This is a genomic window from Binatus sp. (SeqCode), assembly GCF_050013435.1.
GTDB lineage: Bacteria > Desulfobacterota > Binatia > Binatales > Binataceae > Binatus.
The window spans coordinates 1-57,453 of sequence record NZ_JBEKFG010000003.1; the positions used below are offsets into that span (position 1 = coordinate 1).

Genomic DNA, 57,453 nt, shown 5'->3' on the forward strand with positions numbered 1-57,453 from the left:
AATGCGACGATCCGACCGGCTGAACCTCGTGCGTCTCGACCGAGCGCAGCAGCTTGGGCTGGAGCTTGAGCGGCAATTCGCCGATCTCGTCAAGGAACAGCGTGCCTCCGTTGGCGGATCGGAAGTAGCCCTGCGACTCCTCGCGTGCGTCGGTAAAGGCGCCGCGAACGTGGCCGAACAACTGCGACTCGGCCAACGATTCGACCAGGTTGGAGCAGTTCAGCGTCACGAAGGGACCGTTTGGAACCGGACCCAGCGTATGGAGCGCGCGCGCGACCAATTCCTTTCCGGTTCCGGATTCGCCTGAAATCAGCACGGTCGCTTTGTACGGACTGAGCAACGATACCGACTTCAGGACCTTGCGCACCTGCGCCGATCGTACGACCATGCCGCCGAGCCGATCCGCACTGTGCACGAGATGCTCGAGCGACACCATCTCGCTTGCCCCGTCTCCGATAGGAGCCGTTCCCGATGCGAGATTTACCGGTGCCGATTGAGTGTCCGAGTGCTGCACAGTGCTTCCTCTTTGGCCGGTAATAACAGGTCAACAACAACCATTAGAGCAAATGACGGGCCATCGTCTCGGAATCGGGACACTCACTGAACGGTTGTCTCTAATAGGCACAACTGCGCGCCGCGCCGCATGGGGCGCTCGATCAGGCATTTTGGTGGCATCAAGCAGTCAGAATGCGACATTGGTTTGCCGCTGGAGATTGGCGCGGATGGCAATGGCGCAGGTTGATTAGCTGTATGCGCAGCAGCGATTAGCGACTCGTCAGCGAGTGTGGACAGTTGGGTTGGTTAGAGTTTCCGAGCGCCAACTTCGAGCGTACAATTGAGCGACATATGGCTAACTAGAAACTGCGACGGCACACGGGAGGAGTAAGAGCGATGTCACCGGACACTAAAGCTGCGACCATCAATACACTAGTCGAACAGTTCAGGGATGCGGGAAAGGCCGTGGACCGCGGGCTAGAGTTGGCCGACGTAATTGAACTGATTGGGAAGCTCGATGCTTTAGGCGACGTAACGGCGCAGATCCAAACGGCAGAAAAAACAGTGTCGCTACTTCGCTCACTTCGGACGACGCGCGCGCAGTCTACTTTGGATGCTCTCATGAAGCGACGCGATTCGCTGCGCAAGGCAAAAGAGCTGCTGCATACAATTGGCAACCCGGCCAGGTTGGAGGATCAAATTGCGGTCTTAGAAAAGGTGAGAGTGGAACTTCTCAAACCTCACGATATAGATACGTTGATCAGACAAGTTGCTGATTTGGGACCAAAGCTTGATGCTCTAGGCGAACTTATCGAGTGTCTTAATACATGGGAACCGTGGTGAGTTGACCATGTTCTGGAGGCCGTTTGTCGCTCGCGCTCCTGTCTGCTAAATCGTTCTTGCAATGAACCCCCGCCACGCCGCCGAGCTCGCGCTTGTGGGCTGGTATTTGATGTGGAAAAAAGCAGGTTGTGCGCCCGAAGTTCCCGGCTCTGTTACTAAACGCCCTTTGTCGTCTTGGATGATCGTCCCCGCCAGTGCGGCTGCCAACGTCAGGGGTCACTGCTCTGGAAGCCACCAGCCTCGATCTCGCGCTGAAGTTCCTGATTCCAGACCTCCCGAATCTGGGGGTTAGACCCGACGACATAACGGTTCGCGACATACACGCTGTACAGGGCGAGATCGAGGCTGGCGAATTTGCGCAAATCTGAGCAGTCGATCCTGAGCCACAGGACCAATGCGTCGCTCTTGGGCAGTTCATGCCCGTACTGGTCGCGGTGGACTGCTGCGGGTGTCGCAATGTCAGCCTTTATCGTCTGAATGGATGGGAAGCAGACGGCCACGCGCCGGAGCGGAGGCATTACTGTCCTCATCATGGAATCAACGGTCCCTTCTCCCAAAAACCCCGACGTAGAAAGCAAATCACCCACGTTTATAGTGAGCGCCACTGAGTTTGCCGTCACATTAAAGTCCTTGACCTGCGTCTTGTCGAGATACTGCGGTGCTTCTAGGACCGCGCGGACGGACTCGACCGTTGGTGCGCCACCTGGGCATGCGACCGGCTGTGCATTGCAGGCGGTCGCGGCCACAACTGCGAAAGATGAGATCACTAGCCCGAGAACCACGAAAGAGCGCAGCTTCACACGAGCACAGTTACATACATAGAGAGCTGAAAGGAACCCCCGGCTGCCAGCGCTGGATCAATCGAGGCGGGACCACGCGCTCACGCACTGCGTCAACGTTCGCAAGATCGAACTGTGCCTGCCGCACTGCGGCATCGTCATCGAGCGCGAGCGGGCGTTAAATCGGGCGCCGACTCCGCTTAATCGTTCAATTCAATAAGGCGCGGAGCTGCGCCAGCGCGGACTGGCAAGTCGGATCGCCGGGCGCGAGTGCGAGTGCGCCTTCGAATTCGTCGATCGCACGTTTCACCATTCCCTTGGCAGCGTAAATTCGGCCCAGGTTCATGAACGGATAATGACGCGGATCGTAACGCGGCGCGGTCTTGGCTTTTTCGAGCCACGGGACGGCCTCGTCGAGCTCGCCCTTGGCGATTAGATATGCGCCGATATCGTTGTATGGATTGCCAAACGCGGGATCGATTTCGATGGCGCGGCGGCACTGCGCGATCGCGTCGTCGATTCGTCCCATGCCCTCGAAGGCCCATCCCCGAAATGTGTAGGCCTCGGCGGTCGGAAAGACTTCAATCGATTTTGTGTAGAGTTCGACCGCGCGCTCGAGGTCGTGGTTCAGGTGAAAGCGCATCGCCTCGTTCCATAACTCAAGCGCGCGCATCCGCGGTTCCGAGTCAGCCATGATCGATCGGATATTGCGCCGATCCGCCCGCGTCAAGAGCGTCGCTTGCGCACGGGTCGCCACCGGCGCGGTCGCTAGGCGTGGGTAAGCGCCCGCATGATCTGAATCATGGCGGGGCCGACGATCACGCTCATCATGGCGGGCAAGATGAAGATCACGAGCGGGAAGAGAATCTTGACCGTGGTTTTTGCCGCGGCTTCTTCGGCGTGCATCCGCCGGGTGCTGCGCATCGAGTCCGAGATGGATCGGAGCGCGGGACCGATTGACGCGCCCAGCTTTTCGCTCTGCACCAGCGTCGCGGCCAGCGGTTTGATGTCCTCGACGGCGGTGCGATCGGCGAAACTTTTCAGCGCCTGGCCAAGCGTACTGCCGGCGGCGAGCTCGGCTGACACGATCGACAGCTCGGCGCCTATTTCCTGATTTTGGCGCTGCGTTTCGGATCCGACGATCTTGATGGCTTCGCTGAGGCCGAGGCCGGCTTCGACGCAGACCACCAGCAAATCCAAAACGTCGGAGAGTTGGCTGGCGATCAACTGCTGACGCTTTTTGGCCTTGCGGCCGATATAGAAGCCGGGTGCAAATGCGCCGATGCCCAGGCCCATCAGCATGAACATCAGCGGCTTGACGCCGTGGAAGCCAAACGCGATCGCGGCGACGAGCGCAAGGAGCGCAGTTCCCGCCGTCAATGAGAGGCGGGCGAAGTGAAAGATGCGGACGGCGCGGGGCCCGGGAAAGCCGGCGCGAACCAGGGTCTGTGCGATCTTCTCGCGCTCCGGAGTATTTGGCGCGGGTTCGGGAAGATGCCTGGCGACCCATCGAAACAGCGAACGCGCAAAGGTACTGGACTCCATGTCGACATTGGCGGGATTTCCATAGGCGACGCGCATCTTGACGCCGATCTCGGTGATGCGCTCGTCGAACGGGCGATTAATCCCGTAGATGGCCGCGTAGATCGCGACGGAGATCGCGCCGAACAGGAAAAACACGGTCAAGCTTGCATAGATAGCCGGCATCGCAGTTACTTCAGTACTTCACCTTGAGGAGTTTGCGAATCGAGAGGAACGCCAGGGCGTCGAGCACGCAGGCAACTTCGAGAATCTTCTGGCCGGACGGATCGTAAAAGAGCGTGTTGGTGTAGCTTGGCTGGATGATGCTGAACGCACCCAGCATCACGATCGGCAGGAAACCGACCAGTATCCCACTCATCTTGGATTGGGCCGTAAGCGCCTTGATTTGCTGTTGCAGACGCTGGCGGGTGCGAACGATTTCCGAGAGCCGTCCGATTATTATCGCCAGCGAGCTGCCGACTTCCGCCTGGACCCGGACCGCGACGACCAGCAGGCGGAGGTCCTCCTGCGGCACGCGCTTGAGCATCTCTTCGAGCGAGCGCGGCAGCGGCAGCCCGAGCCGGCTCTGTTCGATAGCGGAGCGGAATTCGGTGGAGATCGGATCGGCGAACTCGGCCACCACGACTTGCAATCCGCGCAGCAGCGTATGGCCGGCTTCGAGTGACGATTTGATCAAATCGAGCGCATACGGCAGTTGCTTGGCGAAGGCCTTGAGGCGCCGCTGCCTGCGCAGCCGGATATAGATTATCGGCAGGCTTGCCATCGCCGCGCCCATCGCGATCGACAGGAGTTCCATCCCCCAAATGGCCTCGCCGGCGATCAGGCCCGCGGTAAACATCACCAGGATCACGAGCAGTACGTCGACGATGCGGGCGTAGATTCCGGCCTGCCAGAGGTTTTCCTCGAGTTTTTGCAGCAGATTGAGCCGATAGAACCAGCTTAGAAATTCGCGTCCGGTAAGGCGTTGACGATCGGTCTTGGTAATATCGTCGGCCAGGGCAACATTGGGCCGCGACATCCGGCGCATCACGGTGCGCGTGACGCGGGGCCGATTGGGCCGCATGAACAGCATCGCGCAGGCAATCAGCACGAAGCCCGCGGCCGCAGCCGGGAAAAGCAGGTCGCCGAGGTTCATCGCGCAGCCATTTTGATCACGTTCGATTCGGTCTTGTATCCGGCCGTTTCGAGGCGCTGTGCGTATGCTGAGCGAATGCCGGTCGATTGAAAGGCGCCGTTGATTTTTCCCGTCGGGGTCGTGTCGGCGCGGACAAACTCGAACAAGTCCTGCATCATGATCATCTCGCCTTCCATGCCGCTGATCTCGGAAATCCGCATGACTTTGCGCGAGCCGTCGGAGAGCCGGCTGACGTGAACGATAATGTTGACGGCAGAGGCAATCTGCTGGCGCATCGCGCGCTGCGGAATCGAGACGCCCGACAGCAGCATCATCATCTCGAGCCGGCCCAGGCATTCGCGAGGACTGTTGGCGTGGATGGTGGCGATAGAACCGTCGTGGCCGGTGGACATCGCCTGCAACATGTCGAAGACTTCTGCGCCGCGGACCTCGCCGACGACGATTCTGTCCGGGCGCATGCGCAGACAGTTCTTGACCAGGTCGCGCTGGGTGACCTCGCCGCGGCCTTCAAGATTCGACGGCCGCGTCTCGAGCCGCACAACGTGGGGCTGCTGCAGGGAAAGCTCGGCGGAATCCTCGATCGTAACGATTCGCTCGTCCTCGGGAACGAACGCGGACAGACAATTGAGCATCGTGGTTTTGCCCGAGCCGGTACCGCCGCAAACGATTACGTTGAGGCGCGCTCGAACAACGGCGAGCAGAAACTCGACCAGGTCCCAGGTGAGAGCGTCCTTTTCGACCAGCGCGCCGATGTCGAAGCGATGCTTGCCGAAACGCCGGATCGATAGCGCCGGCCCGTCGAGCGCCAGCGGCGGGATGATCGCGTTGATACGCGAGCCGTCGGGCAACCGCGCATCAACCATCGGCGACGATTCGTCGACGCGCCGTCCGACGCGAGACACGATCCGATCGATGATCAGCATCAGATGCTGGTCGTCCTGGAAGACGACGTCGGTGGCGTGCAGCTTGCCGCGTTTTTCGACGTAAACCTGGTCGTGGCCGTTGACAAGAATGTCGGTGATTTCGTCGTCACGGAGCAAGGGCTCCAGCGGACCCAGGCCGAGCAGCTCGTTCTTAAGTTCCTCGATGAGCCGGCCGCGGTCGATGTCGGTCAGGAGGCGGCCATCCTCATTAAGAATGTCATTGATAGCGTCGGTGACCTTGACGGAGACCATCGCGGGCTCGAGGGTCTCGAGCTTGGACACGTCGATAGTCTCGAACAATTTGTTGTGGACCTTGACCTTCAAGCGGCGCGAGCTATCCGCGATCGCATCCTTGCGCCGGCGCACGGTCGCGCCGATAAGCGAGCCGCCGCCGGGAGTGGCCTCTGGCGGGCGTCCGCCCCTGGTGGCATTCGACAGCCTGTCTGTCAGTCCCATCTTGGATACCTCATCGACTTTGATGCGTGACGAAGGCGGATTTGAGCCGCGACATAAATGTTTCCTGAAGTGGGGCCAGTTCCGGACGCGGCATTACCAGGGCCGCGAGTTCGAGCATCGCGCGCGCGACCGGAGACGACGGCGCGAGCTGGAACAAGTCCTGCGCCTTCATTTCGATAGATTCGAAGGTACGATCGTCGGTTGGAATCTTGGCGTAGATGGGCCTGGCGAGAGTTGCTTCGATCGCCTTCTCGGTCAACGGATGCGACGGATTATAGCGATTGAGAATAAAGCGCGGCTCCAGCGTAGTCAGGTCCAGGCGCTCGAACAGATCGATGAATCGCCATGCGGATCGCGCCGCCGCGATCGTCTGATTGAGCACATAAAACAGATGCTCCGAGCGCTCCCATGCCGCGACCCCGTTTTCGTCCACATGGTCGCCGCAATCGACGATCACGTAGTCGAACAACTGCCGAATCAGATCGAGCACCGTGCCGACCGTGATGTCCGAAACCAGCTCGCCTTCTTCGATTCGCTTGGGCGCGGCCAGCAAATAGACCCCCGATTGATGCTTGGTCAAGGCGGATTCGAGCTGGATCGAATCGAGCTTACGGTCCAGCCGCACCAGCGGCATGATGGTCACTTCCGGATCGAGGTTGAGAAAGACCGCCAGGCCTCCGGTCTGAAGATCGAGATCGACCAGCGCTACGCGTTGATGCAACGACGCGAGCGCCAACGCGAGGTTGCCGGCCAGCGAAGTCACACCGACGCCGCCTATCAGGCTGGTGACGGAAATGACCACCCCGCCCTCACGGCGTTCGGTGCGCCAGCGCGCTTCGCTTATTTTCAGCAAGGCACAGGTAGCCTCTCCCGGGTCGAGCGGCCAGAAGAGAATCTCGTCGGCGCCCGCGCGCAGCGCTCGCTTCATCAGCCCGGCCGAGCGCGCGGTGAGGACGGCGAGCAGGCTTGGGCGCGGCGAATGGAGCGCCTGGCTCTGCAGAAAGCCCAGGGCAGCCTCCTCGTTGCCATTGACGATCACCAAGGTTGCGGCGGGCGGCGCGGCGACATTTTCGGAAAGATTCGCGGCGGTGGCAGTCTCGCCCTCGATGATCTCGAGTTCAGGCTCAATCAGCGCCGCCAGCACCGTCTTGAGCTGGGTGCGCTGCTCGCCGGGCTCGCCGACCAGCATGACCTTCATCGTGCTGCGACGACCCTCGCTCTTTGATCCGTTGAATGGCACTCGATGTTTCTCCTAAGTATGCGGGGCCTGGCAGCGGGGAATGTTCGTGCCTATGTTCCTGCGTATCTTCATGGCTTTCCCCTTATTGCCAGCTGCGATCACCGGCAAAGCCCGCCGACGAGGCAGGCTTTGCGGCCGAGACCGGAGATTCCGGTGCGCCGGTCAATCCCGGAGCCGCGGGTAACTGCGGTGGCGAAATGGCGGGCGTGTCCTGCTGCGCTTGAACGGAAGGACGCGCTCCCGCCGGGGAATTAGCAAAGGTGATCTCCTCCGACGATTTGCCATTGCGCATCACTTCCACTTCGATAGGAAGCTGCGCAGGTCCATGCGCTGGGCGCGCGGCGAGCGCCGGCGCCATCTGCGGTTGCATCACGGGCAACGTCGATGGGCCCCGATGCAAAAGATCATCGACTGCGATTCCCTTGGTCGCGACAATCTTGCTGTCGCTGTAGTTGCGCATCGCCAAACGCAGCATTCCCTCGTGACTGGCCAGGGTAAGTTTTTCGGCGTCGTCCGGAGTCACCAGCAACGTCACGACCTTTACTACTAGCGGCTCGTCCTTGACGTGTTCGATTTCCTGGGCGACCGCCAGAACCTCGATGTTCTGCAGAACGATCCGCGAGAAAGACGGCTCGCCCGGGCCAGTGCCCGAGACCGCGACCAGGATGTCCACGCGCATATGTGGCTGCACAAAGCCTGCGATGTCCGCGACTTCGTCCACCGGCACCGACATCGCACGCATTCCGGCTGGAATCAGCAGCGGCATCACGCCGGAGCTTTCCGCGCCCATGAACAGCTTGCTCGCGACCACCGGCTCATTGGCCAGGAACTGGCCCTTGGCGAACGAGCCCGCGACCGCCTGCGGATCCGTGAACGCGCCCTCCGGAACGCCGTCGCGCGCCCAGCGAACCAGTTTGACCTCGTCGGGCTCGAGTTTCGCGCCAAGCGGGATATCCTTTGCCGCGACTACGACTTCGACCGTGTGCGCCATCGCGCGCTGCACTTCGGACTCACGGGTTCTGATCGCGGAAAAGACCACAATCGCGGCCAGCACCGCGCCCATTCCCGCAAGGATTATGAAAACTATCGGTCGTTTCATCTATGCCCCCGTTCTAGCGCGACCCGCCGATGCGGTCCGCCCCCACCAGCACAATTCGATCGCTCACGCTCCCATCGCGCGTTGCGTCGCGAGCTGCGCCGCACCCGGCGAAGCCGGAGTTGCCTGAAGTCATTGTTTCTCTCACATCAAATCGTCACTTCGTCTGCAAAAAAACCCTGAGTTTCGGCGGCGGGGCATTCGGTCCCCGCCGCCTATCCCGCGCGCCTGGTTTCGACCGTGCGGGCCTTGGGGGCTGTTCTTACGCAGCCTTCAGTGTCGCGGTCACGTTAGTGATGATCGTGTTGATTCCCCCTTCGAGGCCTTCATACGCGATGTAGCCGGCTACCGCGATCGCCGCGATAATCAGCACGTACTCAGTCATCGTCTGTCCCTTTTTGCTCTCGCGAACCCTGATCATCAGTCTGTTGATGTAGTTCACTATCGATGTCCTCCTTTGCGCGTTGCGTCAGCGCAATCGATTTGTTTCATGCTCAGCACCTTGTACGAGGTTCAGGTGCACCACTCATGCCAGCGCTACCTCCGAGCGATAGTTGACGTAGCCACCCAAAGAAGACCGCGGGGGCGAATCTGGGACCGCCGGTGTCGCATCGCGATACATCAGATGACTCGGTCGCCGACACGGCAGTCCTTCCTTCTTGGCGGGTAGGCAATCGGCTGCCGCCTTTGCCATAATCAACTCATGCCGCGCTACTCCCGCACTCCTATTCTGCGCTCCGCCTTCCCGCGGATTGCCGGCCAAGCGGCCGTCGCGATCGCGCTGGCAGCCGTGCTCTCAGGATGCGCCCCGTCGGCGCTCACCGCGGCGCGTAGCCAAATAGCGGTCGGCAATTATCCGGCAGCCCGCCAAGAATTGGCCACTCTCTCAGCTCACGGCGGCGATTTGAGTGCGAGCCAGCGGCGCGAGGTGAAGGACGACCTCTGTCTGTGTGACTTCATGATCGGCCGCCCCGCGTTCACGCTGGCCGAGCAGCGCGCCGTCTGCGCCGACGCGGCCAAAGAACCGGGCAGCCAGAGCAGTTCGATCATCGCGCGAATCGACGAGGCGGCGCGGCGCAAAGACGCCGACGAGGTCGAAGCCGCTCTGTCCGACCACGACCTGGCAGACGCCGAGCGCGCTGCAACCGACTATCAGACTTTGCCGGCCGCCGATCCCGCAACAGTTGCGCGATGGTCCAGGCAGATCTGGACGTTGGCGGACGCGCAGGTGTTCGCCGATTCCACCGCGAAGAAAGGCTCGCTCGACGCCGCTATCTCCGAGGCGCGCAGGAATCATCGCGATGTCGAGAACATGGATGACGGCCAATTCACCCGATGGGTCGTCAAGACTGCGACCGTCTCGGGCACCCCGGTCGCCGCCGGCGTCGAGATGAAGGACTCGACCCTGAAGCTTTCCGTTGACGACGCCAACTTGCAACTCGCCGCGCTCAGTCTGGACAAACTCGCTGCGATAAACGACGCGATGGCGGCGCGATGCGGTTGCGACGCGCGCACCAACGTCGCCGTCGCTGAGACCGGCTTCCCTGCCTACTTCATCAGGCTGGATCCCGAGACCCGAATGTCCGAAGTAATGATCCTGCCGCGCGGCGATCGCGCAATCGTATCCGCCACCTCGAACTAGGCCTCCGCTGCGTCAGGTAAGGAGGCATCATGCCGGCATCAGCGAAAACCAATCCTCTGAGCGAGCGCCCCGCGTGGAAGGCATTGCAGGCGCATTACAACCAGATTCACGACCGCCAGCTGAAGACTCTGTTCGCCGAAGACCCCAATCGCGGCGAACGGCTGGCCGTCGAGGCCGCCGGCCTGTACTTCGACTATTCCAAGCATCGCGTGACCGACGAGACTGTTCGCTTGCTGCTCGCGTTGGCCGGCGAGGTGGGACTGCGCGGGCGCATCGACGCCATGTTCCGCGGCGACAAAATTAACCTGACCGAAAAGCGCGCCGTCCTGCACGTCGCGCTGCGGGCGCCGCGCGGCGCTTCAATCGGCGTCGATGGCGACGACGTGGTGCCCAAGGTCCACGCGGTACTCGATCGCATGGCGGATTTTTCGGCGCGCATCCGCGGCGGCTCGTGGAAAGGCCACACCGGCAAGCCCGTCCGCAACATCATTAATATAGGCATCGGCGGTTCCGACCTCGGCCCGGTCATGGCGTACGAGGCGCTGCGCCATTACAGCGACCGCAAGCTGACCGTGCGCTTCGTCTCCAACGTCGATGGGACCGATTTTGCCGAAGCGACGCGCGACCTCGACCCGGCCGAGACCCTGTTCATCATTTCGTCGAAGACTTTCACCACGCTCGAGACGATGACCAACGCGCACAGCGCGCGGAGCTGGAGTCTGGCCGCGCTTGGCAACGAAGCGGCGGTGGCGAAGCATTTCGTCGCGGTCTCGACCAACGCCGCCGAAGTGGCGAAATTCGGCATCGACACGAAAAATATGTTCGGCTTCTGGGATTGGGTCGGCGGCCGCTACTCGATGGACTCCGCGATCGGCCTGTCCACGATGATCGCCGTCGGCGCCGACAATTTCCGCGCGATGCTGTCCGGCTTTCACTCGATCGACGAGCATTTTCGCACCGCGCCGTTTGGCCGCAACCTGCCGGTCCTGATGGGCCTGCTCGGAGTCTGGTACAACGATTTCTTCGGCGCGCAAACCGTCGCGGTGCTGCCGTACGAGCAATACCTCAAGCGCTTTCCCGCCTATCTCCAGCAGTTGACGATGGAATCCAACGGCAAGCACGTCACGCTCGAAGGCGCGCCCGTCGATTATCAGACCGGACCGATTTACTGGGGCGAGCCCGGCACCAACGGCCAGCATTCGTTCTACCAGCTCATCCACCAGGGGACGAAACTGATCCCGTGCGACTTCATCGGTTTCTGCCGGCCGCTCAATCCGCTCGGACGCCATCACGATCTGCTGCTCTCGAACGTATTCGCGCAGGCCGAGGCGCTCGCCTTCGGGAAAACGCCCGAGCAGGTCAAGGCCGAAGGCACGCCGGATTGGCTGGTGCCGCATCGCGTGTTCGAGGGCAATCGTCCCTCGACCGTGATTCTCGCCGACCAGCTGACTCCCGAAACGCTCGGCAAGCTGGTAGCGCTGTACGAGCATAGCGTCTTCACCCAGGGCGCAATCTGGAACATAGACTCATTCGATCAATGGGGGGTTGAACTCGGCAAAGTTCTGGCGCAAAAAATCATCCCGGAGCTGGAATCCGCCGCGGAGCCGAAGCTGGCCCACGACAGTTCGACCAACGCGTTGATTCGCCGCTACCGCGCCCGGCGTCGGAGCTAATGACGACAGCGTCCGCCGCGATTGCCGCGGCCCGGCGCCAGTTGCCCTGGGTCGTGAGGGGAACATCGGAGGACAACCAATGAATATCAATATCCCGCCCGTCGACGAGAAGCCTTCCGACAGCGATATCCATTTTCTCGAAGATCGTATCAATGAGTACAACCTCGAGCGGACTCGTCTCAAAGACGGGAAAATCCTCTCTTACCTGGTGCGCGAGGAAGACGGAACGATCATTGCCGGCCTCTACGGTTGGACCTGGGGTGGATGCTGCGAAATCCGCTATCTTTGGGTACGGTGGGATTATCGCAATCGCGGATATGGCAAAGCTCTGATGGCGGCGGCGCAGACCGAGGCGATTGCGCGCGGATGCCGCCAGATGATCCTGGACACTCACAGCTTCCAGGCGCCGCGCTTTTACCAGGGTCTCGGCTTTGAGATCGTCGCCACTCACGCCGACTATCCGCGTGGCCATCAGAAGCACTACCTGAGAAAAGCTCTTCTGGAATCTTAATGACCTCGATTCAGCTATGATTATCGCCTAGCTTGGCGGTCGCTGCGATCGATGCACCGGCCGCAGCCGCATTCTGGAGGAAGTTAGATGATACAGCTGGTCGAGGTCCTGATGACGCGAAAAGTAGTCACCGTAAGACCGGCCGCTACGCTCGCGACCGCGGCATCCAAGATGAAGGCGGGACCGTTTCGACGGCTGCCGGTCGTCGAGGCAGACCAACTCGTCGGAATCGTAAGCGAATTTGATTTGAGACGCTATGCGGACGCGCTCGACTCGACGCTCGTCGAAACCGCGATGACGCGTCATCCGATCACCGTGATGTCCTCGGACACGCTGGAACGTGCGGCCACCCTGATGCGCCAGCACAAAATCGGCGCGCTTCCCGTTATGCACCTTGGCAAACTCGTCGGCATCGTTGTGGCAAAAGACCTCATGATGCCCGAGCCGCGACCGCTGCCAGAGTGGGATCCGCGCAACCGCCGGTAGCGCCAGCCCCGATATCGATTGCCGCGATCGGCGTGCCACTTTTGTGCCGCCGCCGTCATCCAATTGCCGCCGCCCGCACGTTTAGCTCGCCTGCAACAAGCCCGTTCATTCACGCCGCACGGCATAAATCTTGAACTGCAAGAACCAGGCGCTGCCGGGCAGTGATGTGAGAAGGAGCAATCTGTGGGCGAAGGCAAGCTTGGGAAACGGAACCTCACCGACAGATTACTTTGGGCTGGCCTTGCCGCGGCTATCGTTGCGGCGGTGGCAATCGGCTGGAATGCCGATAAGGACGCGCATGAGTCCTACGCCTGGAACAACTGGGTAAGTCACACGCAAAGTGTGCTCGACGCCCTGGACGACGCGCAAGAGAATTCACTCGCAGCGCTTTCCTCAATTCAAAACTACTACCAGAGCGGCGATCTGAAGAATTTGGCCAGCGTCAGCAATTCTATCTCAAAGCTAAAGCGCCGGTCCGTAGTACTCCGCTCCCTGACCGGGGATAACGCGTCCCAGCAGAATCGACTTGATCGAATCGATCAGATTGAGCGCCGCATGACAGCGCTCTCTGAGAATATTATTCGTTCGGCTCCGGCCTTTAGCCAGCCACAGTCCCTCAGGGCGCCGGAGGCTGCGGGGCTGAGTACCGCCGTTTATCAACTGTTTGTGCAATTGTACCAAATGTCCGCGGTGGAACGGCGGCTGCTGACAGAACGCACCGCAAGGGCCCGCGCGACGTCGCGCCAGAGCACGACTGCGTTGGAGATCGGCGGCAGTATCGTCTTCCTATGGCTGCTGATAGTCGGCGGCTACGCCTTCCTGACCACGAGGCGGCTGACTGATATTGCAAAAGCTCTCGCGGTCAGCGAGGTAGCTCGCGTCACCGAGCGCAAGCGCGTGGCGGACGATTTGCGGGCACTGAGCGAATCCGAGCGGAGATATGCCACCCAGCTCGAGGTCGTCAACAAGGAACTGGAGGCGTTCTCGTATTCGGTGTCGCACGATCTTCGCGCGCCGCTGCGCAGTATAGACGGCTTCAGCTCGGCGCTGATGGAGGATTACGCCGACAAACTCGACGAGCAGGCCAACCGTCACCTACGCCGGATCCGGGCGGCCGCTCAGCGCATGGCTCAACTGATCGACGACCTGCTCAAGCTGGCGTTCGTAACGCGCAGCGAGATGCGCACCGAAGCGGTGGACCTGAGCGCGTTGGCCAACGTCATCCTGGCCGAGTGCCAGACGGCCGAGCCGCTGCGGCAGGTCGAGTGTGTGGTTCAGGACCGGATCATGGGCCGGGGAGATCCGCATCTGCTGCGTTTAGTGCTTGAAAATCTGCTCGGCAACGCATGGAAGTTCACCGGCAAGACGCAGCAGGCAAAGATTGAATTCAAAGTGGCGGATCAGGACGGACAGGCGGTTTATTTCGTCCGCGACAATGGAGCCGGCTTCGACATGACCTATGCCGAAAAACTATTCGGCGCATTCCAGCGGCTTCATGCGGCAGCCGATTTCCCCGGGGTCGGCGTCGGACTGGCGACGGTTCAGCGGATCGTTCGACGCCACGGCGGCCAGGTTTCGGCACAGGCAGCGGAAGGCCAGGGAGCTACGTTTTCGTTTACTCTCGGAGTCAACCATGGGGGGCAACAATGAGCGAACGGGTGATCCTGTTAGTGGAAGACAACGCTGACGACGAAGCGCTGACGCTGCGCGCGCTCAAGAAGAACAACATCACCAACACGATCGTGGTCGCGCGCAACGGGGTCGAGGCGCTCGATTACCTCTTCGGCACGGGACAGTACGCGGGGCGCGACACCAGCGTCCAGCCGGAACTGATTCTGCTCGATCTGAAGTTGCCCAAAGTGGACGGCTTCGAGGTGCTAAGGAAGCTGCGCGCGGATGAGCGGACGAAGCTGCTCGCCGTGGTTATTCTGACCTCCTCCACTGAGCAGCAGGACATCGTCAACGGCTACGGCCTGGGCGCTAACAGCTACGTTCGCAAGCCGGTTGACTTTCAGCACTTCATGGACGCCGTCCGGCAGCTCGGCCTGTATTGGCTGGTCCTGAACGAAAGGCCGTTTGCCGGTCTCAGGAACGGCCGATGAAGCAGTCGCGCCGCATCCTGATCGTCGAGGACTCGGCGGACGATGCTGAGCTCGAGGTGCGGGCGCTCCGGCGCGATGGCTGCGACGTGACCTACCAGCGAGTTGATACGCCGGAAGCAATGCTGGCGGCGCTCGAAGGCGGCGGCTGGGATCTGGTCATCGCCGACTACTCGATGCCGCATTTCAACGGGCTCGCCGCATTGAAGATGCTGCGCGACAGAGGACTCGACCTGCCGTTTGTCCTGGTCTCGGGGACGGTGGGCGAGGAGCTGGCCGTCGAGGCCATGAAGTGCGGCGCGGATGACTACGTTTTGAAGAGCAACCTGGCGCGGCTGCCGCTCGCCGTCGAGCGCGAGCTGCGCGACTATGAAGAGCGAATCGGGCACCAGCGTGCCGAGGTCCGCTACCGCAGTCTCGTCGATCGCGTGCCGGTCGGATTGTACAGAATTTCTACCGAAGGAAATATTCTCGAGGCCAATCCGGCGATGGTCGAGATGCTGGGATTCAAAGACGCCGACAGTCTCAAATGCGCCAACATCGCGCAGCTGTGGCTGGACGCGGGGGAGCGCGCCCGGCTCGCGGCTATCATCGCAAAAGAGGGAGTGGTCCAGAACTTCGAAATGGGGATACGCCGGCCCGACGGCAGCGTCATCTGGTGCGAGCAGAGTGCGCGCGCTGTTTACGACGCAGCCGGCAAGGTCGAACACTACGAGGGGGTGATGCTGGATACCACCAGCCGCAAGCGCGCCGGGGAAGAGGCCGATCGCGCCCGCGATGGAGTGCGTGACCTTGCGCTGGAAGCGGCCCGTCTGCGCTCGGAATTCCTGGCCAGCATGAGCCACGAGATTCGGACGCCATTGGCAGGAATCATCGGGGCCGGAGAGCTGCTGTCGCTTTCCGATTTGACTCCCGAGCAACGCCGCCAAACTGAGATCGTTCGGTCAAGCGGCGAGCTGTTGCTGACCACCGTCAACGACATACTCGACTTCTCGAAACTCGCAGCCGGCCGGGTCGTGCTGGAGAAACTTGACTTCGACCTTGTCGAACTGACGGAAAGTCTAATCGATTCTTTTGCAGTGGCTGCTCGCGGCAAAGGGATCGAGCTTGCCCTGTATGTGGACGTGAACATGCCAAGCGGCTTGCGAGGCGATCCGAGCAGGCTGCGCCAGATTCTCAACAACCTGGTGTCGAATGCGATCAAGTTCACCGAGCACGGCGAAGTGATGGTCCGGGCAAACAGGGTGGAAGACACAGCCGACGATGTGCTGGTGCGCTTCGAGGTGTCCGACACGGGGATTGGAATTCCATTCGAGGCGCAGGGGCGCCTGTTTCAGCCATTTGTTCAGGCAGAAAGCTCGACGAGCCGGCGCTTCGGCGGCACCGGACTCGGCCTCGTCATCGCGGCCAGGCTGACCGATCAAATGGGCGGCGAGATAGGATTTGAAAGCGCGCCAGGAAAAGGATCGAACTTTCATTTCACCGCGCGACTCGAGAAGGGACTGGAGATTGTGCGTCCGTGGATGACTGCGACAGCCACCTCATGCTTCAACGGGATACGCGCGTTGATCGTCAACGACAGTCCATCCAGTCGTCAAATCCTTTCCGAATACCTGACGTCGTGGGGAATTGAGAACGCGGCGGTCGGCAGCGGGGCCGAGGCCCTGGATATTTTGAAGCTGGCGCGGACCGCTGACGAGAAGCAAATCGTTGCGCTGATCGATGAACAGATATCCGGCCTGAGCGCGCTCGGCCTCGCGCGTGCAATCAAGGAGCGCTCCGATATCAAAAATAGCAAGGTGATCATGCTTAGCGCGCAGCGCGCTGTGCGCAATGCGACCGAAGTGGTGGATGCGTGGATTACAAAGCCGGTGCGTCCGTCGCACCTGTTCAGCTGCCTCCTCGAGTTATGCAGAAGTGCCGATGGCGTCAGCACCAAGACCATCGCGGCCCCGCCGGCACCGAGCCCGATTGACAATGAACCGCCGCAATGGCGCAAGGCGGTACAGGTGCTGTTGGTGGACGACAATCTGGTGAATCGAACTATCGGGGCGCAGCAGCTTTCCGTCCTCGGCTACACGGCGGAAATCGTCGATGGGGCACGGCGAGGGTTGGAGTTCGTGTCGTGCCGGCGCCCCGATATTGTCTTGATGGACTGCGAAATGCCCGAGATGGACGGCTACCAGGCGGTCGCGGAGATCAGGCGGCGCGAAGGAAATACTCGGCACACCGTGGTAGTCGCGCTTACTGCTCACGCGACGGAAGGCGATCGGGCCCGATGCCTCGACGCCGGAATGGACGATTATCTGAGCAAACCCGTAAAGCTGCAGTCGCTTGCAAAAATGCTGGACATCTGGGCAAGCGGCAAGCTCGACCACATCCTCCCTTCGGCGCAGTAGATGACCTCAGAATGCCTGCGAGGTGCTCGATAGGCGCGATGGACGGAGCGGGTGACGGCAGATAGAAGTAGCTATCATGCCGCTTGAATCATCGATTGTGGGCAGCACGGGTGCGCCAATGGTCAGCGAGATCGATTCGCGCTGGACGATGGCCTATGCCGCCGCGCTTGGCGACGCGATGCCCTGCTACATGGACACCAATCGCGCCGTGATTGCGCATCCGATGTTTCCGGTCTGCTTCGAATGGCCGGTGCAGGTCGCGATGCGCGCGCAGTTCGAAAAATCCTCCACGCTCACGCGCGACGAGGCGATGCGCGCCGTGCACGCGACGCATGACACTGTCCTATATCGCCCGATTCTGCCCCCCGAGCGGCTGACGACGCAGCTCACGGTCGCGGGAGTCCAGCGGCGCACGCCCGGCGCGTACATGGTCACGCGCCTCGATACCATCGATGGCGCAAGCAAGCCGGTTTGCACGAGCTGGTATGGCGCGCTCTATCGCGGAGTTGAGGTCAAGGGGCCCGATATTCCGCCGACGCATCCGCCAGCGCCGTTGCAACCGATCGTCGAGGAAGGCGAGCCGCGTTCGCAGTGCCGGGTCGATGTGCCGTCGGGCATGGCGCACATCTACACGGAGTGCGCGCGAATCTTCAATCCGATACACACTGACGCATCGGTAGCGCGCGCCGCCGGGCTGCCCTCGATCATCCTGCACGGCACCGCGACGCTCGCGATGGCAGTGTCACGAATCATCGAGAGCGAAGCGGGCAACGATCCTGCGCGAATTGAAAGAATTGCGGGCCGTTTCGGCGCGATGGTGATGATGCCCTCGACGCTGACGGTGCGGGTGCTGGGGCGCGATGACAGCGCGGACAGGGCGGCGGTCTTCTTCGAGACGTTGAGCGGCGAAGGCGGGCTTGCGATCCGCGAGGGACTTGTGGTGTTGCGCGCGTAGTTCACGACGAGTTCTGCTAATCGAACTGTTCGTCGGAGGGTTTGACGGCGCGGAACTGAATCAGCAATGCGATGTCGTAAATTGTCTTGAGCGCGCCCGCGCAAATCAGCGGCCATCCAAATGACGAATGATTCAGCATCGCGCCCGCCGGCAACGGCGCCATCGCCGCTGCCAGGCTGCGCGGCACATTGGTCACCGTCGCCGCGGCCGCGCGCTCCTCGGGCGGCACCACCGCCATCACATACGACTGGCGCGCGGGAACGTCCATCTGCGAGGTCGAAAAGCGCAGCAGCAGAAATGTCATCGCCAGCCCCGGGGTCGGCATCAACGCCGCGACGATCAGCATGACGTTCGACGGCAGATGGCTGAACACCATCGTGTTGATCCGGCCGAACCGCGCCGAAAGCGCCGACGAAATAAACTGTGAAAACGAGCCAAGCAGTCCGGCCGCGAAAAAAAACGTGCCCGCCACTTGAACCGAGAGGTTGAAGCGCCGAAACAACCACAGCGCCAGCAGCGACTGAATTACGAATCCGCCGCCGAGCGAGTCGAGACTGAACAGCGCCGAGAGCCGCAGCACGATTGCCCGCGACTTCGCCAGCGGCGCGGACCTGGCGGGCTGGCGCTCGACTTCGACGGCCGGGGAGAGACGCCGATAAACCGCGAACGCAATCACCGCGATGATCGAGTATGCGACGAAGCCCGACCGCAGCGCCGGCGCGAGCGCCCATCCATGGCGCGCCGCGAGGATCGCCGGCACGCCACTGGCCAGCGCGCCAAACGCACCAGCCGTCGCGCCCGCAACATTGTACAGCGCGAACATCGCGGTCAGATCGCGAGGCTCTGCGGCCTCGGCCAACGCCGCCTGTTCGACGGGCAGAAACAGGCTGACGTCGCCAGCCGATGGATTCAGCGTGCCGACGACCGCCACCACGAACAGCAGCCAGAAGCTCTCCGTGGTGGCGAATCCTATCCCCGTTGCCAGCATCAGCGCGCACGCCGCAAGCAGGACTCGACGCCGGCCCAGCCGATCGGTGGCCAGCCCCACCCATAGCGTTAACGCCGCCGAGCCCAGCAGCGTGCCAAACACGATTGCGCCGACGCGGAGCGGATTGAAGCCGATCGCGGTCAGGTAACTTGGCAACAATATGCTGACTGCCCCGTCGGCAAGGCCGCGCAGCGCGCGTGTCGCCAGCAGCAGCTTGGCGTCAGTCGTAGCGCTGCGCGGGAACCATCGACTGATCGGACTCACCCTCATCTGGCCGAAACCTAACCCCCTAGCCCTTCCCAACGTGGGAAGCGGAACAATCGCATTGAGATGGTCTATAAGGCGCGCGCCGCCAAGGGAAGCCAATAGCATAACGCTCTGTTCGCCGATCCGCTGCTTGTGGCATACTCGTGGCCTCTGCGCGTGTTTTGGGGAGCAATCGTCCACGGCCATCCGAAGGGAAAACTTGATGCGCGTCGAAATCAGCGATGGCGTCATATGGCGGGATCTCGGCGGCGACGTAGTCATCCTGAACGTCGAAACCGGCATCTACTTCGGCCTCGACGGCTCGGGTGGCCAGATATGGCGCGAACTCGTCGAACACGGTTCCATTGAGAAAACCTTCGCGTCGCTAAAGCAGCAGTTCGATGCCGAGCCCGACGAATTACGCCGCGACCTCGACGCTCTCGTGGATCAACTTGTCGAAAAGAGACTCGTGCATCTGATCGCCGAACGCAAAGGTCGTTTGCGATGACGCCGAGGCTGGAGGCATCGGGCCGTCACCTCGGCGCTTCGATCTAATGAGCGGCATCGCGGTCCTCTATCAATGGGACGGTGCTCCAGCAGACCGCTCGACCGTCGAGCGGATGATTGAGGTCATCCCGTACCGCTCGGTTGACGGCTTCGGCGTATGGGGCAACGGCCCGGTCGCAATTGGGCATGCAAAGCTCCAGACGACGCCCGAAGCTTCGGCCGAGACCAGCCCGTTCGTGGACGAAGCCAGCGGGCTCGTTCTATCGATGGACGGGCGGGTGGATAACCACGACGAACTCGCGGCGGAGTTGAACTCGCATGGTCATCGTGTTCGCACGGGCACTGACGCAGAGATCATGCTTCGCGCCTGGCAGCGCTGGGGTGCCGAGGCGCCTGCGAGAGTCATAGGCGATTTCGCGTTCGCCTTATGGGACCCATCGAAGCGGACGCTCTTCTGTGCCCGGGATCCTCTAGGAGTGAAGAGCTTCTACTACTTCAATGGCCCGGGGTTCTTTCTGTGCGCCTCGGAGCTTCATCAACTGTTCCAGGATCCAAGGGTCGTACAAAGACCGAACGAGCCTGCTGTAGCCGAGATGCTGGTGAGGCTCCCGGTTGATCGCGAGGAGACACTCTTCGAAGGTATCCGCCGCCTCGAGCCCGCGCATTATCTGAGCGTGAGCGCGCGTGGCGTGGAACGCCGGCGCTATTACGATCTGGACGCCTCACGGGAGATCACCTATCGGAGCGACGACGAATACTCCGATCATTTTCTCTCACTGTTCAAGGAGGTGATGCGATGCCACCTTCGCAGCAACAAGGGAGTCGCCTCGGACCTGAGTGGCGGGCTTGATTCCGGATCGATTGTCTGTGTGACCGAACAACTACGCCGCGACGGCGAAGTGCAACTCCCGAATTTTGAGACCTTCACGGTTCGCTTCGACACCGGACCCGCGGCCGAGGCTGAGTACGTCGAAGAGGTCTTGCATAAGTATCCTCATCGCCATACCTACGTTCCTCCAGGCATGGCCCCGCTCGGCCAACTCATTGCCCAGGTTGCGCACTACCTGGACCTTCCGGATTTTCCCAACTCTGTATGCGCCGATTACACGCCGCTGCTTGGCAATCGTAACGACCTGAGAGTTCGGCTGACCGGTCTGGGCGGCGACGAGTGGTTTGGCTCGACCTACGCTGCATACGCCGACCTGTTGAAGCAGTTTCGCATCGTCGCGCTGTTGCGCACGCTGCGGATTGATCGAAACCAACCGGCCGGATTCGCGCCTTTTCCGGGCTATGCCAATGCTCTGGTGCGGTATGGAGTCTTGCCACTCGTGCCCTACCGCCTCAAAGCGGCGCTCAGGCCATGGCTGCGTCGCCCGCCCGAGCCTCCCGCGCTGGTCGTACCCGCGTTCGCGGCCAGGATGAAACTCATGGACCGGCTGTCTGCGAGGCAGCCGTGGCCCCGATGCCGCAGCTTCGCGCAGCAGCTCCTCTACCAGGGCTACTCGTCCGGATGGCTCTCGTACGCGCTCGAGATGGACGCGCGCTGGACCGCGGGCTTTCGACTGGAGGGACGCAGTCCCTTGCTGGACCGCCGGATACTCGAGTTTGCCTTCGCCATACCTGATAACCAGCGCTTCAGGCCCGGCGTTAGCAAGTTCGTGTTGCGCAATTCGATGCGCGGAATCCTGCCGGAGCGAATCCGGCGGCGGTCTTCCAAGGCTGACCTGACGGAGTTACACCCGATGGCGCTAATCGCGCTTGGTGGAGAGCGGCTGTTCGATCGCCTCAACGTCGTCAAAAACGGATGGGTCGACGGAGTTGCTGTGCGCAGGCTCTACCGCTCGATGGCTGAGGCGTTTTCGCGCCGCGATCCCTCCTACATGGAGAATGTCCTGGAACTATGGAATATCTTTGCGGTCGAACTCTGGCTCAACGTGGTGTTTCTCGGTATCAGCGAGCCTTTCAAGCACATAACCGAAACCAGCGCAGCGGCTTTGTGACGATCGTCGCTGCGCTATTCGCGCTGTAAACGCTGTCGCAACGTAAGGCAGAGCGAACTGAAATGGAACGAGTAAAATGTCTTTGATGCTGGATGAGCATCGCCTGTATCTTTCCGACCTGACCCGAACCTCATTGTTTCGACGGGCGATCAACGCGGTGGTCAAGCCGGGCGATGTCGTGCTCGACATCGGCTGTGGAACTGGGGTGCTTGGCCTGCTCGCGATGAAGGCCGGAGCCGCAAGGGTGTACCAGATTGACCAATCGCCCATGATCCAGGTCGCCCGCGACGTGGCATCTGCCAATGGTTACGGGCAAAGCACGATCGGGATTCACGAACGCTCCGGTCGTGCCAAGCTTCCCGAAAAGGCCGACGTCGTCGTTGCCGATCAGCTGAGCCACTTCGGAATTGGCGCCGGGATGCCCGAGGTATTCAACGACGCCCGCCGGCGTCTCCTCAAGCCGGGCGCCCGCGCGATCCCTCGACGCATCGAACTCTTCGTCGTCCCGGTGAATTTCCCCGACATGTGGCGCATCGCCAGCTTCTGGGACAAACGCCATGCGGGGCTGAAGATGTCGTCGGCACGCAGTATTGCATTCAATACCGTTTACCCCAGCGAGAAGAGCCCGCGCCGGATGCTGGGCAAACCCGCGCGGATGTTCAGCTTTGACCTTACGGAGCTGACGCCGGAACGTTTCTCTGCCAAGGCCGCGATCGAGGTTTCAGCGGCCGGCGTTATGCACGGTCTCAGCGGATGGTTCGTTGCCGAACTGGCGCCGGGCGTGATCATGACCAATTCGCCCTTTCGCAAAAGCCGAATCCAACGGTCCGCCGCGTTCTTTCCGGTCGAGAAGCCTTTAGCGCTGAGCAAGGGGGATCGCCTGGATATCACGATGACTGCTATCAGCACGCAGAACCTCCTTAGCTGGAAGGTGGAGGTCTTCAATACCAAGGGTAGGGAAAAAGCACGGTATGTTCATTCCACGCTCAAGGGAATGTCACTCATGCCTGAAGAATTGGCGAAGACACGACCAGACTTTGTGCCACGGCTGTCGGATTGGGGTGCGGCGCGAAGATCAGTGATGAACCTGGCCGATGGAACACGTATACTGGCCGAAATAGAAAGGGAAATGCTCCGACTTCACTCGGATCTTTTCCCATCAATAGCCCATGCGTCGGAGTACGTCACCAAGGTTCTCATGACTGACTTGACCTAGGTCGTCGTCTTGCATACGCTGAGTGCGCGTTTCGAATTAGGTAGCGCATCCGTATCTTGACCAGCTTCGGCGAATCAGGAAGGGCTACGTCGGTTGCAACAAGCGTAAGTATCTTATATAAAGTAACCTGACGTTCTGATGCGAGGCGAGATGCAATTGGAGTTTAGGGGTTGGAGATGACCAAAAAAATTAAGATAGACGGGCAGAAGCCTCGGACGCAGAGCGTCAAGAAACCTTATGCCCGTCCTCATCTCGTAGAGTACGGCAACGTGGCAAAGCTCACAGCTTCGGGTGGGACTGCTACTCCGGTTGACTCCATGTCAGGCATGACCGGACCCCCGATGTGACCTCCGAACCTGCGAGCCAGCAGATCGTCTGATTTCCAATCGAGGTTCGTTATCCGGCTGATTGCGCGTTGTCAATATCACAGTCGGCTGCGGTGCCTGCGCAAGAGAGCCGGCACAATCGGGCGTTGAGGCAAATCGAACGGTCTCAACCGGAAATTTCCTGGGCGTCGCGAACCGTCACTGACCCAAGCAAAACACCGATCCCGGTCTTTCGACAGCACGCTTACGGGCTGCGAATCGTTACAGACATCCCGCTTCCGGAGCTTGCCGCAATTCGGGTGTCGTCGGTCAGGTCGGCGATTCGTGCGACTCTTGGCGGCCGCTTTCAGCGCATCCGCCTCAATCCCCGATGGTACCTGCGTTCGCGGCTTCCAGGCGGCGGGACTTGGCTGCGCTGCGGCAAGACCGAGGGTGGCTACGTACTCTCCTTTGCTAACATCGCCGACTTTATCATTGACAGCTCCGGAAGCCAGGTAGTCTGCTGCAACGCGAGCAGCGACGTTAGCCTCGAGACCATTCGTCATCTCCTGATTGACCAGGTGCTTGCGCTGATCGTAAACCTGCGCGGCCGGGAGGCCCTGCACGCTACTGCGGTCGCGACGCACAGCGGCGTTTGCGCATTCACGGGGCCCGCAGGGTCGGGCAAGTCAACGCTCGCCGCGAGCTTCGTCCTATCGGGATATCCGCTGGTCTGCGATGATTGCCTGGCGCTTTCCGAAGGTAAAACGATTACGGCGCTCCCCGGTTATCCGGGCCTGCGGCTGTGGGATGATTCGATACGCGCGCTCGGCGCAAGTTCACGGAATCTGAAGCCGGTTGCGCACTATACGACGAAATCGCGCTGGCAAGACCACTCGCGACGCGCCGACTTCTGCTCGACGACACGCCGACTCGCGCGCATCTATCTGCTCGAGCGCGCGCGATCGAGCAAACGCGCAGCCCGCGTCCTGATCGAGGAGCTCGCTCCCGGCGAGGCGCTGATGGGGCTGGTCAAGGCGGCCTACAGGCTCGACATCACCGACCAAGCGATGCTGACGCGTCAGTTCCAGTTCCTGTCCCGCGTCGCCGAGCGCGTCCCGGTCAAACGCCTGATCGTGCCCAACGAATTTTCCGCACTCTCCGATGTAAGACAGGCGGTGCTGCGCGACTTGAGCAATCGCCGGCCGCCCCGCTGAGCGCTATACCGGGGCGATAGATTTCTCAGCAAAAAAAAGCTCCGCGGGTCGCAGGACCCGCGGAGCCATCAAACGATCATGACTCAAGCCTGAAATTTTCCAGCGCCGATCAGAACGTGACCAGCGGAATGCAGGCGGGACTCGACACGCCGTCGGCGTTGGCCGTGCCCCAGTCATTGCCGACCCACTGATTGTCGCCGCACGTGCTGCTCGCGTCGTGGAGATCGTAGCCGCTTGTTACACCATTGCCCGATGCCTTGATGAGGTAGACCACATCATCAGTGGTCTTTTCACTTGCATCCAGGAAAATTCCGTCACCCTGGTTACCGGTGACCGCGGGTGTAGTAGTCGTCCCTATGGGCGCATCGCCCACCCGAACATCGGAATTGGAGCCGCAACCAGACGTGCAGCCTACGTGAACACCAGCGCCGCCGTTATCCGTCGCTGTGAATACGTTGATCCTCGCGCCGCTCGAGTGTGTTATAAGCACGCCGTCGGCGCCATTGCTTGAAGCGTCGAAGTCAGTAGCTATGCACTCATCGGTGCATTGATTGAAGTAAACACCCTGCTTGGTGTTGCTGTCCGCGGCAAAATTGGACCACGTCGACGTCGCTCCGCCCGACGTGCCGTTCAGCTCCAGCCCGATTTGGTTGTCCTCCAGGGTGACGTTATCGCCAATGCTATTGTTCGACTGATCCAGGATGCCATATTTAAACCCGGAGATTGTGCTATTAAAGCCTTCGATCACGTCATTATCGGCTGCGCTTGTGATATTGATTCCCGCTCCAGTCGAGGTCGCCCCAGGGCCCGTGATGCTGTAACCGAAGAGATCCAGGGTGCTGTTGCTGCCAGTCATATTGATACAGGTGCCGGTGCCAGACTCCGTGAGGTCGTTCGCCAGCTGATAGATAGTGTCGCTCCCGCTCAGCGTCCCACACGCGGTGACGGAGGTGGGATCTACAGCGTTCGCAGACGCATGATGCTTCTTCGCCCAAGCGGCCTGTGGGCCAGTCAGGACCAGCGCTACCGTCAAAGCAAGAAAAGATACGCCAGGAGCGCCTATTCTCCGAAAAAACCCTCTTTTGATCGCCTTCATATCGTTTATGCTCCTTCGCTTTTCTTTCGTCTTCCCTAACGACACATCATTCGTAGTGGCGTCTTCGCAACCCTTGCTCTTGGAGGTTTATTCAGAACCTGCCGAAGTAGACTTGGCAATGGTTTACGACCGACGGCGCATCATTCCATTTCGCCTGTCTTCAGTCAAGTGGTTCTATGACGCCCGTTGACGGCTTTGTTGTTCGATTTTAGTCGTTAGATGTCGTAGATTAGGCTCAGCGACGAAAATCTCTACAAGTTGTTATTCTATCGCCCACAAAACGAAAGCGGCTGTCACCGATAGATACACTTGTAAGCCGTACTTGGTTCCAGCTCGCGCCTGGGGCTGTTATTGATAATTCCGTGGAATTCGACTCCCTCCTCGACCTTGCCGACTTGCCCATCGAAGCGGCGCTCGTGCTGTGCTGCGCGACAACCGCGGCCACGCCCGTGCGCACGGAGCTCGCGTCCGACCTTGCGCCGCGCGTACGCAGTTGGGACCGCGTCGTCGATATCGCCAAACGTCATGCGGTGCTCCCGCTGGTACATCGCTATCTGAAGCTCGAATGTCCGACCGCGGTTCCGGGTGAAGGGCTTGCGAAGCTGCGGACGCAGTGGCAGATGATCATTCTCTACAACCGTCATCTGACCGCCGAACTTGTGCGCCTGATGGGCCTGCTGAAAGCGGCCGGAGTTCCGGCGGTCACCTTCAAGGGCCCGGTGCTTGCCGCGATGGCATACGGATCGATCGAACTTCGCCAGTTCAGCGATCTGGATATTCTCGTGCGTCAGACTGACCTGCCGCGGGTCGCCGAAATACTCACCGCCGAACGATATTTGTCGCCGCATACCAGGCGCGAAGGCCTCGCCACCGGCTACTTTCAGGAGTACGAGGACGCCTTCGCCGGACCCGACGGGCTGGGCGCCGTGGACGTTCATTGGGACCTCACGCCGCGCTCGTTCCGTTTCGCCCCCGACGAGGAAGGCCTGTGGCGGCGCGCGCACGAGGTCGATCTGGAGCTCGGCAAAGTGATGGCGATCGCGCCCGACGACCTGTTGCTGTACATCTGCGTGCACGCCGCGAAGCATGGATGGGTCACGCTCGGATCGATCTGCGATGTCGCCGAGACCGTTCGGGCCCGTCCGGAAATCGATCTGATGGGGATACTTGACGAGGCAGCCGCGCTCGGGAGCCGCCGAATGTTCCTGACCGGCATCTGGCTGGCGCACGAGCTGGCCGGCGCGCCGATTCCCGCCGATCTTGTCCGGCTGGCTCGCGGCGACCGCGCCGCCCGGGCATTGGCAGGACGCGTCGCGGGGCAACTGTTCAGCGGAGCCACGCAGGGACGGGCAGACTTCGATCCGTGGGCGGTTCCGATCCGCTCGATCGAGGGCGCACGCGCGCGAATCCGCTACATCGTCCGCCGAATGCTGGCGCCGACGATGGGCGACTACGAACTCATCCCGCTGCCGGCAGCGCTCTTTCCGCTCTACTGGGTGATTCGGCCGTTTCGGATGGCGGTGCAATACGGGCCGCGGCTGGTCCGCGGCTCTTCGAAGAGCTCGAACACGTGAGCAGTCTCAATTTTTGATTTTTCAGTGGATTTTTGGTGAGCCGGCCGGGACTTGAACCCGGGACCCTGTGATTAAAAGTCACATGCTCTACCGCCTGAGCTACCGGCTCGCCCGAGAGCTTTCAATGCTTACAGGTAATTCGAAGGATTGGGAATAGTCGCGACTTCCGAAGTCGGTTCCGCAACGCCGCCGCGCTGCGATTTCAACTATGCATGTGCGGCGAAAACTCTATCTTTAGACACTCAAATTAGCTCAAAGCGTGGTGCAGGTTACCAGCAGAGCGACCGAAATGAGGGCGCTGCAGGCGCCACGCTATGTCATTTTCTGTCAAAGTTTCTGTCCAGCGACGTCATAGTTGCACCGCGCGCATCACGGTGAAGAGCGCAATGACAAAACATAAGTTGACTAGCCTTTGCCCAAAATCAGGAGTTGCTGCGCCGACCTGCTTGACAGGCAACCCACTACTGGAATATATCCAAACCCTACAAATTAGTAGAGCAGGTTTGGGGAATAAGCGGAAGTCAGAAGTTAGAAGTTAGAAGAGTCAGCGCTCGAGGGGAACTGAAGATGCGCCTACATGAGTACTCGGCGAATGGATCGTCGGTCGCGACTGCGAGGCAGAATCTTGGCGCCCAGCCGTTGGACGCAACGTCCGAGTGGTTGAGCCTGGCGGAACTTGCGCACGGGTCGGAACGGATCGGCGGGGCGGTGGTGCGGTCGGCGCACGCGCGCAAAATACTCAAAACCATTTCACGCTTGAGTCCGTACAAGTCGACCGTGCTGATTCACGGCGAATCCGGAACCGGCAAGGAACTGGTCGCGCGCGCGCTGCATACGATGGGCTCGGCGCCAAACGGCCCGTTCGTGACCTTCAATTGCTCCAACCTGGTCGATTCGCTGGCAGAGTCGCAGCTTTTCGGTCATGTGCGCGGCGCATTCACCGATGCCCGCGAGGATTCGCTCGGCTATTTCCGCTCCGCCAGTGGCGGAACTCTATTTCTGGACGAAGTCGGCGAGCTTCCGCTGCACCTGCAGCCCAAGCTGCTGCGCGCGCTCGATACCCACGAGATTCAGCCGGTCGGTTCGTCACGCACCTACTCGGTTGATATCCGGCTGGTCGCGGCAAGCAATCGCAACCTGCACGCGATGGTCAAGGCGGGGCAATTCCGCGACGACCTCTACTACCGGCTTAACGCGGCGGCAATCCTGGTTCCGCCGCTTCGCGACCGGCGCGAGGCAATCCCGGCCTTCATCGCTCATTTTATCGAGCACTTCAACCGCCTGTTCGGCAAAGATATAAAGCTCGTATCGCGGACCGCCGTGGACGCGCTGTGCGCCAACCAGTGGCCCGGCAACGTCCGCGAGCTTGGCCATGCAATCGAGAGCGCGGTTCTGATGACCGAAACTGATCGTATCGATCTCCACGACCTGCCTTTGCGCCACGACGATGCGAATCCGCAAGTGCTGGTCGAGCCGGTCGGGAAGGTGCTGCAAAACGGCGGGCTCAATCTCGAAGGCGGGCACAATAGCGCCGGGATTGACTGCGAGAAGGCGTCGCAGCGGTGCTTCGAAATGGCGACCTGGCCTTACTCGCTCGACGCGGTAATCCGCGAGGCCTCGAAACTCGCGCTGGTTCGCGCGCTGCAAGCGACCCAGGGCAATTGCCATCGTGCGGCCGAGCTGCTGGGCGTATCGCGCTACACGGTTTACCGAATGCTGAACCGGTTTGGCCTGGGCGAAGGCCATACCTACCGGACGCTGCGCAAGTCGACGGTACGCCGCGCGTCCTGAATCCCCTCTGACGGCCTCTCCCGGTTTGCGACTGGCGACCTGACTCGCCAGCCGCGGGAGCGGCTATGACCTCAAGCGGAAAGGCCTAAGAAAAAACGACTGGATTTCCCGAAAGATGGACAGTACGCGATCGATCCTGTACACCTGACTCGGTTACAGGAGGTCGGGTCCTGGAGCCGCGAACGGGAAGCGACCTGACGGGCTCCGTGGGTTGTTGAGCACGCTGCGCCCGCGGAAGGCGCAGTAAAGGGCAAGGCGCGCATGCCGATCGAAACATCGCGCGACGAATTCTCCGAAGAAGACCTTCCTCCGCCTACTGGCACGATCTTCATATTAGGAACGTACATGCTGGTGCTCGCGGTGGCCTGGGCCGTGATGTTCTGGATGCTGCTGGGCAGATAAATGGAACGGTACGAGAAGGCCTTCCTCGCGGCGTGCGCGGTAATACTGGTGATTTTTCTGGGCGCGCTTGCCTACGGCAGCGTCGCGATGGGCGTGCATCTTCCTTCCCGTGGCGGGCTGATCTATTGCGGGGTCGGCGAGAAGCTTCGCAAGGTGCTGAGCAAAACGCCGCCTTTCGATCACCCCGGAGTGCAGGAAATCGCGCCGGGGAAATACCGGGCGGTGGTGATCGCGAAGACTTGGACCTTCGCTCCCAATGAGATCGACCTTCCGGTGGGCGCCGAGGTGAGGTTCGTCGCAACCTCGGTTGACGTAATTCACGGATTTTTCATCGTCGGCACGCGGGTCAACGTGATGCTGGTTCCCGGGGAGATTTCTCAATTCGACTATCGCTTTACCAAGCCCGGCGAATACCTGCTGATATGCCAGGAATACTGCGGCGAGCTGCATCAGACGATGGCCGGGAAGGTGGTGGTCAAATGAGTACGGCGGTCGTCTCGGAGCCGTCGGGCTTCGCCCTGCCGCAGGGCCAGTTGAACGTTATCAAATGGAACATCTATTTCGGGTTCGCGGTGCTTGCGGTCGGCGTCATCATGGGACTGGCTCAGGCGCTCAGTTACGCGCGAATAAACGTCGTCCAATACTATCCGGTAGTGAAATCCTACTACCAGGCGCTGACGATTCATGGGGTGTTCAACGCGCTGGTGCTGACCACGGCGTTCGCCAACGGCTTTATCGCGCTGACCACGGCGCGAGGTCTCGGCCGCAAGCTCAATAATGCGCTGCTGCATGCGGCGTTGTGGACGCTTTTTATCGGCTCGATCCTGGCGGCGTATGCGATGTTCGCCGACAAGGCCTCGGTCCTGTACACCTTCTACCCGCCGCTGGAAGCCCACTGGACGTTCTACCTGGGCCTCGCGTTGGTGGTGGTCAGCACGTGGATAACCTCGGCGGCCCAACTCGCGGCGCTGCGCGGATGGCGCAAGGATCATCGGGGCGAGCGAGTGCCGCTGCTCGCCTTCATGTCGATCGCAACCTACGTGATGTGGGATATCGCATCGGTCGGGCTGGCCGTAGAGGTCGTGGTGTTCCTGCTGCCATGGTCGCTGGGATTGCTTCCGGGCGTCGATCCGATGCTCGATCGCACGCTGTTCTGGTTCACGGGGCATCCGATCGTGTACTTCTGGCTGCTGCCGGTTTACGTTTCATGGTACGGACTGATTCCCAAACAGGCCGGCGGCGTGCTGTTCAGCGACACCGTGACGCGGGTGGCCTTCATACTTTTCATCCTGCTGATCCCGGTCGGCTTTCATCATCAGTTCATGGACCCGGGAGTATCGCAGGGACTGAAGTTCACCATCGCGGCCATGACCTTCGCGATTTTCTTCCCCAGCCTGATAACGGCGTTCTCGGTAATGTATGCGCTCGAGATCGGGGGACGCCGCCGGGGCGGGAACGGGCTGGTCGGATGGTTTTTCAAGATTCCATGGAGCGATCCGTCGGTGGCGGCGCAGGTGCTGGCGATGATCGCATTCCTGATCGGCGGCATCTCCGGGCTGATGAACGCGAGCTACACCATGGACATGGAGATTCACAACACGGCGTTCATATCGGGCCATTTTCATCAAACCGTCGGCTGTGCGGTGGCTCTCTCCTACATGGGAATTGCCTACTGGCTGATACCGTATTTCGAGCGGCGCGAGCTATGGTTGCCGCGCCTGGCACTGTTCCAGGCATTTTTGTATTTCATCGCAGTGATGATTTTCTCCAACGGCCTGGAAGCGGGCGGCATGGAGGGATTGCCGCGGCGCACCGACATGGTGCATGCAACCTACGGGCTGGCGGCGTGGAAGATTCCGGGAATCATGACCGCGTTGGGCGGAACGCTGATGTTCGCGAGCGCGATGCTGTTCTTTCTCATCGTGGTGATGACGATAGTCGCCGGCAAAAGGACCGCGCAGCGCGACCTTCCGTTCACCGCGACGGTCCAGGCGCCACCCACCGTCGGATGGCAGCCGCGGCTCGATCGGCTCAGCTACTGGGTCCTGATTTCGGTCGTGCTGGTAATCGCGGTCTATGGCCCATTTTTTCTCGAACACTTCCCGCCCAGCCTCTCGATCCAGGGCCTGATCTATCCTTAGCAGGCTGAGCCGGCCGGCTTCATCACCCGCCCGTTGAGCCGGTTGGCACAAGCCGTGTAACCTACCGGCAAAGGGCCGCGCGGCGGGCCCAAAAAACCATGAGAGAGCCAAGCTAAACGGTGCCTCGCGTTTCTGTAATCATTCCCGCGTACAACGCGGCCGCGACTATCGCCGGCACCCTGGACAGCGTAATCGGGCAGACCTTCCAGGATTTTGAAATCATTTGCGTTGACGACGGCTCGACCGATCGAACCCGCGCAATCGTTGAACAGTACGCCCGAGACTGCGGCGACCGAGTGAAGCTTGTCGAGCAGGCCAACAGCGGACCGGCGGCGGGGCGCAACAACGGCGCGCGGCATTCGACGGGCGAGTATCTCGCTTTCCTCGATGCCGACGACGTCTGGACGGCGCCGATGCTCGAGCGGACGGTGGCGGTTCTGGACGCCGACCCCCTGCTCTCGCTGGTGTATTGCAACGCGGCGCTCGCCGACAGCGAAGGCGTGGCGCTGGATACGTCGCTGGTCGGCAAAGGCTTCGACCATCCGCCGTCGATCCATGAACTGCTGACGCGGCTGTGGCCGATAATGCCCAGCGCGGCGCTGGTGCGGCGCTCCGGTTACGAAAAATGCGGCGGCTATCGCGACGAATTGCGCGGCGCGAGCTTCCGCTTCGAGGACGTAGATTTCTGGATCAAGATGCGCGAGCAGGGGCCGTTCGGCTATATCGCCGAGCCGCTGGTGATATGGCGGTTCGCGTGGTTTCCGAAGCAGCTCAAGCGGTTGCCTGACTATTCGAAAGCATTGCACGTCTTCGAGGCGTATCTGCAGGAGCGTTACGGAGTCTCCGCGGCGCCGCTGGTGAATGCGCGGACGCGGGCTCCGCGAAGTATCCTGGCGACGATAGGATTGAAGGCGCTTCGCGACGGCGATCGCCGGCGCGCGCGGGCGGCGTTCGCGCGCGCGATCAGGGTGGATCCCTACCGGTTCAAGAACTACCTGCGCTGGATGAGGACGTTTCTGCCCGATCGGCTGGCGCAGAATCTTTCGGGTAAAAGTTCGCGGCGTGCTCGATCTGGCGGCGCGTATCAGGAATAAATAGACGGCGGATCGCTTTTCGGCTTTTCACTGTTGGAGGCATTTTCAATGCGGGTGATTGTAACTGGCGGGGACGGCTACCTTGGATGGCCGCAGGCGATGTACTTGTCCAAGCGCGGCTACGAAGTATGCGTGGTCGATAACTTCAGCCGCCGTCTATGGGACCTCGAAGGCGGCACCGAGAGCCTGATTCCGATTGCGCCGCTGCAGGACCGGGTGGCGGTGTGGCGCGAAAAAACCGGCAAGACGATACAGACGGCGATCGGCGATTTGACCGATTTCCCTTTTATCAGCGCCGTGGTCCGCGATTTCAAGCCCGACGCAATCGTCCACTACGGCGAGCAGCGCAGCGCGCCATTTTCGATGATCGATCGGCGCCATTCGGTGCTCACCCAGGTCAACAATCTGGTCGGCACGCTCAACGCCGTTTACGCCATTCGCGAGCATGTGCCGGAGTGCCACCTGGTCAAGCTCGGCACGATGGGCGAGTACGGAACCCCGAACATCGACATCGAAGAGGGCTTTATCGAGATTACCCACAACGGGCGCACCGACACCCTGCCCTATCCCAAGCAGCCGGGCTCGTTCTATCACCTGTCCAAGGTTCACGACTCGCACAATATCCAGTTCGCGTGCAAAATCTGGGGAATCCGGGCGACCGACCTCAACCAGGGCGTCGTTTACGGAATCGACACCGACGAGACGATGCTCGACGAGCGCCTGGCGACGCGCTTCGACTACGACGGAATCTGGGGCACGGTGCTTAATCGGTTCTGTATCGAGGCTGCGATCGGGCATCCGCTCACCGTGCACGGCAAGGGCGGCCAGACCCGCGGCTACCTGAACATCCGCGACACGATGCGATGCATCGAAATCGCGATCGAGAAACCCGCCAAGGCCGGCGAATACCGCGTCTTCAACCAGTTCACCGAGCAGTTCTCGGTCGAGCAGCTCGCCGACCTGATCCAGGTTGCGGCGAAGCACAAGGGCCGCAGCGTCGAGATTCAGCATATCGCGGACCCGCGCGTCGAGGCCGAAGTCCACTACTACAACGCCAAGCACACCAAGCTCATCGACCTGGGCCTCAAGCCGCGCCTGCTGTCGGAGGTGCTGATCGATTCGATCTTCGACAAGGTCGAGCATTTCAAGCATCGCGTGAAGCTGGATCGCATCGACGCGCTGGTGAACTGGCGGCGGATCAGCAATGCGGTCGGGTATGGATCGATGTCGTCGCCGGCGGCGCCCGCCGAGACTGAACCCAAGCCCAAGGCGCGGGTCTCGGGCACGCGGTAGGGAAGCTGCGCTCGATGCGCAAGTAACTTTTCAGGTGGCGCGGATCGCGCGATAGCGGCTAGCTTCGAAGATCGAACCGCAGAAGCTATCGACGGTCACGCGAACGGTCGAGTGCGCGAATAATGCTCATCGGGAGTAGCGTTCGCGCGATCCGCAAATATGTCTTGAACGCCGTGCGATCATAAGAGAGCGAGCGAATCAGGCATTTGCGCGCGGCGGCTCGATTGCCCTTCCTGAGCTCAGCAAGGCCGGTATTTCTGAGGATACGGACTTTGTGTTGGGTGTAACTCTGAAGAACTCCAGAGGCGCGATCTCCATATCGAGATCGAATCGACCGCACGAAGAGCTCGCCGCGGCTGTCTCGCCTGAGCACCTTGGGATATAGCGGGCCCATCGTGAACCGCGTGAGCTTTTCGGGCAAATAGCTGAACTCGCCTTGTTCGCGAATACGAATCCAGAAGTCCAGGTCCTCGCTGAATCCTTCGGCAAAACGGCCGCACTTTTCATAGGCCGCCCGACGCATCACGACCGTACTCGGCATGATCGGCCACAAACGGCTGAGCATCTCGTCGAGGGTGGGAGAATGCGCTGTTTGCGCATCGACGGGCGAAGTACCCAGCTCGCGGCCGGCGGTGTCGCAATTGGAAACATCCGTATAGACGAGTGCGACTTGCCGAGACTGGTCGAGAATCGCGATCGACTTTTCGAGTTTGGTTGGCAGCCAGAAATCATCTGCGTCCAACAACGCGAGATACTCGGCTTTCGACTTTGCGATTCCGGCGTTGCGGGCGGCGCAAAATCCCTGGTTGGGCTGCCGAATGACCACGATCCTGGAGCCGAACCGTTCAAGTATGGAAGCGGTTGCGTCGGTCGAGCCGTCATCGACGACGACGACTTCGTAGTCGGTGAAGGTTTGATCGAAAATGCTCTGGAGCACGTCGCTAATCGTGGCGGCCCCGTTATAAACCGGGATTATTGCCGAGACGCGCGGCGTGCGTCCGCCGGATGTTGACGCGGCAGATGTCATCCGCGCCGGCTCAGGCCTCGCCATCGCCCGTGCGCGAGGCCGCCAGCGGCGAGCGAGCCGGAAGAAAAGTCTTCAAGTATCGACGGTAGGCCTTCGGTGACGCGGGTTGATAGTGGATGACGCGGGCGAGACAACGGCGCGCATCCTTGGGGCGTCCCTCCTCCATCAGAGTGCGGGCCATATGTCTCATGACCTTCATTCGCATGCGCCGGAATTCGCGGATGAGACCGGTGGCCGAGGCGCCATAGCGCACGCGGACCAGCCGAACGAACAGTTCGCACTCCCGCTCGCGTTCCAGCGCCTTGGGATAGAGCGGGCGCGTGGTCTTGCGCATCAGCAATTCGGGGACGGATCGGAAATGTCCGTGTTCGCGGCCATTGAGCAGGAAATAGAGATCCTCGCATGACGTTACGAAGCGCTCGTCAAATCCACCGCATCGGTCGAAGACCTCGCGGCGCACCATGAACTGACTCGGCACGACATTCCACGGGCGCTCGAGCATCTGCGCGAGCGTCGGAGAATCGACGCCTTGGGTCTGGCTGTCCTGATTGGGCATCGGCCGCCCGTTTAGATCGACCCTGAGCGCGCCCGTGTACACCAGCACGCAATTCGGATCTTGATCAAGGACGGCTGCGGATCGCGCGAGCTTTTCGGGCATCCACTCGTCGTCAGCGTCGAGGAACGCGACATACTCGCCGCCCGATGCGCGTACGCCTGCGTTGCGCGCCCCGGCAAGACCGCGATTGGGCTGGCTGACAACTCGAATTCGATCGCCGTAACCGGCCAGCACCGACGCGGTATCGTCGGTCGAGCCATCGTCGAGGACCACGACTTCGTAGTCGGAGCACGACTGGGCGAATACGCTCGCCAGTGCGCGGCGGATCGTGGCTGCGCCATTATATACCGGAATTACTACCGACACCTTTGCCATTGCGGGTCGCTATTTCCCCTGAATGGCGTCAGCGCGAGGAGCTGCGGGACTGCAATCAGCCTGAGGTCTCTTCCACATGGAAAGGTCTCGCCCGATCATCGGCTCCAGCGCATCGAATTCCGGCCGCATTAAATCGTGAAGGCGCGCTTCAGTCTCCTGATCAAGCGATGAGAACTTCGGCCCGCCGCCGAATGAGAATTTCCAAAGTCCCGCTCGTTCAAGGAAATTGAGCATGCCGTAAAGTTGTTTCTCTTCGAGCCAGTACATGAAATGGCGCGCCTTGCGGGCGACGTGCGGAAACCTTGGCAGATCGGTAATTGAATTGATCAACTTGCCCTGAGCTGCCAACGCCGGCACCGGGTACCGCGCGATACCGATAAAATCGCAAACCCGGTCGAGGTAGGCCTGCGGATCGGCGCGCAGGTCGTCGTTGAGCAGGACCAGCACCCGGTCCTGGCCAAAACGCGCGCGCCAGTCGGGCAGATGCCTGGCGTAGCGGGTCACTTCGATCACCTGCGGAACTTTTACGAGGAACTCATCGAGCGGAAAATTCGTAAGCGTGTAGTGACGCCAGAGTTTATAAGCCGAGTAGATTCGTTCGACCGGATTGCGAAACGTGCAGATGATTTTGCATCGCGGGATATGCAGCGCGATGCGCTCGGCGGCCTCGGGGAAGCCGAAGTATGGATTGACCTCGCCAATCGGGCGGCCGCCGCCGGCATCGCGAAAGTGATGCGCGTACCACTGGATCCCCTTGTGGTAGTTGGTGGTGAAGAAATCGGTCTCCTTGATTCCGGCCGGCAGATCGACGCGGCCCTTGAGGACTTCATGAAGCCACGTTGTGCCGGTCCTGCCCGGTCCGACCGCAACGAAATCGGGCAGTCTCAGTTGACGTCCGCTATTTGAAGATTGGGTCACGAAGATCGTCACGGCTGGTAGCGCGTGCACCAGCTACAGCGGCCTTTCGCTTATCGTGGCCAGCTTGTGGTGCGCGCGGTTTCTTCCACGCAGAGAGATCGATCGCAAGCAATTCCTCGAGCTCCTCGACTTCGGGGAGGTAGCGCTGACGCAGGTGCTCCTCCTGCTCGGGCGTCATCCGGCCGAACGGCTCGCCGCGGCCATGGCAGAAATCCCATACGCCCCAGCGGTCCAGAAGATTTATCGCACCGTATGCCTGGCGGACCTTGAACCAGTACATCAAGCGCGTCGCGCTGCGGGCGAGCCTGCGATTTTTTGGCGCGCGATCGAACGAATGAACATCGTCGCGGATTTCGGGCCGCGCGGAAAGTGCAATCCGCTCGATGCCTATGAAATCGGTCACCCGATCCAGATACGTCTGCGGCTGCTCGCGCAATTCATCATACATCGTGATGAGCACGTTCTGGCGGCCGAAGTTTTCGAACCATTTGCGCAGATGGAACGCGTAGCGGTTGCCGCCGCCTAAACTGGGCCGGGATTTCAGGACCTCGTCGAACGAACCGCGCGCCCAGGCGTAGTGCGCAACCAGTTTATAGACCGAAAACGAATGCTCGACGGGATCGCGCAGGGTGATGATTACCCGGCAGTTCGGAATGTGGGTCTTGATGCGATCGGGGGTGAGCGGATCGAACAGGTAGGGACAGATCTCGACGATCGGCCGCTGGCCGGTTGCGTAGCGAAAATGGCGCGCGTACCAGTCGATACCCTTGTCGTAGTAGAAGCTGAAAAACTGGGTTTCCTTGACGCCGTAGGGCAGATCGACATGGCCTTCGAGCACCCGATGCAACCAGGTAGTGCCGGTGCGACCGGGACCGGCGCCGATGATCTCAGGGAGCCGATGTTTGATGGTTGCGCTCATCCGTTGGCCAGTCGCTGCAGCCGGGGCGCCGGGGAAGTATCGATAGTGCGCGGCGAGCGCGATTTCTTCCACGCGGAGAGATCGATCATCAGCAATTCCTCGAGCGCTTCGACCTCGGGCAGAAAGCGCGCGCGCAAGCGCTCATCCTGCTCGGGAGTAAGGCCCGGAAACAGGTCGCCGCGCCCGTGGCAGAACTCCCACACGCCCGCGCGCTCGAGCAGGTTGATAACGCGATACGCCTGATGGCCCCTGAGCCAGTACATGAACCTGGTCGCTCTGCGCGCGAGTTTGCGGTTTTTGGGCGCACGAGCAAAAGCATTCACATCGCCACTGAGATCGGGGCGCGGCGAGAGCACGACTCGCTCGGCGCTCATAAAGTCGCAAACCCGATTCACATAGCTCTGCGGATCCGCGCGCAATTCATCATATATCGTGACCAGGACGTTCTCGCGGCCGAAACTCTCGAAGCACCTCTCGAGACGCGCCGCGTAGCGATTGGCGCCACCCAGCTGCGGCAACGCTATGAGGGCCTCGTCGAAGGTTCCGCGACGCACCCATCCGTAATGACGCTGAAGCTTGTACGCAGAATAGATTCTATCGACCGGATCGCGCATCGTCGCGACGATCCTGCAGTTCGGGATGTGGGTCTTGATGCGTTCGAGCGCCAGCGGATGAAAAAAATATGGGCAGATTTCGGCGATCGTGCGATCGCCGGTCGCGTAGCGAAAATGGCGCGCGTACCAGTCGATACCCTTGTCGTAAAACGTGTTGAAGAACTGGGTTTCCTTGACGCCGCAGGGCATGTCGACCACGTCGCGCAGCGCGTTGTAAAGCCAGGTCGAACCGGTGCGCGGCGGCCCGATTACGATAACGTCGGGGAGCCTCGAGGGGCGCGCGCTTCGCATTGCGGGCAATATAGAGTTCGAAGATTGTGGCTTGGCGATGGTCATTCCGGACCTGCCCCAGCACCGGCATCGCGGCGATGACCGTCAACGATAACATCGCCAATATTTCATATCAATCAGGGCGCGGGCGCCAGCGCAGGTCGGCGCGCGGGAATCGCCGCGCAGGGTGCGGCTGCGACAGCGGTGTTGCGATGCTCACATCTGACTGAGCGACAGTTTCGAGCCGCCCTCAAATCGGTAATAATTGACCTCCACGATCCAGACTGATACTTCGAATGGATCTGGAACATGCGGAGGATGCGCCGGCGGCGGCCCTGTGGGACTCCCGGCGCGACGGTTTGAAACGGATGAAGAAATATAGATGAGTACGCAGACCGAAAATTCAAAGTTTTACGAGCCGATCGTACCGTCGGACCAGATTCAGTATCGCGAATACAAGCTGCTGCTGAAGCCGGAGCGGTTTCCCGACGAGAAAGCGTTTCACAAGTTCTGGAAGTTAGCGCATCACGCGGCGAAGTCACTCGGTATCAAGCTGGGCAAGATCGACCAATCGGTCAAGCCGCATCAGCGCGAAGTGGTGTTCTACGACACGCCGCACTTCAAGCTCTACAATCACGGCTTCATCCTGAGAAAACGCACCTTCTATCATCACGGTCTGCCCGACGCGAAGCACGAGCTGGTGATCAAATTTCGGCATCCGGAAAAGAAGACGGCGCTGGCGGTGGATCCGCGTCCGCTGCTGCCGTGCGCGTACACGCTGAAGTTCAAGGAGGAAATCCTCCTGCCGAAAGATGGCGCGCTGGGGATGCGGCTGGTGTATTCGCACAACTGCGAGCTCGACACACCCAACATCATATTGACGCAGCGATTCGAAACGACCGCGGAAGCATTTCCGGCGCTTAAGAAAATCGACGCGAACCCGAAGGCGGCACTGAGCGTAGTCAACGGCGTATCGATCCAGGAATACGAGGTTGACCTCGGGATGCTGGACTTCGGGCACAAGCTCGAGGCGAAGGCGACGCTGGCGGTATGGCGGGTGCGCACGACCAACACGCCAATCGTGGCGGAGTTCGGCTACCAATTGAAGTTCGATAGTCCCGAAGCGGTGCGGCGCAAGCAGCGCGAGCTTTCCGAATTCTTCTACACGGCCCTGCAGTCGCGGGCCTCAGACTGGGTGCAGCGTGGAACAACCAAAACCGCCCTCATCTACGGATACGGAAACACCAGTCTCAAGCACCAGGAATGAACCCGATCTTCATCCGAGCCTGCTGACGCTCTTCCGAATCTTCCTGCTCGCGGGCGGGCTCAGCTTCGGCGGCGGCGCGGTTGCCTATTTGCGCGAATACCTGGTGCAACAAGAAGGATGGCTCGACGACGAGGGATTTCTCGGCGCGATGGAGATCAGCGAGACGCTGCCGGGGCTCAACGCCGTCAACATGGCGATCATCATGGGCGACAATCTGCGCGGGCTGGCCGGCGCGGCGGTGTCGGTCATCGGGATGCTGCTGCCGGGGGGAATCGTCGTGATGGTGCTGGGGATACTGTATCAATCGAATCACGGCAATCCCGACGTCAAGCGTTTTCTGCTCGGGATCGCAGCCGCGGCGGTTGGCTTGCTGTCGGCGGTGACGTTGCAGATCGGGCGGCGCCAATTCCGCCAACTCCCGGATATCGCGATCATCATCCTGACGTTTCTGGCGGTCAGCTTCGTTAAATTGCCGCTGTTCGTGGTGCTGCTGGGTCTCGGGCCGATATCGGTCTGGCTCTACCGGCCCAAGGTCTCAAAACCGCGCGCGCAGGATGAGCATTTGCCATTTCATCGCGGCCCGCGCCATCACCTGTTTCGTCATTAACTATTGAGATCGAAACCCGCATGACGCGATTGATACATCTGTTCCTGGTTTTCGCTCTGCTGTCGGTGTTGGCGGTCGGCGGCGGCACGGCGGTGCTGCCCGAGATGCAGCACATGACGGTGCATACGTTTCACTGGCTGAGTGACGCGCAGTTCCGCAACATCTACAGCCTCGGCCAGGTTGCGCCGGGACCAAACATGTTGATGGTGCTGGTGATTGGTTATCAGCTGGCGGGATGGGCCGGGATGGTGGTGGTGGGAATCGCATTTTTCCTGCCCGACTGCGTGATTACATTGTTCGTCAATCGATGGTGGGTGCATCTGGGCGGGTGGCCGTGGCGTACATCGATTCAGCGCGGGCTGGCGCCGGTCGCAATCGGCCTGATGACGTCGGGGACGTTTGCGATTGCGAGGCTTTCGATCGTGAACGTGCCGACGCTGGCGATCGCAATTGCGGTGTTCGGAATTTTGCTGTGGCGCCACATCAATCCGGGCGTACTGGTGCTGGTGGGAGGCGCGGTTTACATGTTGTTGAGATAGGCCGCGGGAATCGACGTCCGCGCGTGAGTGAAAAGAAAACGCCGGCAGGAGTGGATGCTCCTGCCGGCGTCGTACAATCAGGATCGTAAGGCGATTGGCCTCGCGGCCGCCTTGCTACATGTGTCCGGTTTCGGACATCTTCACCATCGCCTCGGTGCTGAAGAACGCTCGATCCACCGCGCCCATGTTGATGTACCAGCATTCACGCTCGGGCGTCTCGATGCCGGGCAGGTAGCACATCGTGGCCTGGCCGCTCTGCACATCGCTGGAGCAGGAGCCGACGACGAATTCTCGCTTGAAAGGATAGATGGCGACTTTCGCGTCGGGCACCGGGCGATCGCGATACGCGAGCCAGAAGATGTTGTTGCGGAACAGCGCGCCACGACGATCGTAGGTATCGATGTACGGCTCGAACCACATTTCAGAATCCATGTAGATGACGGTCTTGGAATCGAGCGCCGAGGAGTTGTTGACGCCGCGCCGCGGCTCGGCGGTCACGATGTACATGTGGCGCATCTGCCAACGCTCCGGGCATGCGCTGCCGCCGCCGTCGGTGGCGCAGCGGATTTCCGGCGAATGCTCGGCGTCAACCGTCGCGAGCATCTCCTTCTCGCCAATGAACTTATAGTCGTACTCTTCGGTCTTCGGATTGAAACCCGAATAGCGATCGGGGTCAAAGCTCTGCGCGCCGGTCGCGGTCGAATTCATCGCCTCGTTCAGACGGCGCAGGCGCCGCGTGCCGGGCTCCCAAGCCCAGGTGTCGTCGCCATGAGTCGGACTGCCGTACCGATAACGCAGCAGACTGCTGCCACGTTCAGCCTGGGGCGCGAGTTCGGGACCGAGCAGGAACAACCACAGGCGGTTGGTAATCTTGAAGTCGGGATCGACGGGAATCGGCTCGACCTCGGTTCGGCCGACCAGATCATAACCGGCGTAGTGCCCCTCCTGCAGGTATTCGACTGGAAAATAGGGCTTCTTGTAGCCGGTGTAGACCGTCTCGCAATCGAAATATCGCAGGTCGTAGTCGTCAGTGCTGATCGGACGCCACAAGGCGTTCCAGACGACCTTACTCGCGACGTAGGGATCGTTGGCGTCGATCAGCGGGAACGGCTGGCCGGCGACATAGCCGATGACGCTGCGATGATCCTTCGACAGCTGTACTTGCGACGAATATTTCTCGGTCGCGTCCTTATACGGCGGCGGCCAATCGATGCGCGAGGTGGGGACTATTTTCATCGTCATCCCGCGCTGCACTTTGTAGAACACGCCCGGCGAAACCAGATCCTTCACCTGCGCCGCGTTGTCCGGATTGATAAAATCGCCCGGCTTGACGCCTGCCTCCCCCGGCAAGCTCAAGGCCAAGAGGGCCAACAATCCAAGGCCCCCGGCGACGACTGTTTTGCAAAACCCCGTAATCCCCGATTCCATTCGAACCTCCGTAAAAGCCTTGAGCCGTTTTCCCCCGGCTGGATAAAAATACTCGCGAGCACGCATTTTTCAAGAACCTCTATTAGAATGGAAGCATGCCGATGTCAATCTGGCTATTGCGTATCAAATAAAATTTACCTGTTGCGTTCCCAGAGGCACGGATTGACGCGCGGCGATATCGCCGTTTTGCCGGCAATCCACTGGGCAGTTTATATGAAGATAGGCCGCGGGAATCGACGTCCGCGCGTGAGTGAAAAGAAAACGCCGGCAGAAGCGGATGCTCCTGCCGGCGTCGTACGATCAGAATCGTAAGGCGACTGCCTCGCGGCTGCTTGCTACATGTGTCCGGTTTCGGACATCTTCACCATCGCCTCGGTGGTGAAGAAGGCTCGATCCACCGCACCCATGTTGATGTACCAGCATTCACGCTCGGGTGTCTCGATGCCGGGCAGATAGCACATCGTTGCCTGGCTGCTCTGCACATCGGTGGAGCAGGCGCCGACGACGAATTCTCGCTTGAAAGGATAGATGGCGATTTTCGCGTCGGGCACCGGACGATCGCGATACGCGAGCCAGAAGACGTTGTTGCGGAACAGCTGGCCGCGGCGATCGTAGGTATCGATATACGGCTCGAACCACATTTCAGAATCCATGTAGATGACCGTCTTGGAATCGATCGCCTCGGCGTTGTTAACGCTGCGTCGCGGTTCGGCGCTCACGATGTACATGTGGCGCATCTGCCAACGCTCGGGGCATGCGCTGCCGCCGCCGTCGGTGGCGCATCGCAGTTCCGGTGAATGCTCGGCGTCAACCGAGCCGAGCATCTCCTTCTCGCCAATGAACTTATAGTCGTACTCTTCGGTCTTGGGATTGAAACCCGAATAGTGATCGGGGCTGAAGGTCTGCGTGCCGGTCGCGGTCGAATTCATCGCCTCGTTCAGACGGCGCAGGCGCCGCGTGCCGGGCTCCCAGGCCCAGGTGTCGTCGCCATGAGTCGGACTGCCGTACCGATAACGCAGCAGACTGGTGCCACGTTCATTCTGGGGCGCGAGTTCCGGACCGAGCAGGAACAACCACAGGCGGTTGGTAATCTTGAAGTCGGGATCGACGGGCATTGGCTCGACCTCGGTTCGCCCGACCAGGTCATAACCCGCGTAATGCCCCGTTTGATAGTACCAGAGTGCAAAGTAGGGCTTGTTGATGCCGGTGTAAACCGTGTCGCAATCGAAATATCGCAGGTCGTAGTCGTCATTGCTGATCGGACGCCACAAGGCATTCCAGACGATCTTGGTCGCGACGTAGGGATCGTTGGCGTCAATGAGCGGGAACGGCTGGCCGGCGACATAGCCGACGACACTGCGATGATCCTTCGAGAGTTGTACCTGCGACGCGTATTTTTCGGTCGCGTCCTTGTACGGCGGCGGCCAATCGATGCGCGAGGTGGGGACTATTTTCATCGTCATCCCACGCTGCACCTTGTAGAACACGCCCGGCGAAACCAGATCCTTCACCTGCGACGCGTTGTTCGGAGTGATGAAGTCGCCCGGCTTGACGCCTGCCTCCCCCGGCAAGCTCAAAGCCAAGAGGGCCAACAATCCAAGGCCCCCGGCGACGACTGTTTTGCGAAACCCCGCTATCCCCAATTGCATTCGAACCTCCGTAGAAGCCTTGAGCCGTTTTCCCCGTGGCTGGATAAACTAACCGCCCGCTTAGAGTTTTCAGTAATATCTATTAGAAAAAAAGACGCGGAATGTCAACCCGCCTAATCGTATGAAATCTAGCCGTCGTGTTCCCAGAGGCGCGGATTGACGCGTGGTGAAGCAGCCTATTTGCCGGCAATCCACTGGGCAGTTTATATGAAGATAGGCCGCGGGAATCGACGTCCGCGCATGAGAGAAAAGAAAACGCCGGCAGGAGTGGATGCTCCTGCCGGCGTCGTACGATCAGAATCGTGAGGCGATTCGCCTCGCGGCCGCTTGCTACATGTGTCCGGTCTCGGACATCTTCACCATCGCCTCGGTGGTAAAGAAGGCTCGATCCACCGCGCCCATGTTGATGTACCAGCATTCACGCTCGGGCGTCTCGATGCCGGGCAGGTAGCACATCGTGGCCTCGCCGCTCTGCACATCGGTGGAGCAGGCGCCGACGACGAATTCGCGCTTGAATGGATAGATGGCGATTTTCGCGTCAGGCACCGGGCGATCGCGATACGCGAGCCAGTAGATGTGATTGCGGAACAGCTCGCCGCGACGATCGTAAGTATCGATGTACGGCTCGAACCACATTTCGGAATCCATGTAGATGACCGTCTTGGAATCGATCGCCTCGGCGTTGTTAACGCTGCGCCGCGGCTCGGCGCTCACGATGTACATGTGGCGCATCTGCCAACGCTCGGGGCACGCACTGCCGCCGCCGTCGGTGGCGCATCGGACTTCCGGCGAATGCTCGGCGTCAACCGTCGCGAGCATCTCCTTCTCGCCGACGAACTTATAGTCGTACTGTTCGGTCTTGGGATTGAAACCCGAATAGTGATCGGGGTCCCAGGTCTGCGCGCCGGTCGCGGTCGAATTGATCGCCTCGTTCAGGCGGCGCAAGCGCCGCGTGCCGGGCTCCCAGGCCCAGGTGTCGTCGCCATGAGTCGGACTGGCGTACCGATAACGCAGAAGACTTGTGCCACGAGCGTCCTGAGGCGCGAGTTCGGGACCGAGCAGGAACAACCAGAGGCGGTTGGTATTCTTGAAGTCGGGATCGACGGGCATCGGCTCGACCTCGGTTCGCCCGACCAGGTCATAACCGGCGTAGTGACCCAACTGTCCGTAAGCGATTTCAAAAAAGGGCTTGTTGCGGCCGGTGTACACCGTGTCGCAATCGTAATATCGCAGGTCGTAGTCGTCATTGCTGATTGGACGCCACAAGGCGTTCCAGACGACCTTGGTCGCGACGTAGGGATCGTTCGCGTCGATCAGCGGGAAGGGCTGGCCGGCGACATAGCCGACGACGGTGCGATGATCCTTCGAGAGCTGCACCTGCGACGAATATTTCTCGGTCGCGTCCTTGTACGGCGGCGGCCAATCGATGCGCGAGGTGGGGACTATCTTCATCGTCATCCCGCGCTGCACCTTGTAGAACACGCCCGGCGAAACCAGATCCTTCACCTGCGCCGCGTTGTCCGGAGTGATGAAGTCGCCCGGCTTGACGCCTGCCTCCCCTGGCAGGCTCAAGGCCACGAGGGCCAACAATCCAAAGCCCCCGGCGGCGATTGTTCTGCGAAACCCCGCTATCCCCATTTTCATTCGAACCTCCGTAAAAGCCCTGAGCGGTTTTCCCCCTGGCTGGATAAACATCCCAGCCAGCATAGAGTTTTCACTAATCTCTATTAGAAAAAAAGCCGCGGAATGTCAATGCGCCTAATCGTATAAAATCTCGCCGTCGTGTTCCGAGAGGCACGGATTTATGCGAAGCGAAACAGCCTATTTGCCACCAACCCGCCACTCCGATGCCGGGCTGCGGCGATAGATGCCCTTATCGCGCGTCAGCATCCCGTATCCGACCATCTCGCGGCGCAGCGTCGCGCAGTCGCGGTGGTGCAGCTTGAGGATCGCGTTCAGCCGGGCCTCGGTGTAGCTGATGCCCGGTTCGAAGAACTCGGCGAGCCACTTCAGGATTACTAATCGCTTCTTGCGGCTGACCGGAATTTCGAGCAAGCGCTCTCCATCGATGAAGTTGTCGAGGACTTTTTGCTCCGAGCCGCCAGCTTCAGCCGACACGGCCAATCTGGCGATATTATCGCGGCTGAACACGGTACGGCTGAGCTGTCTGAGCATCTCTTCGTTCAACCGATACCGGTGGAAGTTCCCGTCGGCGCGCAGCTTGACCAAGCCGAGCTGTTTGAGCACCGCGAGGTGATGCGAGACGGTCGGTTCCTTCAAATTGAGCATTGACGCCAGCTCTTGAACGCTGCGCTCAGCGGTGGAGAGCAGGCTGATGATCTTGAGGCGGCTCTCGTCGGCCATCGCCTTGCAGAACTGAAGCATGATTTCGGGTGGTTGATGATCCATCGCGGGCCGCTGAACTATTTTGATGCTTATCTAATTAGATATATATCAAAATAGTTCCAGCGATCAAGCACTCGCCATCGCCTGCGCGCTGGTCGACGCTGTACGTCCAGCGTCTGCGGGCGCGAATCACGTCGAGTTCGTCCGGCTCAGCGCTCTTAACGTTGCGGTGCCGCCGGATGGGGCAGACAAAGGCGGACAATCGGGACTGTCGGAAGGAAGAGAGCTGAGCGTCCCCGACGGGATTTGAACCCGTGTTACCGACGTGAAAGGCCGGTGTCCTAGGCCGAGCTAGACGACGGGGACATAAGCATCGAAACCCGAAAATACAAACGCGCGCGATGCGCGCGCCTGACAGCCAAAAGTATCAGAGCCGCAAGAAGCGGAGCAAGTCATCGCGGCCAGCGGTCCAGCGGCCGCAAGCGCTGGCGTTGTCTGGAGAACCGGCTACCGATAATTTCGACACGATGTCCGATACTCCCATCTTGATCGCGGGCGCCGGCGCGATTGGCTCGATCCTCGGCGGGATGCTGCATGATGCCGGGCACGACGTCACGCTGCTTGGCCGGCCAGCGCATCTCGAGGCGATTGCACGCGGGGGCTTGAGAATTTCGGGACTGCTTGGCGATCGAATCGTCGCCGGCATGACGCTGGCCGACGATCCCGCCAGACTTGGCAGGCGCTTCGGATTAATCGTCTGCGCGGTCAAGAGTTATGACACCGAATCGATCGCGGCTGCGCTGGCCGACCGGTTGAGCGAAGACGGCGCGACCGTCTCGATGCAAAATGGCCTGGGCAATATCGAGTCGTTGATCGAGCGCTTCGGACGACGGCGCGTATTGGGCGCGCGCGTGATCTTCGGCGCGGAAATACCTTCGCCGGGCAGCGCGCACGTGACGGTTTTCGCGCAGCCGGTCGCAATCGGACCAGCGCCTGCGATTCATCGGGAGGACTCGCCGGCGCTGGCAGCGCGCGCCCGCGCGATCGCCGCAATGATCGACGCCGCCGGCGTTCCTGCCGTCGCTGTTGACGACATCATGCCCGTGCTGTGGACCAAGCTTCTGTACAACGTGGCGCTGAATCCGCTCGGCGCACTTCTGCAGCAGCATTACGGGGCGCTGGCCGGGGATCCGGACGTGAGGCCAATCATGGACAGCGCGATCGAGGAGGCATTCGCGGTCGCGCGCGCGCTCGGCATCGCCCTGCCCTTTTCGAGTGCGGCGGAGTATCGAAAAGTTTTTTACGAGCAGATGATTCCGCCGACGTCCAGCCATCGGCCGACGATGCTGCACGATCTTCATGTTCGCGGACGCACCGAGATCGGCGCGCTCAACGGCAAGATCGTCGAGCTTGCCGATCGCCTCGGAGTCAGCGCGGAGACGAATCGGATGCTCACTCGGCTCGTCCGAGCTGCGCAACGCGTCACTGAAAAAAAGGAGCACCGATGAAGGCGGCATCGATACGCCGCGCGAGCATGGATGCGATCGTCGCACAGGCTGAGCGCGAGTTCCCGTTCGAATGCTGCGGCTTCATCATCGGTGACAACGAAAACTCGGTCGAGGAAGTCCGCCCGGTCGCCAACATTCAGGACCGCATGCACACGCAAGATCCCGCGGCGTTCCCGCGTGACGCGCGCGCGGCTTTCCTGATGGAGCCGAAAGAGCATCTGGCGGTAATGAACGAAGTCGATCGGCGCAAGCTCGCGGTCCGCGCCGTTTACCATTCGCATCCCGATCACGACGCGTATTTTTCCGCGACCGATCGCGCGCAGGCGTGCTCGTTCGATCCGCCGGCACCCGACTATCCCGGAGTCGTTTACATCGTGATGTCGATTCGCGCCGGCAAATTCGCGAGCGCAGCCGCGTTCGCCTGGGATTTCGAAAAGCAGGACTTCGCCGAGACACCGCTGACCGTCGACGGATTGTAAGTAGTCACAATCTGAACTACACTGGTTTGATGCCGAAGCGAGCCGTAATGCTCGGCCCGGACGCGGTCCGTCAATTCAGGGCGCTCAGCGCCGCCGAACGCTCGCGGCTCAAGGCGGCAATGCAGGCCGCGCTCGCTGAAGATGACGCGACCGTTAAGAACAAGAACCGCTTGCGCTTGCGGCGGCCTTCCGGGCAGTACGAGTTCGAGTTCCGAGACGGCGATTTGCGCGTCTTCTATCGGGTCGAAGATGACCAGGTGATCGTCGACGCAATCGGACGCAAGCGTGGCAACCAGCTTTTCATCGGAAGCAGGAAGGTGACTCTATGAAAATCGAGAACATTCGCGAGGTCAAAACGCGGTTCAGCCGCTACGTCAAGGAGCTGCCGAAAAGCGGCTCGGTCCTGATCACCAAGAACGGCCGGCCATGCGCGGCACTGGTGCCGGTTACCGAAGACACCGACCTCGAAGCGCTGGCGCTGTCCCAGAACAAGCGCTTCTGGAAACTTATCGACGACGCAGTCGCGCGTGGGAAAAAAGAGGGCTTCGTCGATCTGGCGGACCTGTAAGCCCCGGCGCCCGCTGCGGCAAGCGTCTCTATAAGGTGGGTAAGGGAATGAAGCGCTTCAGTTTCCCAGCATCCTGGCGCTCGATCCTATCAACCCGGCGCACGATCACTTCCGGTGCGGGCAGGCCAAGGCCGATGAGCCGTTGAGCCAGCGTGGATCGGAGGGCCTCGATATCGACGGTGGCGCGAGCAACGATAGCGATCTCGGCCCCGCGTTGCGTCTGCCGGACCTGGTATTCGACGATCGCCGGATCTTTGCCGAGCGAGGAACGGAAGTTCAGCGGGTGAACGGTGGTCCCGCTTGCGTAACGGAACACGTCGTCGGCTCGGCCGTGCACGTCGGCTACCTTGAGATAGGCCGAGCCGCAGCGACAAGGGCCGGCGGCGATCTGGAACTCGTCGGTAATCTCGTAGCGGATAAGCGGCATGATTCGATTGTAAAGGTTGGTCACGAGGATTTTGGCCGAGCGCTGGCCGCGGGGGACCGGATTGCCGTGCTCATCAATCGGTTCGATGATGTTCAGATCCTCCCCGATGTGGAAACCCGCGCCAGCCGGGCAACAAAACGCGCCGCCGTTGGATTCGCTGGCCGCCCAACCGTTCGCAACCGGAGCGCTCCAGGTCGCTTCAACCATCGCTCGAACCTCCGGCAGCAGCGGCTCGGAAGTGCTCCAGATGAGCGCGGGTGCGATGTGCAGATGGCCGCTGTGCGCTTCCTCGCACAGAGCCGGCAGCATGCTGGGGTAGGTGTGCAGGAGCGACGGCTGTGCGCGATTCAGGATCGCAACGATTTCGGCGAGCGGCAGGCTGACGGGAGCTCGCACGCTGGGCCGCTCCGGATTCGAGAACGTTTGTCCAAGAGCGCTGGTCGCGTGGCTCGCCACGTACGCCGACACGGTTGCGAAGGGTCCCGGCTGCCGTCCAAGGCTCAGTAGAATATCGTAGAGGCCTCGCATCAAACCGAGCGCCGACGCCGCCCAGCCGTACCAGTCGTAGACAAATACGCCGCGCTTTCCACTGGAGCCGCCCGACGCGATCACATGCAAATCGTCAAGGAAGTACGAATCGGCGGCAAGTCCAGCGAGATGGGTTTCGGCGGCTGCAAGAGTGCAGCGGGGATCGGTGACGATTGCGTCCCAGTGCTCCATCAGGTCGCCCTTCGTCATCGGCGGAATATCGCGCAGGGCGGCCGGCGTCAGGCGATCGCCATCCAGCCCTCGCAGGCGTTCGCGATGCCACGGAGAAGAGCGCACTGCATGGCTCACGAGATCCCGCAGCGCGCGTGTCTGTTCGGCGTCGATCTCCGCTCTGGACCAACGCAAGCGCGCGAGGAACTCGGGCATGCGGCTCATCAGATACGAGAAGTGTCGCTGGCGCGTCTTTTCGTAAGATCCGGCTCCATTCGAAGCAATGGGTGTTGCGTCGTCGACCACCGCCACCTTGTAGCACCTTCATCATTGGCCCTAACAGGGCGGTGCCACGGGCACGGCAGGGGTGACCCCTGCACTCAGTGTTAAGGCCGCGCTCCGTTGTCGCGCGCGGGCAGGGGTGACCCCTGCCACGGCGGGTTTCACATAAAATGAAGTGATTTCCCCTTCCCCACCGCACGGCGGGGCGGGGATCAGTTCTCCGACGTGGTGAATTCCTCTTCCTTGCCGGCCATCTCGAGCGACATCCCGCGAGTTTCGTCGATCATCAGGCCGAACAGGATCGCAGCCGGGATTCCAATAATCGACAGCGCACCGACGACGATCGACAGCCCGCCCATCGCGTTCGCCAGCATCGCGACCGCGGCATTGGAGATGACGGCGCCGATGGCGCCGACCAATGCGAACCAACCGATCATGGTGCCGCGCAGCGGCGTGGGAAACAGCTCGGTCGCCGCCGCGTTGGTCGCGACGGTGCCCCCGTTGTCGCATACGTTGAACCAGAAAAACCCGGCCGACAGCCACATCAACGGCCACGCGAAATGCGCCGGCGGTCCCCAAAAAAACCACAAATGCCCGGCGGTGATGAAAATGCCGAAGCCGACCACCGTCGGCACGCGGCCGAAGCGCTCCGCCGCCCACGCGCCGAGTGGAAAACCAAGCAAGCCTATTCCGCCGGCGACAATCGTCATCGCGCTGGCGGCCGCCGCCGACAGGCCGACCACGGAAACCGCGTGATAATAGCCGAAGGCGTTGGCGGCGGTGGTCGAGATTGCGACGGCCAGCGCGCATACGATCATCGTGATCGAGCGTTTGCGATAGAGCGGCTGAAAGACGTCGTAAAAACGCGACCTGGCAGTGAATCCCGCAGCTTCGGAGAGCTCCCATCGCTCGCTCTCGGGTAACAGCCGCGCCATCGCGGGCAGCATCGCGACCCCCGCCGCTGAAATCACGAACATCCATCGCCACGACCATCCGTAGGCCACGAAGATCGGCATGAGGAAAACGCAGAGTCCGGCTCCCACCGAGGCCGCCAGACCGCCGAAGCTTTGGCCGCGTGCGCGACGGGCGATGGGAAGCTCTTCGGAAAGCATCACGATACAGCCGGCGCCGGCGGCGCCGAGGACCGCGTAGAGCGCGATCTGAAATGAAGTGAACGCGACAAAATTGGTGGCGAGCGCGGCTCCGATGCTGAAGACGGGAATCGCGGCCATGCACCACAGGATCATGCGGCGGCGTCCGTGCCGGTCGATCATCCGTGAAAGCGCGAGCGCGCCCAGCGCGGAGAGCGAGATCCATGCGAACAGGCGGGCGATACCGGCGCCGTCGAGATGGAAGCTGATTGCGATCCACGGCGCCGCAACCGAGACAATCGAGGCCGCGAAGCCCTGGTAAAAGAGCATCGCGACCAGCGCGATGACGGTCACCCGCTCGCGCCGGGCGGACTGGCCGGCGGCATCGAGCTGCTCGTGATTCGGGGCGGGGGCCGTCGGCGTCGCGGGATCAATCACAAATAAATTCGCGGCCCCTCAGGCGTCGGCGACCAGCTCAAAGACGGGCGTGCGCGACGCGACGGCGCCAAACGCGGCGGCGGGCGAGCCGGCGGGCACCTCGAAGAAACGCTGAACCTGGGAGGCGAAGCGATCGAGGAACGCCTTGATAATCTCGGGCTTGTCGGCATCGGCAAGCTCGCGAACGGCCAGCGATTCGGAACTGGAGCCGCGGCGCAGGACGACGCGACCGGCGGCGCGCGCGTTGCGCGCCCATGCAGTCTCGCCGCGAGCAGCCACCAGCCATCGGCGCCCCTGGAATTCAAGCAGGTTGACGGGAGTGGTGAAGCTCAACCCCGATTTTCTGCCGCGGACCTCGAGCAGGCGCATGTATCCGGGCGCGATTCCGAGCTTGACGGCGCGGCCCATCAGGCGGTTGAAGAATCGAGCGAGCGCGCTTTCCTTCTGAAAAGTCTCGGGCACGATGTGGAGGCCTCCGCGGCGAGGATATACGGCGAGCATACTCGGTGCATAGGCGCTTTATCCAAGCAGATGGTATTCGGGTTTGTAGGTCTGCGATCGGACGAATTGCCCGATATCCTTCGGCGCCGGGACGCGCGCCAGGCCGCGCGCGAAAATCACCTCCGCCACGCGCTCGGCGGCATATAGCTCGGTGTCGAATATCGTCGACACGGGAGGATAGATCAGCCCGGCATCGAGCTGGGCCGGAGTCACCTTTTCCGCCACCGCGCAGGCGGCAGCTATGAACATCTCATTGGTCACGCGGGTTGCGCGGGTCGCATAGACCGCCAGGCCTATCGCGGGAAAGATATAAACGTTGTTCCCCTGTCCGGGCACAAAGGTCTTGCCGCTAAGGTGCACCGGAGGAAACGGGCTGCCGCTGGCGAAGATGGCACGGCCCTCCGACCATCGGTAAGCCTCATCGGCGGAGCACTCGGAGTGCGAGGTCGGATTCGAGCAAGCGAAGATAATCGGGCGCTTGTTCATTCGCGACATCGTTTCGATCACGCGCTGGTTGAAGGCCTTGCCGACCGTGCTGACCCCGATGATCGCGGTGGGCTTGATCGACTCGATCGCATCGACAAAATCCCTGGTCGGCGCGTGGCGATGCGCGTAAGGCTTGTGGAAATCAGCCAGGTCAGTCCGGGTTGATTCCAGCAGTCCGTTGATGTCGAACAACCACAGTCGAGCGCGCGCATCCTGGGCGGCAACCCCCTCGAGCATCAACCTTTCGGTCAACAGACCCGAGATTCCGATCGCGGCGGAACCCGCGCCAAGGAACAGGAAGGTCTGGTCGGAGAGCTTGCCGCCTGTTGTGCGAAGCGCTCCGAGAATTCCCGCAAGCGCGACCGCCGCGGTGCCCTGGATGTCGTCGTTGAAGCAGCAAATCCGGTCGCGGTAGCGGGCGAGCAGCCGGATCGCGTCGGCGCCGGCCCAATCCTCGAACTGGACGCAGCAATTAGGGAACTCTTCCTGAACCGCGGTTATGAATTCCTCGACGAACTCATCCAACTGCGCGATCGGCGGGCGCGTCTGGCGCAAGCCCAGGTAGAGCGGGTCGCGCAGCAACGCCTCATTGTTGGTGCCACAGTCGATGAGGATGGGCAGAGAATACTGCGGCGGCACGCCGGCGCATGCGGTATAAAGCGCCAGCTTGCCGATCGGGATTCCCATGCCGTTTGCGCCGAGATCGCCAAGCCCCAGAATTCGCTGCCCGCTGCTGACCACGATGAAGCGCACGTCGCGCTGCGGCCAATTGCGCAGGGTTTCGCGGACCCGGCCCTTGCGCTTGATCGACAGGTAAAGGCCCTTGGGCCGGCGCATGATGTGGCCGAACTGGAGGCAGGCCTCGCCCACCGTCGGCGTATAGACCAGCGGCAGGAATTGCACCGGGTCCGACATGAGCACGCAGTAGAAGAGCGTCTCGTCGTTATCCTGCAGTTGCGACAAGTAGATGTATTTTTCCAGATCGTTGGGCTTGTGCGACAACTGAAGATGTATCCGCCGAATCTGATCTGCCTCGGAATCGATCCCTTCGGGCAAAAGCCCGTGCAGGCCCAGCGCCTCGCGCTCGGACTCGGTGAACGCGGTCGATTTATTCAATTGCGGATCACGCAGCAGCGCCAAGCCCCGCGGTGTACCTGCCATTTTACTTTCGCTGTCCTCCAATCCTGATTTTCAGGTCCGAACCGCCGAATCCGATCACCGGAAGATGTTGGTCCTGGCAAGCTCGACGTGGTCGCTGCCGGCAGTCATCCTGCGCCCCGCTCCAATCGCATTCAAGCCAGCGTGAATAAAGGCGTTTTAAGCGTAGTATAATTTAGTAGTTTACAATTAAAATGGAAGTCCGGGATTGCCCTCCGATGCGCGCAGGATTGCATTTTGCACCTGCGTTGGAATAGGAATTACGGTTCACAAATTTGGCCGAGGAGCGATGAAGTGACGCCCAACCCCGACAACACAACCAATTCACCGACCGGCGGCCGCGCGGTGCGCGATTGGGTCAAGCAAGTCGCCCGGCTCACCCGGCCCGATGCCGTGGTGTGGTGCGACGGTTCCGAAACAGAGAAAGATCGCCTCACCAGGCAGGCGCTCGCCGAGGGAATACTCATCGAGCTCAATCAGGCCAAACGGCCCGGCTGCTACCTGCATCGCTCGAACCCCAACGACGTTGCGCGCACCGAACAACTGACCTTCGTCTGCACTCCGAACAAAAAAGACGCCGGTCCTACCAACAATTGGTCCGATCCCGCCGAGACCTACACCAAGCTGCGCGGATGGCTCGACGGCTCGATGCGCGGGCGCACGATGTACGTGGTGCCGTACGTGCTGGGCCCGCTGGGGTCGCCGTTCTCGAAGGTCGGCATCGAGCTCACCGACAGCATCTACGTCGTGCTGAACATGCGAATCATGACGCGGATGGGCACGGCGGCGCTCGATCAACTCGGCGAGTCGCACGATTTCAATCGGGGAATTCATTGCACGCTCGATTTGAATCCCGAGCGCCGGCTGATTTGTCACTTCCCGCACGACAACACGATCATCTCGGTCGGCAGCGGCTACGGCGGCAACGCTTTGCTCAGCAAGAAATGTTTCGCACTTCGGATCGCAAGTTCGCTCGGCCGCGAGGAAGGCTGGCTCGCCGAGCACATGCTGATCCTCGGCCTGGAAAGTCCCAATGGCGAGACCACTTATGTCGCCGCCGCGTTTCCGAGCATGTGCGGCAAGACCAATCTTGCGATGCTGACGCCGCCGGCCGAGTTCAAGGGCTGGAAGGTGCACACGATTGGCGACGATATCGCGTGGCTGCGAGTCGGTCCCGACGGCGGCCTGTGGGCGGTCAATCCCGAGAACGGCTACTTCGCCGTCGCGCCCGGAAACAGCGAAAAATCGAACCTCAACGCGATGCGGATGCTCCATCATGATTCGATTTTCACCAACGTCGCGATGACCCCCGACGGCGACGTGTGGTGGGAAGGGATGGACACGCCGGCGCCCGACGGTCTGCTCGACTGGCAGGGACGCCCGTGGAAAAAAGGCTCGCCGGACAAAGCCGCGCATCCCAACAGCCGCTTCACGACTCCGATGCGCAACAATCCCGCCTGGTCGCCGCACGCCGACGATCCCCGCGGCGTGCCGATCTCCGCGATCATCTTCGGCGGACGACGCGCCACGACCGTGCCGCTGGTGCTCGAATCGACGGACTGGACACACGGCGTCTTCATGGGCGCGACGATGGGTTCCGAAACGACGGCGGCGGCGGCAGGAGCCGTCGGCGTGCTGCGGCGCGATCCGATGGCGATGCTGCCGTTTTGCGGCTACAACATGGGCGATTATTTCGCTCACTGGCTCAAGATGGGGATCGCGATCAAGAAACTGCCGCGCGTCTTCATGGTCAACTGGTTTCGCAAGGGAGCCGACGGCGACTTTATCTGGCCCGGCTACGGCGAAAATATGCGCGTGCTCAAATGGATGCTCGATCGAATCCATGGACACGCCGGTGGCCGCCAGACGCCGGTGGGAATCGTTCCCAATCAGGCAGACCTCGATCTCAAGGGCCTCGATCTGCCCGCGAGCACCGCACGCGATGCGCTCGCCATAAATCCCGCGGAATGGAAGGCGGAACTCGAATCCGCCGGCGAGTTTTTCGAAAAGATTGGTCCGACGATGCCGAAGGAATTGGAGGAACGCCGTCAAGCGATCCTCAAATCAATCCACGACGACGCCCCCGTGCAGCAAGTCGCCGCCGGCCGCTGACAGGCCCGCAGGATACGACGCTTTGCGCCGCACCCTCTGTCATCGTGACGACGCGTTCGCGCCGCACCCTCTGTCATCCTGACGACGCGAGCAACGCGAGCCGCGCGCGACAACGGAGTGCGCTCTTAATACTGCGTCGCCGCCGCAGCGGCCGCGCCAGCGAAGCCGGTACCGGTTTTGGAATCGCGCAACGCTCCTTAAATCAATCCACGACGACGCCCCCGCGCAGCAAGTCGCCGCCGGCCGCTGACAGGCCCGCAAGATACGCCGCGTTCGCGCCGCACCCTCTGTCATCCTGACGACGCGAGCAACGCGAGCCGAGGAAGGATCTCGGACAGCTTCGCGCCAGCGAAGCCGGTACCGGTTTTGGAATCGCGACGCCCGCGCCATCCGCTGCGCGCGTGCGCATCGACGGCTCGCTTCCAGCAGGTCCGCGGGCAGCTTCAGGGATATAGACTCCACGAGAGGTTCGCTCCAAAAAATCTCGATTAGATATCAGCCGCTGAATGCGCCGCGCTGGCCAGGGAAGCAATCCGAGTGGATTATCCGGGCTTAACTAACATGCGCGTTTTTCACGCGACCCGCTGACGACGTTACTGCGCCTCGAACTCCTTGCCCCACACCGCGAACAGATATCCTAAAAGCGCCCCTGCTCCCAACACCGCAAGGCCGACGTTTGGGCTAAGCCGTGCCGCAGCGAATATAAAAAACACAAAAAGAGCGGCGAACGAGGCAAAAGAAGCCACTAGACGATCCCGGGCTATTCCAGTTGGCTGAAGAAGCAAAAGGAGAGGCGAACAGATGAATCGCACTGAAAAATATAACACTCTGACCAACGCTTTTGCTGGATTCATTAGGTGAGGCTTCGATCTGCGTGGCTGCTGCGCCTCGCTCACAGCCCTGCCTCCCTTGTTTGTGACCCGCCCGAGGGCGTCTTCGAACTCTTTACCCCACACCGCAAACGAATATGCCAAAAGTGTTCCTACGGTCATCACCGCCACTTCGAAGCCAAATCCAAACCGTGCCGGAACGATTCGCGGGATGA

General features: G+C 60.9%; 53 protein-coding genes and 2 tRNA genes (1 of these 55 only partly in view). 28 read left to right on the top strand and 27 right to left on the bottom strand.

What is annotated here, in order from left to right; genetic code table 11:
• Nucleotides 1-514, bottom strand: a 514-nt coding sequence (locus tag ABSB13_RS00840) for a sigma 54-interacting transcriptional regulator (RefSeq protein WP_428104644.1), incomplete at its 3' end; no start/stop codon positions are given.
• A gap of 377 nt (nt 515-891) precedes the next feature.
• Between ABSB13_RS00840 and ABSB13_RS00845 the strand changes: the two genes are divergently transcribed.
• On the top strand, nt 892-1,338 hold the full coding sequence (locus ABSB13_RS00845; protein WP_428104646.1) for a hypothetical protein: 447 nt from the start codon (nt 892-894) through the stop codon (nt 1,336-1,338).
• A gap of 209 nt (nt 1,339-1,547) precedes the next feature.
• Here ABSB13_RS00845 and ABSB13_RS00850 read toward each other — a convergent pair whose 3' ends face one another.
• The 8 genes from ABSB13_RS00850 to ABSB13_RS00885 form a co-directional block, all read right to left on the bottom strand.
• Complete coding sequence (locus tag ABSB13_RS00850) at nt 1,548-2,138, bottom strand: hypothetical protein (protein WP_428104648.1); 591 nt, start codon at nt 2,136-2,138, stop codon at nt 1,548-1,550.
• 187 nt (nt 2,139-2,325) lie between these two features.
• Complete coding sequence (locus ABSB13_RS00855; protein WP_428104650.1) at nt 2,326-2,811, bottom strand: tetratricopeptide repeat protein; 486 nt, start codon at nt 2,809-2,811, stop codon at nt 2,326-2,328.
• Nucleotides 2,812-2,885: 74 nt separating this feature from the next.
• Complete coding sequence (locus tag ABSB13_RS00860; protein WP_428104651.1) at nt 2,886-3,824, bottom strand: type II secretion system F family protein; 939 nt, start codon at nt 3,822-3,824, stop codon at nt 2,886-2,888.
• Between the two features lie 10 nt (nt 3,825-3,834).
• Nucleotides 3,835-4,794, bottom strand: a complete 960-nt coding sequence (locus ABSB13_RS00865) for a type II secretion system F family protein (protein ID WP_428104653.1) — start codon at nt 4,792-4,794, stop codon at nt 3,835-3,837.
• Entirely contained in the window at nt 4,791-6,173 is a 1,383-nt protein-coding gene (locus ABSB13_RS00870) for a TadA family conjugal transfer-associated ATPase (RefSeq protein ID WP_428104655.1), read from the bottom strand. The genes ABSB13_RS00865 and ABSB13_RS00870 overlap by 4 nt, the downstream gene beginning before the upstream one ends.
• A 10-nt stretch (nt 6,174-6,183) precedes the next feature.
• Entirely contained in the window at nt 6,184-7,413 is a 1,230-nt protein-coding gene (locus tag ABSB13_RS00875) for a CpaE/TadZ family protein (protein WP_428104657.1), read from the bottom strand.
• Between the two features lie 82 nt (nt 7,414-7,495).
• Nucleotides 7,496-8,512, bottom strand: coding sequence for a Flp pilus assembly protein CpaB (cpaB, locus tag ABSB13_RS00880; protein WP_428104658.1), 1,017 nt, complete (start codon nt 8,510-8,512; stop codon nt 7,496-7,498).
• 259 nt (nt 8,513-8,771) lie between these two features.
• On the bottom strand, nt 8,772-8,951 hold the full coding sequence (locus tag ABSB13_RS00885) for a Flp family type IVb pilin (RefSeq protein WP_428104660.1): 180 nt from the start codon (nt 8,949-8,951) through the stop codon (nt 8,772-8,774).
• Nucleotides 8,952-9,212: 261 nt separating this feature from the next.
• Here ABSB13_RS00885 and ABSB13_RS00890 point away from each other — a divergent pair, with 261 nt between their 5' ends.
• The 8 genes from ABSB13_RS00890 to ABSB13_RS00925 all read left to right on the top strand — a co-directional run bounded on the left by ABSB13_RS00890 (nt 9,213) and on the right by ABSB13_RS00925 (nt 18,274).
• Nucleotides 9,213-10,151: a hypothetical protein gene (locus tag ABSB13_RS00890; RefSeq protein ID WP_428104662.1), complete on the top strand. Its 939-nt coding sequence runs from the start codon at nt 9,213-9,215 to the stop codon at nt 10,149-10,151.
• A 29-nt stretch (nt 10,152-10,180) separates the two neighbouring features.
• Nucleotides 10,181-11,824, top strand: a complete 1,644-nt coding sequence (pgi, locus tag ABSB13_RS00895; protein WP_428104664.1) for a glucose-6-phosphate isomerase — start codon at nt 10,181-10,183, stop codon at nt 11,822-11,824.
• Between the two features lie 79 nt (nt 11,825-11,903).
• Nucleotides 11,904-12,335, top strand: coding sequence for a GNAT family N-acetyltransferase (locus tag ABSB13_RS00900; protein ID WP_428104666.1), 432 nt, complete (start codon nt 11,904-11,906; stop codon nt 12,333-12,335).
• A gap of 87 nt (nt 12,336-12,422) precedes the next feature.
• Complete coding sequence (locus ABSB13_RS00905; RefSeq protein WP_428104668.1) at nt 12,423-12,821, top strand: CBS domain-containing protein; 399 nt, start codon at nt 12,423-12,425, stop codon at nt 12,819-12,821.
• Between the two features lie 183 nt (nt 12,822-13,004).
• Complete coding sequence (locus ABSB13_RS00910) at nt 13,005-14,471, top strand: ATP-binding protein (protein WP_428104670.1); 1,467 nt, start codon at nt 13,005-13,007, stop codon at nt 14,469-14,471.
• On the top strand, nt 14,468-14,923 hold the full coding sequence (locus ABSB13_RS00915; protein ID WP_428104672.1) for a response regulator: 456 nt from the start codon (nt 14,468-14,470) through the stop codon (nt 14,921-14,923). Before ABSB13_RS00910 ends, ABSB13_RS00915 begins: the two co-directional genes overlap by 4 nt.
• Nucleotides 14,920-17,319 carry a hybrid sensor histidine kinase/response regulator gene (locus tag ABSB13_RS00920; protein WP_428104674.1) on the top strand — a complete coding sequence of 800 codons (2,400 nt, stop codon included), beginning with the start codon at nt 14,920-14,922 and terminating at the stop codon, nt 17,317-17,319. Before ABSB13_RS00915 ends, ABSB13_RS00920 begins: the two co-directional genes overlap by 4 nt.
• 76 nt (nt 17,320-17,395) lie before the next feature.
• Nucleotides 17,396-18,274 (top strand): MaoC/PaaZ C-terminal domain-containing protein, encoded by an 879-nt coding sequence (locus ABSB13_RS00925; protein ID WP_428104676.1) that lies wholly within the window; start codon nt 17,396-17,398, stop codon nt 18,272-18,274.
• 16 nt (nt 18,275-18,290) lie between these two features.
• On the opposite strand, the gene ABSB13_RS00930 is transcribed toward ABSB13_RS00925, so the two are convergent.
• Complete coding sequence (locus ABSB13_RS00930; RefSeq protein ID WP_428104678.1) at nt 18,291-19,532, bottom strand: MFS transporter; 1,242 nt, start codon at nt 19,530-19,532, stop codon at nt 18,291-18,293.
• 199 nt (nt 19,533-19,731) lie between these two features.
• On the opposite strand from ABSB13_RS00930, the gene ABSB13_RS00935 reads away from it, so the two are divergent.
• The 4 genes from ABSB13_RS00935 (at nt 19,732) to ABSB13_RS00950 (ending at nt 24,753) form a co-directional block, all read left to right on the top strand.
• Nucleotides 19,732-20,016, top strand: coding sequence for a PqqD family protein (locus tag ABSB13_RS00935; protein ID WP_428104680.1), 285 nt, complete (start codon nt 19,732-19,734; stop codon nt 20,014-20,016).
• A 46-nt stretch (nt 20,017-20,062) separates the two neighbouring features.
• Nucleotides 20,063-22,015, top strand: coding sequence for an asparagine synthase-related protein (locus ABSB13_RS00940; protein ID WP_428104681.1), 1,953 nt, complete (start codon nt 20,063-20,065; stop codon nt 22,013-22,015).
• A 76-nt stretch (nt 22,016-22,091) separates the two neighbouring features.
• A complete protein-coding gene (locus ABSB13_RS00945) occupies nt 22,092-23,231 on the top strand; it encodes a 50S ribosomal protein L11 methyltransferase (RefSeq protein WP_428104683.1) in 1,140 nt (379 codons plus the stop codon).
• Nucleotides 23,232-23,703: 472 nt separating this feature from the next.
• A complete protein-coding gene (locus tag ABSB13_RS00950; RefSeq protein ID WP_428104685.1) occupies nt 23,704-24,753 on the top strand; it encodes a hypothetical protein in 1,050 nt (349 codons plus the stop codon).
• Between the two features lie 109 nt (nt 24,754-24,862).
• On the opposite strand, the gene ABSB13_RS00955 is transcribed toward ABSB13_RS00950, so the two are convergent.
• The gene (locus ABSB13_RS00955) at nt 24,863-25,849 is read right to left on the bottom strand and encodes a hypothetical protein (protein WP_428104687.1); all 987 of its coding nucleotides are present in this window, start codon (nt 25,847-25,849) and stop codon (nt 24,863-24,865) included.
• A gap of 362 nt (nt 25,850-26,211) precedes the next feature.
• Here ABSB13_RS00955 and ABSB13_RS00960 point away from each other — a divergent pair, with 362 nt between their 5' ends.
• Nucleotides 26,212-27,423 (top strand): nucleotidyltransferase domain-containing protein, encoded by a 1,212-nt coding sequence (locus ABSB13_RS00960; RefSeq protein WP_428104689.1) that lies wholly within the window; start codon nt 26,212-26,214, stop codon nt 27,421-27,423.
• A 33-nt stretch (nt 27,424-27,456) separates the two neighbouring features.
• On the opposite strand, the gene ABSB13_RS00965 is transcribed toward ABSB13_RS00960, so the two are convergent.
• A tRNA-Lys gene (locus tag ABSB13_RS00965) sits at nt 27,457-27,532 on the bottom strand.
• Nucleotides 27,533-27,990: 458 nt separating this feature from the next.
• Between ABSB13_RS00965 and ABSB13_RS00970 the strand changes: the two genes are divergently transcribed.
• The 6 genes from ABSB13_RS00970 to ABSB13_RS00995 all read left to right on the top strand — a co-directional run bounded on the left by ABSB13_RS00970 (nt 27,991) and on the right by ABSB13_RS00995 (nt 34,144).
• Nucleotides 27,991-29,214 (top strand): sigma-54 interaction domain-containing protein, encoded by a 1,224-nt coding sequence (locus tag ABSB13_RS00970; RefSeq protein ID WP_428104691.1) that lies wholly within the window; start codon nt 27,991-27,993, stop codon nt 29,212-29,214.
• A gap of 261 nt (nt 29,215-29,475) precedes the next feature.
• The gene (locus tag ABSB13_RS00975; RefSeq protein ID WP_428104693.1) at nt 29,476-29,616 is read left to right on the top strand and encodes a hypothetical protein; all 141 of its coding nucleotides are present in this window, start codon (nt 29,476-29,478) and stop codon (nt 29,614-29,616) included.
• Entirely contained in the window at nt 29,617-30,099 is a 483-nt protein-coding gene (locus ABSB13_RS00980) for a cytochrome c oxidase subunit II (RefSeq protein ID WP_428104695.1), read from the top strand. It abuts the gene before it with no gap.
• Nucleotides 30,096-31,757: a cbb3-type cytochrome c oxidase subunit I gene (locus ABSB13_RS00985; RefSeq protein ID WP_428104697.1), complete on the top strand. Its 1,662-nt coding sequence runs from the start codon at nt 30,096-30,098 to the stop codon at nt 31,755-31,757. The genes ABSB13_RS00980 and ABSB13_RS00985 overlap by 4 nt, the downstream gene beginning before the upstream one ends.
• A 119-nt stretch (nt 31,758-31,876) precedes the next feature.
• Nucleotides 31,877-32,851 carry a glycosyltransferase family A protein gene (locus tag ABSB13_RS00990; protein WP_428104699.1) on the top strand — a complete coding sequence of 325 codons (975 nt, stop codon included), beginning with the start codon at nt 31,877-31,879 and terminating at the stop codon, nt 32,849-32,851.
• Between the two features lie 48 nt (nt 32,852-32,899).
• Nucleotides 32,900-34,144, top strand: a complete 1,245-nt coding sequence (locus ABSB13_RS00995) for an NAD-dependent epimerase/dehydratase family protein (protein WP_428104701.1) — start codon at nt 32,900-32,902, stop codon at nt 34,142-34,144.
• Nucleotides 34,145-34,229: 85 nt separating this feature from the next.
• On the opposite strand, the gene ABSB13_RS01000 is transcribed toward ABSB13_RS00995, so the two are convergent.
• From ABSB13_RS01000 to ABSB13_RS01020, 5 genes are read right to left on the bottom strand one after another with little or no spacing between them, the layout of a single operon-like run.
• Nucleotides 34,230-35,195, bottom strand: coding sequence for a glycosyltransferase family 2 protein (locus tag ABSB13_RS01000; RefSeq protein ID WP_428104703.1), 966 nt, complete (start codon nt 35,193-35,195; stop codon nt 34,230-34,232).
• The gene (locus tag ABSB13_RS01005) at nt 35,182-36,102 is read right to left on the bottom strand and encodes a glycosyltransferase family 2 protein (protein WP_428104705.1); all 921 of its coding nucleotides are present in this window, start codon (nt 36,100-36,102) and stop codon (nt 35,182-35,184) included. Before ABSB13_RS01005 ends, ABSB13_RS01000 begins: the two co-directional genes overlap by 14 nt.
• A gap of 9 nt (nt 36,103-36,111) precedes the next feature.
• Nucleotides 36,112-37,020, bottom strand: a complete 909-nt coding sequence (locus tag ABSB13_RS01010) for a sulfotransferase domain-containing protein (RefSeq protein ID WP_428104707.1) — start codon at nt 37,018-37,020, stop codon at nt 36,112-36,114.
• Nucleotides 37,001-37,939 (bottom strand): sulfotransferase family protein, encoded by a 939-nt coding sequence (locus tag ABSB13_RS01015; protein ID WP_428104709.1) that lies wholly within the window; start codon nt 37,937-37,939, stop codon nt 37,001-37,003. The genes ABSB13_RS01010 and ABSB13_RS01015 overlap by 20 nt, the downstream gene beginning before the upstream one ends.
• Nucleotides 37,936-38,844 carry a sulfotransferase family protein gene (locus ABSB13_RS01020; protein ID WP_428104711.1) on the bottom strand — a complete coding sequence of 303 codons (909 nt, stop codon included), beginning with the start codon at nt 38,842-38,844 and terminating at the stop codon, nt 37,936-37,938. The genes ABSB13_RS01015 and ABSB13_RS01020 overlap by 4 nt, the downstream gene beginning before the upstream one ends.
• A 361-nt stretch (nt 38,845-39,205) precedes the next feature.
• On the opposite strand from ABSB13_RS01020, the gene ABSB13_RS01025 reads away from it, so the two are divergent.
• The 3 genes from ABSB13_RS01025 to ABSB13_RS01035 are packed head-to-tail and all read left to right on the top strand — an operon-like array spanning nt 39,206 to nt 41,236.
• Nucleotides 39,206-40,090: a hypothetical protein gene (locus tag ABSB13_RS01025; RefSeq protein ID WP_428104713.1), complete on the top strand. Its 885-nt coding sequence runs from the start codon at nt 39,206-39,208 to the stop codon at nt 40,088-40,090.
• Nucleotides 40,026-40,697 carry a chromate transporter gene (locus ABSB13_RS01030; RefSeq protein WP_428104715.1) on the top strand — a complete coding sequence of 224 codons (672 nt, stop codon included), beginning with the start codon at nt 40,026-40,028 and terminating at the stop codon, nt 40,695-40,697. Before ABSB13_RS01025 ends, ABSB13_RS01030 begins: the two co-directional genes overlap by 65 nt.
• A 20-nt stretch (nt 40,698-40,717) precedes the next feature.
• Nucleotides 40,718-41,236: a chromate transporter gene (locus tag ABSB13_RS01035; RefSeq protein WP_428104717.1), complete on the top strand. Its 519-nt coding sequence runs from the start codon at nt 40,718-40,720 to the stop codon at nt 41,234-41,236.
• 114 nt (nt 41,237-41,350) lie between these two features.
• On the opposite strand, the gene ABSB13_RS01040 is transcribed toward ABSB13_RS01035, so the two are convergent.
• From ABSB13_RS01040 to ABSB13_RS01060, 5 genes are all read right to left on the bottom strand, one after another.
• A complete protein-coding gene (locus tag ABSB13_RS01040) occupies nt 41,351-42,664 on the bottom strand; it encodes a DUF1329 domain-containing protein (protein ID WP_428104719.1) in 1,314 nt (437 codons plus the stop codon).
• Between the two features lie 335 nt (nt 42,665-42,999).
• Complete coding sequence (locus ABSB13_RS01045) at nt 43,000-44,313, bottom strand: DUF1329 domain-containing protein (RefSeq protein ID WP_428104720.1); 1,314 nt, start codon at nt 44,311-44,313, stop codon at nt 43,000-43,002.
• Nucleotides 44,314-44,643: 330 nt separating this feature from the next.
• A complete protein-coding gene (locus tag ABSB13_RS01050) occupies nt 44,644-45,957 on the bottom strand; it encodes a DUF1329 domain-containing protein (RefSeq protein ID WP_428104722.1) in 1,314 nt (437 codons plus the stop codon).
• A gap of 177 nt (nt 45,958-46,134) precedes the next feature.
• Nucleotides 46,135-46,722 carry a DUF2087 domain-containing protein gene (locus ABSB13_RS01055; protein ID WP_428104724.1) on the bottom strand — a complete coding sequence of 196 codons (588 nt, stop codon included), beginning with the start codon at nt 46,720-46,722 and terminating at the stop codon, nt 46,135-46,137.
• A gap of 228 nt (nt 46,723-46,950) precedes the next feature.
• Nucleotides 46,951-47,025: transfer RNA gene (locus ABSB13_RS01060), tRNA-Glu, on the bottom strand.
• Nucleotides 47,026-47,186: 161 nt separating this feature from the next.
• On the opposite strand from ABSB13_RS01060, the gene ABSB13_RS01065 reads away from it, so the two are divergent.
• Genes ABSB13_RS01065 through ABSB13_RS01080 form a run of 4 tightly spaced genes read left to right on the top strand, consistent with a single transcriptional unit; the run spans nt 47,187 to nt 49,214 of the window.
• Nucleotides 47,187-48,167, top strand: coding sequence for a ketopantoate reductase family protein (locus ABSB13_RS01065; RefSeq protein WP_428104725.1), 981 nt, complete (start codon nt 47,187-47,189; stop codon nt 48,165-48,167).
• The gene (locus tag ABSB13_RS01070) at nt 48,164-48,646 is read left to right on the top strand and encodes a M67 family metallopeptidase (protein WP_428104727.1); all 483 of its coding nucleotides are present in this window, start codon (nt 48,164-48,166) and stop codon (nt 48,644-48,646) included. The genes ABSB13_RS01065 and ABSB13_RS01070 overlap by 4 nt, the downstream gene beginning before the upstream one ends.
• 29 nt (nt 48,647-48,675) lie before the next feature.
• Nucleotides 48,676-48,975 (top strand): type II toxin-antitoxin system RelE family toxin, encoded by a 300-nt coding sequence (locus ABSB13_RS01075; protein WP_428104729.1) that lies wholly within the window; start codon nt 48,676-48,678, stop codon nt 48,973-48,975.
• Entirely contained in the window at nt 48,972-49,214 is a 243-nt protein-coding gene (locus ABSB13_RS01080) for a type II toxin-antitoxin system Phd/YefM family antitoxin (protein WP_428104731.1), read from the top strand. Before ABSB13_RS01075 ends, ABSB13_RS01080 begins: the two co-directional genes overlap by 4 nt.
• 28 nt (nt 49,215-49,242) lie before the next feature.
• Here ABSB13_RS01080 and ABSB13_RS01085 read toward each other — a convergent pair whose 3' ends face one another.
• From ABSB13_RS01085 to ABSB13_RS01100, 4 genes are all read right to left on the bottom strand, one after another.
• Nucleotides 49,243-50,646 (bottom strand): phenylacetate--CoA ligase family protein, encoded by a 1,404-nt coding sequence (locus ABSB13_RS01085; protein WP_428104733.1) that lies wholly within the window; start codon nt 50,644-50,646, stop codon nt 49,243-49,245.
• A 188-nt stretch (nt 50,647-50,834) separates the two neighbouring features.
• Nucleotides 50,835-52,151: an MFS transporter gene (locus ABSB13_RS01090; protein WP_428104735.1), complete on the bottom strand. Its 1,317-nt coding sequence runs from the start codon at nt 52,149-52,151 to the stop codon at nt 50,835-50,837.
• Between the two features lie 18 nt (nt 52,152-52,169).
• On the bottom strand, nt 52,170-52,613 hold the full coding sequence (locus ABSB13_RS01095; protein ID WP_428104737.1) for a nitroreductase family deazaflavin-dependent oxidoreductase: 444 nt from the start codon (nt 52,611-52,613) through the stop codon (nt 52,170-52,172).
• Nucleotides 52,614-52,670: 57 nt separating this feature from the next.
• Entirely contained in the window at nt 52,671-54,299 is a 1,629-nt protein-coding gene (locus ABSB13_RS01100; protein ID WP_428104739.1) for an NAD-dependent malic enzyme, read from the bottom strand.
• A 291-nt stretch (nt 54,300-54,590) separates the two neighbouring features.
• Between ABSB13_RS01100 and ABSB13_RS01105 the strand changes: the two genes are divergently transcribed.
• Nucleotides 54,591-56,408: a phosphoenolpyruvate carboxykinase (GTP) gene (locus ABSB13_RS01105; protein WP_428104741.1), complete on the top strand. Its 1,818-nt coding sequence runs from the start codon at nt 54,591-54,593 to the stop codon at nt 56,406-56,408.
• A gap of 593 nt (nt 56,409-57,001) precedes the next feature.
• Here the strand turns inward: ABSB13_RS01105 and ABSB13_RS01110 are convergent.
• On the bottom strand, nt 57,002-57,453 hold the 3' portion of the coding sequence (locus ABSB13_RS01110; protein ID WP_428104743.1) for a hypothetical protein. 133 nt of this gene lie beyond the right edge of the window; only the last 452 of its 585 coding nucleotides appear in the window; its start codon lies off the right edge, out of view; its stop codon occupies nt 57,002-57,004.

What these genes read in the sequence shown, in the direction of transcription:
- ABSB13_RS00845 (WP_428104646.1), top strand. Translation starts at nt 892, where the DNA reads ATGTCACCGGACACTAAAGCTGCGACCATCAATACACTAGTCGAACAG.
- ABSB13_RS00855 (WP_428104650.1), bottom strand. Translation starts at nt 2,811, where the DNA reads ATGGCTGACTCGGAACCGCGGATGCGCGCGCTTGAGTTATGGAACGAG.
- ABSB13_RS00860 (WP_428104651.1), bottom strand. Translation starts at nt 3,824, where the DNA reads ATGCCGGCTATCTATGCAAGCTTGACCGTGTTTTTCCTGTTCGGCGCG.
- ABSB13_RS00865 (WP_428104653.1), bottom strand. Translation starts at nt 4,794, where the DNA reads ATGAACCTCGGCGACCTGCTTTTCCCGGCTGCGGCCGCGGGCTTCGTG.
- ABSB13_RS00870 (WP_428104655.1), bottom strand. Translation starts at nt 6,173, where the DNA reads ATGGGACTGACAGACAGGCTGTCGAATGCCACCAGGGGCGGACGCCCG.
- cpaB (WP_428104658.1), bottom strand. Translation starts at nt 8,512, where the DNA reads ATGAAACGACCGATAGTTTTCATAATCCTTGCGGGAATGGGCGCGGTG.
- ABSB13_RS00890 (WP_428104662.1), top strand. Translation starts at nt 9,213, where the DNA reads ATGCCGCGCTACTCCCGCACTCCTATTCTGCGCTCCGCCTTCCCGCGG.
- pgi (WP_428104664.1), top strand. Translation starts at nt 10,181, where the DNA reads ATGCCGGCATCAGCGAAAACCAATCCTCTGAGCGAGCGCCCCGCGTGG.
- ABSB13_RS00900 (WP_428104666.1), top strand. Translation starts at nt 11,904, where the DNA reads ATGAATATCAATATCCCGCCCGTCGACGAGAAGCCTTCCGACAGCGAT.
- ABSB13_RS00905 (WP_428104668.1), top strand. Translation starts at nt 12,423, where the DNA reads ATGATACAGCTGGTCGAGGTCCTGATGACGCGAAAAGTAGTCACCGTA.
- ABSB13_RS00915 (WP_428104672.1), top strand. Translation starts at nt 14,468, where the DNA reads ATGAGCGAACGGGTGATCCTGTTAGTGGAAGACAACGCTGACGACGAA.
- ABSB13_RS00920 (WP_428104674.1), top strand. Translation starts at nt 14,920, where the DNA reads ATGAAGCAGTCGCGCCGCATCCTGATCGTCGAGGACTCGGCGGACGAT.
- ABSB13_RS00925 (WP_428104676.1), top strand. Translation starts at nt 17,396, where the DNA reads ATGCCGCTTGAATCATCGATTGTGGGCAGCACGGGTGCGCCAATGGTC.
- ABSB13_RS00930 (WP_428104678.1), bottom strand. Translation starts at nt 19,532, where the DNA reads ATGAGGGTGAGTCCGATCAGTCGATGGTTCCCGCGCAGCGCTACGACT.
- ABSB13_RS00935 (WP_428104680.1), top strand. Translation starts at nt 19,732, where the DNA reads ATGCGCGTCGAAATCAGCGATGGCGTCATATGGCGGGATCTCGGCGGC.
- ABSB13_RS00940 (WP_428104681.1), top strand. Translation starts at nt 20,063, where the DNA reads ATGAGCGGCATCGCGGTCCTCTATCAATGGGACGGTGCTCCAGCAGAC.
- ABSB13_RS00945 (WP_428104683.1), top strand. Translation starts at nt 22,092, where the DNA reads ATGTCTTTGATGCTGGATGAGCATCGCCTGTATCTTTCCGACCTGACC.
- ABSB13_RS00955 (WP_428104687.1), bottom strand. Translation starts at nt 25,849, where the DNA reads ATGAAGGCGATCAAAAGAGGGTTTTTTCGGAGAATAGGCGCTCCTGGC.
- ABSB13_RS00970 (WP_428104691.1), top strand. Translation starts at nt 27,991, where the DNA reads ATGCGCCTACATGAGTACTCGGCGAATGGATCGTCGGTCGCGACTGCG.
- ABSB13_RS00975 (WP_428104693.1), top strand. Translation starts at nt 29,476, where the DNA reads ATGCCGATCGAAACATCGCGCGACGAATTCTCCGAAGAAGACCTTCCT.
- ABSB13_RS00980 (WP_428104695.1), top strand. Translation starts at nt 29,617, where the DNA reads ATGGAACGGTACGAGAAGGCCTTCCTCGCGGCGTGCGCGGTAATACTG.
- ABSB13_RS00985 (WP_428104697.1), top strand. Translation starts at nt 30,096, where the DNA reads ATGAGTACGGCGGTCGTCTCGGAGCCGTCGGGCTTCGCCCTGCCGCAG.
- ABSB13_RS00995 (WP_428104701.1), top strand. Translation starts at nt 32,900, where the DNA reads ATGCGGGTGATTGTAACTGGCGGGGACGGCTACCTTGGATGGCCGCAG.
- ABSB13_RS01000 (WP_428104703.1), bottom strand. Translation starts at nt 35,195, where the DNA reads ATGGCGAGGCCTGAGCCGGCGCGGATGACATCTGCCGCGTCAACATCC.
- ABSB13_RS01005 (WP_428104705.1), bottom strand. Translation starts at nt 36,102, where the DNA reads ATGGCAAAGGTGTCGGTAGTAATTCCGGTATATAATGGCGCAGCCACG.
- ABSB13_RS01015 (WP_428104709.1), bottom strand. Translation starts at nt 37,939, where the DNA reads ATGAGCGCAACCATCAAACATCGGCTCCCTGAGATCATCGGCGCCGGT.
- ABSB13_RS01020 (WP_428104711.1), bottom strand. Translation starts at nt 38,844, where the DNA reads ATGCGAAGCGCGCGCCCCTCGAGGCTCCCCGACGTTATCGTAATCGGG.
- ABSB13_RS01025 (WP_428104713.1), top strand. Translation starts at nt 39,206, where the DNA reads ATGAGTACGCAGACCGAAAATTCAAAGTTTTACGAGCCGATCGTACCG.
- ABSB13_RS01035 (WP_428104717.1), top strand. Translation starts at nt 40,718, where the DNA reads ATGACGCGATTGATACATCTGTTCCTGGTTTTCGCTCTGCTGTCGGTG.
- ABSB13_RS01040 (WP_428104719.1), bottom strand. Translation starts at nt 42,664, where the DNA reads ATGGAATCGGGGATTACGGGGTTTTGCAAAACAGTCGTCGCCGGGGGC.
- ABSB13_RS01045 (WP_428104720.1), bottom strand. Translation starts at nt 44,313, where the DNA reads ATGCAATTGGGGATAGCGGGGTTTCGCAAAACAGTCGTCGCCGGGGGC.
- ABSB13_RS01050 (WP_428104722.1), bottom strand. Translation starts at nt 45,957, where the DNA reads ATGAAAATGGGGATAGCGGGGTTTCGCAGAACAATCGCCGCCGGGGGC.
- ABSB13_RS01055 (WP_428104724.1), bottom strand. Translation starts at nt 46,722, where the DNA reads ATGGATCATCAACCACCCGAAATCATGCTTCAGTTCTGCAAGGCGATG.
- ABSB13_RS01065 (WP_428104725.1), top strand. Translation starts at nt 47,187, where the DNA reads ATGTCCGATACTCCCATCTTGATCGCGGGCGCCGGCGCGATTGGCTCG.
- ABSB13_RS01070 (WP_428104727.1), top strand. Translation starts at nt 48,164, where the DNA reads ATGAAGGCGGCATCGATACGCCGCGCGAGCATGGATGCGATCGTCGCA.
- ABSB13_RS01075 (WP_428104729.1), top strand. Translation starts at nt 48,676, where the DNA reads ATGCCGAAGCGAGCCGTAATGCTCGGCCCGGACGCGGTCCGTCAATTC.
- ABSB13_RS01080 (WP_428104731.1), top strand. Translation starts at nt 48,972, where the DNA reads ATGAAAATCGAGAACATTCGCGAGGTCAAAACGCGGTTCAGCCGCTAC.
- ABSB13_RS01100 (WP_428104739.1), bottom strand. Translation starts at nt 54,299, where the DNA reads ATGGCAGGTACACCGCGGGGCTTGGCGCTGCTGCGTGATCCGCAATTG.